We start from the raw sequence: 54146 nt of genomic DNA on the forward strand, positions 1-54146 counted from the left end.
GAGGGGGAGCAGGAAAAGGAATTGTCTCCCTGTCTGGCTTAGTAAGGTGGAACACCCTGAAACCCAAGGACAAGAAGACAATATCTAATTCCTGTTTTCTACTCTACAAGCAGAAGCAGCAACCAATCGTATACTGCTTATTTGACGATTTGCAGCTCCTTCGGGAACGTTGTCAAGATTTCGGCGCCATCTGCAGTGATGACGAGGTTATCTTCAATTCTGACTCCGGCAACACCAGGAACGTAAATCCCCGGTTCAATCGTGAAGACCATTCCTTCTTCAAGAAGCAGCGGATTCGTTTCGGTTAAGGACGGGTATTCATGAACGCTTATTCCGAGGCCATGGCCAAGCCGGTGCGGGAAAAACTGTCCGTATCCAGCTTCGGCAATAATGGTGCGGGCCGTCAAATCAATCTCTGCAGCGGTGGCGCCCGGTTTGCTCGCCGCGACTGCTGCAAGCTGGGCACGAAGAACGGTCTCGTATATTTCCCGTTGTTTTTCACTGATCTCTCCAAAGGCCACGGTTCGCGTAATATCGGAACAATAGCCGTCCACGACTACTCCAAGGTCGAACAGGACGAAATCTCCTTTTTGCACTTTTGCCATACCCGGAGTTCCATGCGGAGATGCTGCATTCGCGCCTGTCAACACGGTCGTCGCGAAAGACATCTCTGTTGCGCCTTTTATTTTCAGGGCATATTCGACGGCTGCAACAATCTCAAGCTCGGTTTTTCCTTCTTTAATTTCCTGGACGCCTGTTTCGATGGCGAAATCGGCCAGCTCGCATGCTTCGCGAATCTTGCTCAATTCTTTTTCATCTTTGATCATCCGCAGGACTCTCATTTTTTCCTCAGCTGAAATGAAATTCGCTTCAGGAAACAATTGTGATAAAATCTCAAAGCGTTCGACATTCATGTGTTCCTTTTCAACCGCCGCTTTGCCAACAGCCAGTCCCCGCGCGCCAATCGCATTTTTAATCATTTCCCACGGCCGGTCAATATCGCTGTAGCCAATGATTTCGCCGCTCCAGCCAGAGCGCTTTGCATCCTCAATTTCCATGGCGGGACAGACGAGGAATGGTTCTTCGTCCCGAAAGACCGCGAGTGCCAGGACACGTTCATGAGGTTCGCAGTTAAACCCGCTTAAATAAAACACATTTTCCGGGGAAGATAATAAACTTACGTGAACTTCGTTTTCTTTCATCCATTCGGACAGTTTCTGCAATCGCCTGTTCATGGCCATACCCCTTTCTATCTCTCATAGCTTCAGGTTAGCAAGACAGATTCAGAAAGTAAACTTTTATATTTCTGCGGATATGGGTAAAAAGAAAAACGAGGCAGGAATCAATTTTGCTTTTGTTGAAGTAATCGTATAAATTTGTTTTTTAAAAGGAGCGGAAAAAATGAAAGTATCGTACCATGGGCATTCCGTTGTAAAAATTGAAACCAATCATAAAACGATCCTGATTGACCCATTTATCAACGGGAATGGATTAACAGATTTGAATGTGAACGATGTAAAACCCGATGTTATTTTGTTAACACATGGCCATGGTGACCATTTTGGCGACACGGTTGAATTGGCAAAGAGAAACAATTCGTTGGTAGTGGCAAACGCTGAAATCGCTACATACTTAAGCTGGCAAGGAGTCCAATCACATGGAATGCATATTGGCGGTGCATACGAGTTTGATTTTGGCAAAGTCAAATTAACGCAGGCTTTCCATGGGTCAAGCCTGATGACGGAAAACAAGGAAATCATCTACCTTGGCATGCCTGCAGGTATTTTGTTTATGGCGGAAGGCAAAACGGTTTACCATGCCGGAGACACCGCTTTATTTTCCGATATGAAATTAATTGGCGAACGCCATCCGGCCGATGTTGCATTCCTGCCGATAGGCGATAACTTTACGATGGGACCGGAGGATGCCGCCTATGCCGCAAAGCTGTTGGATCCGAAACTGGTTGTGCCGATTCACTATAATACATTCCCGCCGATCAAACAGGACCCGGAGCGTTTTATCGGGATGCTCGAGGGCCAGGAAGGAAAGGTAATGCAGGCAGGAGACTCGCTCGAACTTTAACAAATATTAAAAAGCACAGAGGCTGAGCTGTGCTTTTTTTATCTATACAAGCATAAAAATGGAACAAGAAGGAGGGACAAACGTGAAAAAGAACCGATATTTATTTTGTTTATTGGCGGGGGGCTTGCTTCTCTATATCGCAGTTCCGCGCCTTTCTGTGTTTGCTTTGGGCCTGGAAGGATGGTTTGCGGTGAGCTGGCTCATGTTCGCGCTTTTTGTGATTGCCGGCAATTTAACTGCGCTTATTTATGCTCCGATAAAACAGCAGGGAAATCGGGGTTTTTCCGGACCAAAAGGCGCGAAAAGGAAAACCCGCTCTTATGGGAGTTAACAATGTTTGCTGCATTTTTACTGGAAGCTCGCATATCGAATTGTATTCATGGGTGTAAAGACCTTATAATAAAGGAAAAGAAAAATTTTCTAGGACATTCCGCGGAAATTTTTATAGAGGGTGAAGGTCTTGGCAACAAAGCATGAGCAAATACTGCAATATATCGATGAGCTTCCGGTAGGTGAAAAAATTTCTGTCCGCCAGATCGCCAAGGCGCTGGCTGTCAGTGAAGGCACAGCGTACAGGGCGATCAAGGAAGCCGAGAACAAAGGGTATGTCAGTACGATCGAACGGGTCGGGACAATCCGCATTGAGCGCAAGAAAAAAGAAAATATCGAAAAGCTCACATATGCGGAAGTGGTCAATATCGTCGATGGCCAGGTTCTCGGGGGGAGAGCCGGCTTACATAAGACGCTTAATAAATTTGTCATTGGTGCAATGAAGCTTGAAGCGATGATGCGCTATACCGGGGCAGGCAACCTGTTAATTGTCGGAAATCGGACAAGAGCGCACGAGCATGCTTTAAAAGCAGGCGCAGCCGTTTTAATAACAGGTGGTTTTGATACGGATGAAGCTGTGAAACAGCTTGCCGATGAATTGCAGCTTCCGATTATTTCAAGCAGCTATGATACATTTACGGTAGCGACGTTGATAAACCGGGCCATTTATGACCAGTTAATTAAAAAGGAAATTGTTCTTGTTGAAGACATCTTGACTCCGCTTGAGGAAACGATCTTTTTAAGAACGGATGAAAAAGTTTCTGATTGGCATAAGCATAACCAGGCGACGCAGCATGGCCGTTTCCCGGTTGTCGACCACAATATGAAGGTACAGGGGATGCTGACTTCCAAAGATATTGTCGGCCACAGCCCCGACACTCCGATCGATAAAATCATGACAAAAAACCCGATGACGGTTGGTGAAAAAACAAGCTTGGCATCATCGGCCCATATGATGGTATGGGAAGGTATTGAAATGCTCCCGGTTGTCGATGATGGAAACAAGCTCGAGGGGATTATCAGCAGACAGGATGTCCTGAAGGCACTGCAAATGATCCAGCGCCAGCCCCAGGTCGGTGAAACGATTGACGATATTGTCACAAACCAGCTTGTGCTGACGAAAGGAAAAACGAAGGGCGACGATGTTTATCGCTGTGAGGTTACGCCGCAGATGACGAACCATCTCGGGACGATCTCGTATGGAGTCTTTACGACGATTGTGTCCGAAGCAGCAAACCGGTTTCTCAGAGGCTATAAAAAAGGGGACCTGGTTGTTGAAAATATGACAATATACTTTATCAAGCCTGTGCAAATAGACAGCGTTATCGAGATTTACCCGAAAGTTCTTGAAGTCGGAAGGAAATTTGGGAAAGTTGATGTCGAAGTCTTTAACGAGGGAGTGCTTGTCGGCAAGACGATGATGATGTGCCAGCTCATCGACCGGCCATAAGCCAAGAAGCGGGGCGGCATGTAAAAAAAGCCGTTTCCCGATGATGGGGAAACGGCTTTACCTTTGTCCGAGTTACGAAGGACAAAATCAAATTTACCGCTTACCTGCTTTTTTTTGCAAGCTCTTCGGCTTCAAGAATCGCTTTAGGCAGGTAAAATTGATAAGTTTTATACCCGGCCCAGATGCTCAGTCCGCCGACGACAATAAAGACGGCACCGACAATATATGAAACCGTTGATCCGGATAGAAACAGTTGATTGATTCCAAACAGGGCCACGAAAGCTCCGAGGGCAATCCTTGACTTTCCAGAAATCCATTGTTTTTCAAGAGGACGATTGCACCTGAAAAATTTTAGTTTATAAAATACGTAAAACGATAAAGATATGACGATTAAGATGACCAGAACTGGCATGTTATAAACTCCTCCAAATTCGACAAGCTTCTCTTATTTTAACGATTTTGGACTGGAAAAGCTATCATTTACATAAGGAATCGTCATTTTTAAAAAAATATTCATGTGAGCAAAGGAGCTAAATAATGTTCGAAAAAATTTTAAATACAATCCGCCAATACGAAACGATTATTATTCACCGCCATGTTCGCCCCGATCCTGACGCTTACGGATCACAGGGCGGTCTTGCCGAGATTTTGCGCACGTCATTCCCGGATAAAAAAATTTTTGCGGTCGGAAAGGAAGATCCCTCCCTCCGCTTTCTAAACAAGCTTGATGACATATCGGACGAAGTATTCGAAGGAGCACTCGTGATCGTTTGTGATACGGCAAATCAGGAGAGAATTTGTGATAGCCGCTATAAACTCGGCGATAAACTGATTAAGATCGACCACCATCCAAACGAGGATGCCTATGGGGATTTAATGTGGGTTGACACGGATGCCAGCTCCGTAAGTGAAATGATTTACGAGTTTTATCTGGCAGGGAAAGATCAAGGCTTAAAAATGTCCAATCAAGCAGCAAGGCTTTTATACGCTGGAATTGTCGGGGATACGGGGAGATTTCTGTTTCCAAGCACGACAGAAAAGACGTTTAAGTATGCAAGTGAGTTGATCCATTATGATTTTTCACGAACAGAGCTTTACGATCAAATGTATGAAATGAAGCCAAACCTCGTCAAACTGAATGGCTATGTGCTGCAAAATTTCGAGATGCGCCCAAGCGGTGCGGCATCGATGTTCCTGACAAAAGAACTGCTTGGCCGTTTTGATGTCGTTCCATCAGAAGCATCACTTTTAGTCGGGGTACTTGGAAATGTAAAAGGAATAAAAGCATGGGTATTTTTTATTGAGGAAGAAGATCAAATCCGGGTCAGGCTCCGCTCAAAGGGACCAGTGATCAACGGGATTGCCCGAAATTACAAAGGAGGCGGCCATCCGCTTGCCGCCGGTGCGTCGATCTACTCCTGGTCGGAGGCAGAGACCGTGTTAAAAGAAATTGATGAGGCTTGCTTAAAATAAGCAGCAGGCCCTGCTTCATTGCAGGGCCTGGTTGATTATTCTTCAAGAGTAAGACGGAGCTGGATATACAGAGTTGTATAGATGAAAACTTCTTCAACCTTAATGTTGTACCTTTTTTCGTTTATGCGAACAGGTTTATTTTCGATGACCCTTTTTAATAGTTCCCTGCTTTTGTAAACGGTTTCCAAATCCTTTGCGAGCATCATTTTGATGTCCTCTTTTACTTTTTTTTCAGCCTCAAACACACTCAAAGGATCAAGGCGATACTTTTCACCATTGCTTATTTCCACCTTTATCTCCTGAACCGTCAGCCGCTCAATATTTTTTTTGTTTAACTCCTTATACTCCTCCTGCCAAATCTGTTTATCTTCCTCCAGCTCCTCAATATCATCTCTCAGTTTCTTAATGTCTTTACTGTATTCCTCCTGCCAGACCCCGTATATATACAAAAAGATAAACCAGCTGATAATAGCGCCGATTGCCATACCGGCAATGAAACGCTGCCAGCCCGGCTGGCGATAATATGATGGAATTCTCATGGAGAAATATGCTCCTGGGTCAGCCAGTGAAGCAGAACAGCCCCTGTTTTCGCGCCTCCAAAAGCAGAAAGAATCAGCAGCGAGTGTTTGAAAAGATCTTTTGTTTCACTTTCAAGAATGCCCCTCTCAAAGCTGTAGACAGTATCGAAGGTTCCGCCGATTGCCGCAATAATCGCCCAGATTCGAATCATGGCACCAAGTCTGGCAATTTCCGTCAGCGGCGGCTTCCCAGTTAAAAAAGCGGCCAAGCCGCCGATCAGCGCCCCGCCAAGCAAGACACCGAGCGCAATAAAATAGCTTTCAATCAAACCGACAAAAAAGGGTTGTTCACGTTCCATTGTTTTATCCATCCCTGTATTTGATGATAAAGGCTCTGATAATTCATCATATGGACAATCCCTGCTAAATATGATTATAAGATTGCAGGCGCATGGATCGGTTTACCCCGGAGAAAAGAAAACATATTTTCTTTTTCAATTTGCAAGTTCTATAATAATGAAGAGAAGAAGAATAAGGGTGTGAATCATTTGTCATTTATCCACCTTCATGTATACAGTTCATATAGTCTGCTTAATAGTACAGCAACGATCGAACAGCTTGTGGTTGGGGCAAAGGAACGCGGCTTTCATTCGCTTGCCCTGACAGATCGAAATGTGATGTATGGAGCCGTTGCTTTTTATAAAGAATGCCTTAAGCATGCAATCAAGCCAATCCTCGGGCTGACGGTCGATGTGATCAGCGGGTTAAACGGTGATGGCGCTTATCCCCTCGTTCTGTTGGCTAAAAATGAACTGGGTTTTAAAAATTTAATTAAAATAACAAGTGTTGTGCAAACGAAATCTCCCGAAGGCATTCCCGTCAAATGGCTCAAGCATTATGCGGAAGGAATTTTTGCCTTAACGCCAGGTGCAGAAGGTGAAATTGAACAATATATCGTAAACGATGAAACAGATAAAGCGCTGGAAGCTGCGCGGGCATATGCGGGAATCTTCGAAAAAGGCCATTTTTTTATCAGCCTGCAAAAGCACAGCGCTACGGAAAGACCCGAGTCAATTGAAGCGCTTGTTAAGCTTGCCGGGTCGGCAGGCAGTCAGCTGGTCGCGACAAACCGGGTGCATTACTTGAACAAAGAGGATGCTTTTGCCCATGAATGCCTGCTGGCCATCAAGAATGGCGACAAGTTGCAGGATGAGCAGCGCGAAAAGCTGCCAAGTGATCAATTTTATTTGAAAACGGGCCAAGAAATGGCCGAGTTGTTTGCGGACTACCCGGATGCTTTAGAAAATACGATCAAAATCGCGGACAATTGCAATGTTCTTCTTGAAATGAATAAACAATATCTTCCCAAGTATCCGGTTGAACATGGCGGATCGGCGGAGGAAATGCTTGAACGGCTTTGTTATCAAGGACTGAAAGAAAGGTATCGAAATCCGGGTGATGAACACCGTGAGCGTCTTGCCTTCGAGCTTGGCATTATTCAAAAAATGAATTTCAGCGATTACTTTTTAATTGTTTGGGACTTTATGAAGTATGCGAGGGACGCGGGGATCCTGACTGGTCCGGGCAGGGGATCTGCTGCCGGCTCACTCGTGGCCTATGTGTTATATATTACGGATGTCGATCCAATTGAACATGATTTGTTGTTTGAACGGTTTCTTAATCCGGAACGAATTTCCATGCCCGATATCGATATTGATTTTCCCGATCACCGCCGTGATGAAGTGATTAAATATGTTGCTCAAAAGTATGGTGAGCTCCATGTTGCCCAAATCGCGACATTCGGGACACTGGCGGCGAAAGCGGCCGTTCGTGATACAGGCAGGGCATTTGGCTTGAATACAAAGGAGCTGGACAGGCTGTCGAGATCGATTCCGTCGAAGCTCGGAATCCGTTTGGCAGTGGCGTACAAGGAATCGGGCCCGCTGCGCCAGTTTGTCGACGAATCGGACTTTAACAGGCGTCTTTTCGAAACAGCAAAGAAAATTGAAGGGTTGCCACGGCATACTTCGACCCATGCAGCCGGCGTCGTGATTAGTGAACAGCCGTTAATCAACCTTGTCCCGATTCAGAGAGGGCATGATGAAGTTTTCTTGACCCAATATTCGATGGAGCATTTGGAAGACATCGGACTGTTAAAAATGGACTTTCTTGGCCTAAGAAACCTGTCTCTCCTTGAATCTATAATAAGCAATATTCAGAGAAAGACCGGCGCAAAGATTGATATTCATTCCATCACTTTTAATGACAGTAAAACGTTTGAGCTGCTAAGCCGCGGCGATACGACCGGGATTTTTCAGCTTGAATCGGAGGGGATGCGCAAAGTGCTGACAAGGTTAAAGCCGACACACTTTGAGGACATCGTTGCCGTCAACGCCCTGTACCGCCCGGGCCCGATGGAGAATATTCCGCTTTATATCGACCGTAAGCATGGGCGCCGGCAGATCGAGTATCCGCATCCCGACCTTGAGCCAATCTTGAAGAACACATACGGAGTGATCGTCTACCAAGAGCAAATTATGCAAATCGCTTCTAAAATGGCGGGCTTCACACTGGGGGAAGCAGATTTGCTCAGAAGGGCCGTCAGCAAGAAGCAAAAAGCGGTTCTCGATAAAGAAAGAAGCCATTTCGTGCAAGGTTCTCTCAAGCAAGGCTACAATGAGCAGACAGCAAATGAGTTGTACGATCTGATCGTCCGCTTTGCCAATTATGGATTCAACCGGAGCCATGCGGTTGCCTACAGCTTTATTGCTTACCAGCTCGCCTATCTGAAGGCTCATTACCCGCTGTTCTTCATGGCAGCGCTGTTAACGTCGGCTGCGGGGAACGAGTCCAAGCTTATCCAGTACATTCGTGAACTGAAACAGATGGATATTAGCATATTGCCTCCTTCTATCAATAAAAGCGGCTACTCATTTCTCGTTGAAAAAGATTCGATCCGCTACAGTCTCGCAGCCATCAAAGGAGTTGGGGCAACTGCGTTAAAGGAGATATTTCCGGCCCGCAAGCAGAGACGCTTTGAAGATATTTTCGATTTTTGCCTGCGCGTTTCTTCAAAAGCAGTTAATCGAAAAACGCTTGAAGCGTTCGTTCATTCCGGCTGTTTTGATGAATTTGGCCATGATCGGGCAGTGCTGCTTGCAAGCATAGATGTCGCGCTCGACCATGCCCAGCTCGTAAAACCGGAAGGAGTGGCACACGGCGATTTATTTGCCGATGACGATTTCTTCCCAAAACCGAAGCATGTTGAGATGGATCCGATCGGAATAGAAGAAAAGCTATCTTCCGAAAAAGACGTGCTTGGCCTATATTTATCAGACCACCCGCTTTCCGTATTCGAGCTACAGTTAAAAGAAGCAAGCATCCCGCAGCTTTGGGATTTAACTGTCCCGGGAAAAAGGGTTCGCACCGCTGCCTATATAACAGAGGTAACCAAAATCCGCACAAAAAAAGGCGAGGCAATGGCTTTTGTTACATTGAGCGATCCAGGTGCAGAGCTTGAAGCGGTCGCCTTTCCGCAAGTATTCAGCAAATATGCGGTCCTCTTAAAACAAGGAAATACCGTACTGCTGGATGGGAAGCTAGAGGAAAGAGACGGGAAAAAACAGCTGATCATTCAGGCCGTCGATGATTTGAAAGATTGGGCGGAACAATCGGCAAAAAATAAACCTGTCCTGTATTTAAAAATCAGCCGGGATCAGGAAAACCCGGAGCAGCTTAACCGCTTAAAGGAGATCTTAAAGAGCTTCAAAGGCGGCATTCATGTCGTTCTTCATTATGAAAGTACTGAAAAAACGGTGCGATTGGCTGATAATATGAAAGTCGACGGTTCAAAAAATTGTCTTGCTGGATTAGTAACTTTCCTCGGAAAAAGCAATGTTATTTTGAAAGAATAGTTCTTTACATCTTTTTCAAGTATGATATATTGATAAGAAGAATGCGTGGTCTGACCACTGGGCAGGATTATCTGCGTCTTGTCTGATAAGCTGTGTTTTTGAAGAATGAAGGGGTGGGGAAATTTGAGTTTACGTGAAGAAGCATTGCACATGCATCGCGTTAATAAAGGTAAACTAGAATCGAAATCCAAAGTTGAAGTTAAGAATGCAAGAGACCTTAGTCTTGCGTATTCACCGGGCGTAGCCGAACCTTGTAAGGAAATCTACGACAAACCGGAAACGGTCTATGACTATACGATGAAAGGCAACATGGTAGCGGTTGTTTCCGATGGGACTGCAGTTTTGGGACTCGGAAATATCGGCCCTGAAGCTGCTTTGCCAGTAATGGAAGGGAAGGCCGTTCTGTTTAAAAGCTTTGCAGGGGTTGATGCTTTTCCGATTTGTCTTGGGACAACAGATGTTGAAAAGATTATTGAAACCGTCAAGCTTCTTGAACCGACCTTTGGCGGGGTGAATCTTGAAGATATAGCCGCGCCAAATTGCTTTGTGATCGAAGAACGCTTGAAAAAAGAAACGAATATTCCCGTCTTTCATGATGATCAGCACGGCACTGCAATCGTTACCGTTGCCGGCCTTGTGAATGCCCTGAAGATTGTCGGCAAAAAAATGAACGAGATCAAAGTGGTCGCAAACGGTGCCGGAGCCGCTGGCATTGCGATTATTAAGCTGTTATACAGCTATGGGGTCAGAGATATTATCATGTGTGATACAAAAGGCGCCATATATGAAGGCCGCCCTCAAGGAATGAACAGCATTAAAGAAGGTGTTGCCAAATATACCAATCGGGCAAAATTAGAAGGAACTCTTGCCGATGTGTTAAGCGGTGCCGATGTGTTCATTGGTGTTTCCGTTGAGGGTGCTTTAACGATCGAAATGATCAAACAGATGAATGCCGATCCAATCATCTTTGCCATGGCCAACCCGAATCCGGAGATTATGCCCGCAGATGCAAAAGAAGCCGGGGCAAGGGTAATCGGAACCGGCCGATCCGATTTTCCTAACCAGGTGAACAATGTCCTTGCCTTTCCGGGTATTTTTAGGGGTGCGCTTGACGTCCGGGCTACACATATCAATGAAAAAATGAAGGTGGCTGCCGTCGAAGCGATTGCCGGCCTGATAACCGGGGATGAGCTTTATGCCGACTATGTAATTCCCGGCCCATTTGACGCAAGGGTAGCACCCGAAGTGGCAGCGGCTGTAGCCAAAGCGGCAATGGAAACGGGTGTTGCGCGAATTAAAGTCGATCCTGAAGAAATAAAAGAGAAGACCCGACACCTTGCCATTATCGGGAAAAGCGAGTGAGGGAAAAAGTGAATCCCTCAGAACGCCATTCAAAGATTTACATTGAAATCGTGAAGCAGCTTAGAAAAATGATTGAAGAAGACGGGCTTAAGCCTGGTGACAAAATTCCTTCTGAACGCGAGCTTTCGGAGCGCCTGAACGTCGGGCGCTCTTCCGTCAGGGAAGCATTGCGGGCAATCGAACTGTTAGGCTTGATCGAAACACGGCGCGGGGAAGGCACATTTTTGCGCGATTTCCGCGGCCATCAGCTTGTCGAATTGCTCAGCACATTTATTCTTCAGGACGATAAAGCTAAGCGGGATATTACTGAAACGAAGCATCTAATCGAAATGGATTGCCTGCGGCTGATCCAGCAAAGAAATCCGCTTGAACAACTTCATGAGCTTGAAGCATGGGTAAAGAGCTCAGATGTTACGGACGACGATTTTTTTTCAAAAGTTGTTAAGCTTTCTGATAATCATTTGTTTTGGCGAATGTGGACAATCTTGAAGGATTATTATAATTCTTTAAATTTATCGCATGATCATCTTAGCAAAAGTGATTATCTTTCATTAGTTAAAGCAATGATGAATAAAGAACAGAACCAATCTGTTGCTGTATACAGGCAGTTAAGAAACTTGTCGAATGACTAATGACAAGTTCCTACACGATTTAAACAGCTATTTATATATATTGTAGACAACCTTGGGGATACTTAAGGCTTTAGTGGTCTGGCCACTTAATCATTTTTTATTGCTCATTTTAAATATTTTTTTATTCATCGTTTATTTTACTCCGCGCTTTGACCGGATTGCTTGAGCGTTACGAACAAGGGAGGTTTCATTTTGCTCAAAGAGATTTTCACAAAATCAAAGAAGAAAAAATATGCGACTATACCATCGGAAACAGCAAAGCAGGATGTTCCGGAAGGAATCATGACGAAATGTCCGAAATGCAAGAAAATCATGTATACGAAAGAGCTTGTGAAAAATTTAAAGGTGTGCACACACTGTGGTCACCACCACCAAATGAATTCTCAGGAACGGATCGAAAGCTTTCTCGATGAAGGAAGCTTTCAGGAATCAAATAAAGACATGGTCTCGAATAATCCGCTTGGCTTTCCCGATTATATAGAAAAACTTGAAAAAGACCGCCAAAAGACGAATATAAATGAGGCTGTCATTACAGGGACCGGTACTGTTAACGGGATTAAGACCGTTGTCGCTGTCATGGATGCGACCTTTCGAATGGGAAGCATGGGTTCGGTCGTCGGGGAAAAGATTACCCGGGCGATTGAGCAAGCAGATGAACTTTCGCTGCCGTTTATTATCTTTACGGCTTCAGGCGGTGCCCGAATGCAAGAAGGGGTGCTCAGTTTAATGCAAATGGCGAAAACGAGTGTCGCTCTAAAAAAATTCAGCGATAACGGCGGTTTAATGATTTCGATCATGACCCATCCGACAACTGGCGGCGTCTCAGCGAGCTTTGCGTCCCTTGGTGACTATAATATTGCTGAGCCTGGTGCACTGATTGGTTTTGCCGGCCGGAGAATTATTGAACAAACGATTCGCGAAGAATTGCCTGAGGACTTTCAAACCGCAGAATTTTTATTGAAGCATGGTCAGCTTGATGCTGTCATCCCAAGGGCAGATTTAAAGGACCAAATCGGGGTAATCCTTGATATCCATACACCTGGAGGTGACCTGAAGTGGTAGGAGAGCTCGAATTCGAGCGGCCGGTTATAGAATTAAGGAAAAAAATAACCGAGCTAAAGGAATTTACGCAAAGCACTGATGTAGATTTGTCTTCGGAAATAGACAAGCTTGAAAAAAGGCTTGAAAAGCTTGAGAAGGATATATACGAAAATATAAAACCTTGGGACAGGGTTCAAATTGCCAGACACCCAAACAGGCCAACAACACTTGACTATATTCAGCTTTTGTTCAGCGATTTCTTTGAAAGCCATGGAGACCGTACCTTTGGTGATGATCAAGCCATCGTTGGCGGGATTGCAAGGTTCCATGGAATGCCGGTCACGGTTATTGGCCACCAGCGCGGAAAAGATACGAAGGAAAATATTCGCCGCAATTTTGGCATGCCCCATCCTGAAGGCTACCGCAAAGCATTAAGGCTAATGAAGCAGGCCGAGAAGTTCAACCGGGCAATTGTATGCTTTATTGATACGAAGGGAGCTTATCCCGGCAAAGCCGCTGAAGAACGGGGTCAGAGCGAGGCAATTGCCCGCAATCTTTTTGAAATGGCAAGTTTGTCAGTGCCGATCGTATGCATTGTCATCGGTGAAGGAGGAAGCGGCGGCGCGCTTGCACTCGGTGTCGGCAACCATATCCACATGCTTGAGAACTCGACCTATTCAGTGATTTCCCCTGAAGGAGCAGCCGCCTTATTATGGAAAGATGCATCCCAGGCAAAACGGGCAGCTGAAAGCATGAAAATAACCGCCCCTGATTTAAAGGAACTTGGGATCATTGATCAGATTATTTCCGAAGTCAGAGGGGGAGCCCATAATGACGTCAAGCAGCAGGCAGCGGAAATCAATTCTATCCTAAAAAAATCATTAAAAGAATTATCCGGACTCAGTGGTGAAAAACTTGTCGCCCATCGTTATGAAAAGTATAAAGCAATTGGTGATTATTCGTTTTTAAATGAAATGGCCGGGGTAAACTAAAAACGTGCTCTTTTATAGCACGTTTTCTTTTTTAGTAAAAATGTATTATTTTCACTAGGAATATGTAGGTAACAGGGACTTTTCAGTGAAATTTTCTCGAGAAAACGCTTCCAGTTAACCGATAATTCCGTCTATATCAGTTATGTTGAGGATTCTGTTGAGATAAGGGAATCTTCATGTTATTTTAGAAATATTCAAGGGTGTTCTGTAGATAATGGAAAAGAGGCTGTGGACCACTAATAATCGGTCAAAGCACCCTGCATATTTGGGACTCGTCAGGCTTGGGATGAAGAGCCTGCAGTTGCCTGGCATCTGATGTGGGTAATTACTTTTACATATTTTTTAATTAATATCGGGGTGATGACAGTGAAGAGAATCGGAGTATTGACAAGCGGCGGTGATTCGCCGGGAATGAATGCAGCTGTTCGCGCGGTTGTCCGGAAAGCTATATACCATAATATTGAAGTTTACGGTGTTTATGGAGGATATGCAGGGCTTATCAGCGGCAATATTAAAAAGCTTGAACTTGGTTCAGTCGGGGACATTATTCACCGCGGCGGTACAGCTCTTTATTCAGCGCGCTGCGAGGAGTTTAAAACGAAGGAAGGCCAGCAAAAAGGAATTGAGCAATTAAAAAAGCTTTCCATTGACGGGCTTGTTGTCATTGGCGGAGACGGTTCGTACAGGGGGGCAAAAGCGTTAACAGAGCAGGGCTTCCCATGCGTCGGTGTTCCCGGCACGATCGATAATGATATTCCGGGAACTGAATACACGATCGGCTTTGATACAGCTTTAAATACGATCATTGACGCGATTGATAAAATCCGAGATACTGCTTCCTCCCATGAAAGAACATTTGTCATTGAAGTTATGGGACGAAATGCCGGGGACCTCGCTTTATGGTCAGGCTTGGCAGGCGGTGCGGAAACGATCCTGATTCCTGAGGAAGATTATGATATAAGTGAAATCGCAAGTCGCCTCAAAAAAGGCCAGGAACGTGGCAAAAAGCACAGTATTATCGTGGTCGCTGAAGGCGTGATGAGTGGAGAAGAATTTGGAAGACAAATAAAAGAAGCAATTGACTTTGATACTCGCGTTACCGTGCTTGGACATGTGCAGCGCGGCGGCTCACCGACCGCTTTTGACCGGGTCCTGGCAAGCCGTCTTGGAGCGCGTGCCGTAGAGCTTTTAATAGATGGTAAAGGCGGACGTGCTGTCGGAATAGAAAATAACCGGCTTGTAGATTATGATCTCATTGAGGCATTGGCAAAGGAACATACGCTGGATCTTGACTTATATAAATTATCAAAGGAACTTTCAATATAATAAGTCCCTCATTTTACAGGAGGTTTAATGAAGATGCGAAGAACTAAAATCGTTTGTACGATTGGCCCTGCAAGTGAATCGGTCGAAAAGCTCTCTCAATTAATAGAAGCGGGGATGAATGTAGCCCGGTTGAATTTTTCACACGGCAATTTCGAGGAACATGGCCAGCGGATCAAAAATATTCGTGAAGCAGCAGAACGCAGCGGGAACACCGTGGCGATTTTGCTTGATACAAAAGGTCCTGAAATTCGGACCAATGATATGGAAAATGATGCAGTTGAATTAACGGCCGGCCAGGAGATCACGGTATCAATGAACGAGGTTCTCGGAACAACACAGAAATTTTCGGTTACATATCAAGGGTTGATTGACGATGTTCATACGGGTTCAAAAATTCTGCTTGATGACGGCCTGATCGCTTTGGATGTTATCAGAATTGATAAAGCAAATAATGAAATCCGGACAAAGGTGTTAAACGGCGGAGTATTGAAAAACAAAAAAGGTGTGAATGTTCCTGGCGTAGCAGTTAAGCTCCCGGGTATTACAGAAAAAGACGCGAACGATATCCTATTTGGCATTGAGCAGGGGGTTGACTTCATTGCGGCTTCTTTTGTGCGCAGGGCGACCGATGTTTTGGAAATTCGCCAGCTTCTTCAGGATAATAATGCTTCGCACATCCATATCATCCCGAAAATTGAGAACCAGGAGGGCGTCGATAATATTAATGAAATCCTCGAGGTTTCTGACGGCCTAATGGTTGCCCGTGGTGATCTTGGAGTGGAAATTCCGGCCGAAGAAGTGCCGCTTGTCCAAAAGCAGTTGATCAAAAAATGTAATGCTCAGGGAAAACCGGTTATTACGGCAACACAAATGCTTGATTCCATGCAGCGCAATCCGCGGCCAACCCGGGCGGAAGCGAGTGACGTGGCGAATGCCATTTTTGACGGAACTGATGCGATTATGCTTTCCGGTGAAACGGCGGCAGGCTCATATCCGGTTGAAGCGGTCCAAACAATGAATAATATTGCCCGCCGTGCGGAAACGGCTTTAAATCATAAAGAGATCCTGTCAAAACGAAGCAAGGATAACGAGCATAATATTACCGATGCAATTGGAGAATCGGTTGCCCATACGGCTCTTAATCTGGATGTGCATGCGATCATTACCCCAACTGAAAGCGGTCATACGGCAAGAATGATTTCCAAGTATCGCCCGAAGGTTCCGATTGTTGCGGTTACCTCGAATGATTTTGTCTGCAGGCGCCTGGCACTTGTTTGGGGTGTGTATCCTCAATTGGGTAAAGAGTCAACAACGACAGATGAAATGCTTGACCGAGCCGTAGCAGAAAGCTTGAACAGCGGAATTGTTAAAGCTGGGGACTTAGTTGTCATTACAGCCGGCGTACCGGTCGGCGAGGCTGGTACTACGAATTTAATGAAAATTCATGTAGTCGGTGATGTTCTCGTAAAAGCGCAGGGTATCGGCCGGAAGTCAGCATTCGGCAAGGTTGTTGTTGCCCACAATGCCCAGGAAGCACTTGCAAAGGTGAAAGACGGTTCAATATTGGTGACAATCGGATCGGATCGGGAAATGGTGCCTGCGATTGAAAAATGCAGTGCGTTAATTACTGAAGAAGGCGGCTTAACAAGCCATGCCGCTGTCGTGGGATTAAGCATTGGCATACCTGTCATTGTCGGTGTCCAGGACGCCACAAAGATATTCACAGACGGCCAGGACATCACCGTTGATTCTGCCAGGGGAGTCATTTATAACGGTCACGCAAGCGTTCTTTAATAAATATGGGAGAGGCGGAGGAAGCCCCGCCTCTCTTTTTGTTTGTTGTTTTTTACAAAGAGATCGTATAATAAATGAAACGGACTTGTGTTTATGCAGATTGCTGGAGGTAAAAAAATATGCGTTTTATTCTCTTGTTAGTGATCATTATACCTGCAGCGGAAATCGCTGTTTTAATGCTGTCAGGCCAAATTTTGGGCGTTTGGCCGACGATATTTTTAATCTTGTTTACCGGAGTTCTTGGAGCTTACCTGGCAAAGAAGCAGGGACTGCAAACAATTCGCAGAATCCAGGAGCAGCTTCGCTATGGTCAACTTCCCGGAGATGCCCTTTTGGACGGGGGCTGTGTGTTAATCGGCGGCACCCTGCTGTTGACTCCTGGTTTTATTACAGATGTGGCAGGGTTGCTGTTGCTGGCCCCGCCAACAAGAAAGGTTTTAAAAATCTACTTGTTGAAAGCTTTTAAAAAGTGGATTGACAAAGGGCATGTCACCATTATCAGATAACGATCGCTATTTGCTTGAGCCTTCAACTCGCCAATCGGCGAGTTTCTTATTTTTGAGATTAACAGTGCATCAACTGGTCATAAAGAAAGGGGAGTCTCCTATTAAAGGCTGAGCTCCCCAAAAAGTTTATTTAAAAATTATGCAGGCCGATGCTCGTCATCACCCTTTATAAAAGCCCAGAGGTCGCGAAAAACATTGGCTTTATGCAGAGTAGTTAATATGACAAGGGTTACGGGACCGATGATCAGGCCAAGAAAGCCGATCAGCTTGAAGCCGACGAATAAAGCAACGAGTGTTGCGAGCGGATCTATTCCTATGCTTGATGAGAGAACTTTGGGTTCCATTATCTGTCTTTGAACGATGACGATCAGATAAAGGACGCCAAGGCCTATTGCAAGACTGACATCTCCCGAGATGATCGAGTAGATAATCCATGGAACAAATACAGCTCCTGTACCGAGATATGGGATGATATCAACTAGCCCGGTGACAAGGGCAATGGTGATTGCATAGTCCACACGAAGGATAAGCAGGCCGATTAGAATAATAATGGTTGTAATCGCGATCAAGGTGGCCTGGGCTTTGGCAAAGCCAAATAAAGCCTTTCTCAGGTCTGCAAAAACTGTTTTGCCGCTTGTTTTGGCGCGTGTCGGAATAAGTTTTCCGAACCATGCAGAAAGCCGGTCCCAGTCTTTGCTGATAAAGAAAGTTGCAAGCAAGGAAAAAATTATTACGGTTGCCGCATTGGGAATCCACGAGATAACCGCGGGAATGTTTTCGAAAAAGCTTTTGATAAAAGTTCCTACGGTTGTCCCGATTGTTCTGCCGGCATTCTCGATATTGCTGATGATCGTATCCTGTTGACCTGCCCCCAGGTTGTTGAATAAGCCTGTCAGCTGGTTGTATAAAGGGATGAGTTGAGCAACGAAAAATTCTTCAATGTAATCAATTAGCTTGTCCAGATGTGTCGGTACCATGTTTGCAAGATAATCTGCTCCGGAGACGATTTCGGCAACAAGCAAAGTGATGAGACCGGCAAAAATGGCAATAATTATCGTTAAAGCGAGAATAACAGCAAGTCCTCTCGGGATACGTCCTTTTTTTTCAAAAAATCCAACGAGCGGATTAATGAAGAGCGCAATCAGAATGGCAATCAAAAAAGGATAAGTAACTTTTGATACGTGATAAACAGCAATCACGGATAAAACGATGATTGCGACAACAAAAATAAATCTTAATGATCTTTGTATGTATAACGGATTCAAAAATACCCCCCCTATATGAGCTGATTGTATGTAAACAACAACTGGTGCAATTTTAATATTCGTATTTATCATTTTAACATTTATTCTCAACAACCGCATTTTTTTCCTTCCAATTGTGAAGGCTAAGCGTCGATGGTGTGTGAAATAGTTATGGCAGCGGAAGTTGAAAATCCCTTGTTATGTTGCAATAATATTAACAGCGGAAGGGTGATCCATATGTCAGGGCCTTTAATATTTATGATTATTCTATTGGTCATAGGGTTTATAGCAAAAAACCAATCGTTAATGTTTGCTGTAGCGGTTCTGTTAGCGTTAAAACTGGTTGGTGTTGACTCGAAAATTTTCACTTATATTCAGTCAAAGGGAATCAACTGGGGAGTTACCATCATTACGATTGCCGTTCTGGCCCCGATTGCAGCCGGGGAAATTGGCCTGAAGGATTTAACTGCTGCTTTTAAATCGCCATACGCCTGGATCGCCCTGCTTTCTGGAATGGCCGTTGCTTTGATTGCAAAAGGAGGAATAACCCTGCTGGCGGAAGACCCTCATATTACGACGGCCCTTGTGCTTGGAACGATTTTGGCGGTTTCTCTTTTCAAAGGCATAGCGGTAGGTCCGCTGATTGGAGCAGGTATTGCTTATATAGCAATGAAAATATTTGAGCTATTCAAATGAAAGCAGGGATGCATTCAGTCTTTTCTCATTCGGCAATTTTAGCCTTTATTTTTTTTATAAAATAATAATTTTTTCACATTTTAGATTCTTTTCGTTCACAAAAATCTGATAATTGTTTATAATAGGACTTGTAAGCGCATGCTATCAATTTATTGTTTTGTTTATTTTTTAACTATCTGGAAATGTAAGCATTTTCTTTTTAGCCGTTTTCTGAGCAAGCGCTCGATTTGGCAAATAATAGCGTAATAGATGCAAAATTTGGTCTGTCGATCGGCCCATAAAGCCGGCTTATTGGGCCATATTCCTGGCCTTATATTACAATATCAGAAAAGCTTAATTTCTGATCTGCTGGAAATGGTTGGTTTCCAGCTCTATTATAATGTTTACAGACGAATGGGAATGGGGAATTTTTAATACGTAAAGGAGAGATTCTTATGACAGTAACAAGAGGTCTTGAAGGGGTAGTTGCTACAACTTCCTCAATTAGTTCCATCATCGATGACACTTTAACCTATGTTGGTTATGACATTGATGATCTGGCAGTAAATGCCAGCTTTGAAGAAGTTATTTACCTTTTATGGCATCGCAAGCTGCCAACCAGTGCCGAGCTTAAGGAACTGAAAACACAGCTCGCTGAAAATGCTGCATTGCCAAAGGAAGTACTGGACCATTTCAAAATGTATCCGATCAATAAAGTCCACCCAATGGCTGCGCTTCGCACTGCAGTGTCGTTATTGGGTTTGTATGATGAAGAAGCTGATTCCATGGATGAAGCATCAAACTATACAAAAGCAATCCGTTTACAGGCAAAAATGCCGGCAATTGTTACAGCGTTTGCCCGCGTTCGAAAAGGGCTCGAGCCTATTGCACCAAGAACGGATTTGAGTTTTGCAGCTAACTTCCTGTACATGCTTTCAGGAAACGAACCTGAAGATATTGCGGTCGAGGCGGTTAACAAAGCTTTAGTTCTTCATGCCGACCACGAATTGAATGCATCTACATTCACTGCGCGCGTTTGTGTGGCAACATTGTCTGATGTTTATTCCGGCGTAACCGCGGCCATTGGCGCGTTAAAGGGTCCTTTGCATGGCGGGGCAAATGAAGCGGTGATGAAGATGCTTACTGAAATTGGAACGTTGGATAATGTTGAATCGTACGTCGGGGGTAAGCTTGAAAAGAAAGAGAAAATCATGGGCTTCGGGCATCGAGTCTACCGGCAGGGGGATCCACGTGCGAAACATTTGAGAGAGATGTCGGAAAAACTTACGCATCTTACGGGCGAGCCGCACTGGTACGAAATGTCGACAAAAATTGAAGCGATTGTAACCGGGGAAAAGAATCTGCCGCCTAATGTCGATTTCTATTCTGCATCTGTCTATCACAGCCTTGGTATTGATCATGATCTTTTTACACCGATCTTTGCTGTGAGCCGTGTGTCCGGCTGGCTTGCCCATATTCTGGAGCAATATGAAAACAACCGATTAATCCGCCCTCGCGCTGATTATACAGGACCAGGCATGCAAAATTATGTTCCTATCGAGCAAAGGCAGTCATAAAGAATCTCTTTTTACTTTTTTGTCAAAAAGGGCTGTAGTAGAATAAGAGGGACCAAGGTTAGAAGTTTAAAGCCCTTCTAACCTTCGATTCAGTATAGAAAGGCCCGGCTGACATCTGGTTTAGCTGTCCAACTAAAGGACTGCGCAAACGACACATGGCCCGGGGCTTTTCAACGAACTTGGAGGGAAAAAAGAATGCAGGGTGAAAAGATTACGGTGAAAAACGGGGCATTAAACGTGCCTAATAATCCAATTGTACCTTTTATTGAGGGAGACGGTACAGGACCGGACATTTGGGCCGCATCTTCACGAGTTTTGGATGCAGCAGTAGAAAAAGCTTATAAAGGTGAGCGCAAGCTTGTATGGAAAGAAGTATTGGCCGGCGAAAAGGCCTTCAACCAAACTGGTGAATGGCTGCCAGCAGAAACTTTGGCAGAGATTAATGAATATTTAATCGCGATAAAAGGACCGTTAACAACACCAATCGGTGGCGGCATCCGCTCATTAAACGTGGCACTGCGCCAGGAACTTGATTTATTTGTCTGCCTGCGTCCTGTCCGGTGGTTTGAAGGGGTACCATCACCGGTTAAGCGCCCACAAGATACGGACATGGTTATTTTCCGTGAAAACACGGAAGATATTTATGCCGGCATTGAATATGCAAAAGGCTCGGATGAAGTGAAGAAATTAATTGATTTCCTGCAAACTGAAATGGGCGTAAACAAAATCCGTTTCCCTGAAACTTCGGGAATCGGGATCAAACCTGTTTCAGAGGAAGGTACAAGCCGTTTAGTCCGTGCTGCGATTGACTATGCGATTAAGGAAGGGCGCAAGTCTGTCACACTCGTACATAAAGGGAATATTATGAAATTTACTGAGGGTGCCTTTAAAAATTGGGGCTACGAGCTGGCGGAGAGAGAATACGCGGATAAAGTCTTTACGTGGGCCCAGTATGACCGTATTAAAGACGAGCAAGGTACAGAAGCTGCCAATAAAGCTCAGTCCGAAGCTGATGCAGCCGGCAAAATCATTATCAAGGATGCGATTGCAGATATCTTCCTGCAGCAGATTCTCACTCGTCCGAAAGAATTTGATGTTGTTGCGACGATGAACCTGAATGGCGACTATATTTCTGATGCACTTGCTGCACAGGTTGGCGGAATTGGGATTGCCCCGGGCGCCAACATAAATTATGAAACCGGACATGCCATTTTTGAAGCGACACATGGAACAGCACCAAAGTATGCCGGATTGGACAAGGTGAATCCTTCATCCGTTATTCTTTCCGGAGTATTGCTGCTTGAACATTTAGGGTGGACGGAAGCAGCGAATATGATCGTCAAATCCATGGAAAAATCAATTGCTTCAAAAGTAGTCACTTACGATTTTGCCCGTCTGATGGACGGTGCCACAGAGGTAAAATGTTCTGAATTCGGCGACGAATTAATCAAGAATATGGAGTAACATCAACAAGTTAACCGGGCGGTTGTTCTTAAACGAACGGCCGCTTACATAACGAACAATTGGAATGGGACAAAACAAAGGGGGAAATTGCAATGTCATTGAAACGCAAAAAGATTTCAGTAATTGGTGGGGGATTTACTGGTGCAACAACGGCCTTTTTACTTGCGCAAAAGGAGCTGGGCGATGTTGTGCTCGTTGATATTCCGCAAATGGAAAATCCGACTAAGGGGAAGGCTTTAGACATGCTTGAGGCCAGCCCTGTGCAGGGATTTGATGCAAACATTACCGGCACTTCCAGCTATGAGGACACAAAGGATTCTGATATTGTCGTGATTACTGCAGGGATTGCCCGGAAGCCTGGTATGAGCCGCGATGATTTAGTACAGACAAACCAAAAAATTATGAAAAGCGTTGCCAGCGAGATTGTTAAACATTCACCTGACAGCTTTATAGTTGTCCTGACAAATCCGGTCGATGCGATGACGTACACTGTTTTTACAGAATCCGGTTTCCCTAAAAACAGGGTCATAGGCCAATCGGGCGTTCTTGATTCAGCACGGTTCCGGACATTTGTCGCCCAGGAATTAAATGTTTCCGTTAAAGACATCACTGGTTTCGTCTTGGGCGGACACGGAGATGAGATGGTACCGCTTGTCCGCTATTCCTATGCAGGAGGCATTCCTTTGGAAGCGCTTATTCCGAAAGAGCGCCTTGAAGCAATTGTTGAGCGCACGCGCAAAGGCGGCGGTGAAATTGTCAACCTGCTCGGCAATGGCAGCGCCTACTATGCTCCGGCTGCTTCTCTCGTCGAAATGTGCGAAGCTATTCTTAAAGATCAGCGCCGTGTTCTTCCTTCGATTGCTTATCTTGAAGGAGAATACGGTTATGACGGAATTTATCTTGGAGTACCGACGATTCTGGGCGGTAATGGCATTGAAAAAGTAATCGAACTTGAATTAACCGCAGATGAAAAGGCAGCTCTTGATAAATCAGCTGAAGCGGTTCGCAATGTAATGACTGTTCTTGCTTAAGGGACGCTGTGCCGGTTCTTTCTGAAAAAGGGTTACTAAATTCGGGGGCTTTCCCCGAATTTTTTTTAAGCGAGTAATTTCACAATGTAATAAGCTAAACCGAAAACGAATTAAATTGTCTCAACAAACCAGGATGATTCAATATAATACTAATTTACTTTAAAATAATTGTTCGTTTTTCAATTAAGAAATGCTTTATGAAATTTATTCAAGCATGTTATAAAATAAGAATAATAGAAGTAGACTGAGGTAATATAATAAGAAGACCAGGTCTGCTTTTGTCGTTTCAGTATCATATGTAAAGAGGGGTGCGCAGGCGAATGTTACTCGGAAAAAAGCGAAAGCTCGGCAGGAGAATCGAAGAGATTTCGGTCGGTGAAAAGCTGACATTAACAGAAAAAATTGAGGATAAAGATTTGCTGCTCTTTTTAGGGTTAACGAATGATGCAAATCCACTTTATATCCAACATGATTATGCATCGCAAACGCCTTATAAAAAGCCGATTGTTCCGAGCATTATGCTAACGGGTATTATAACATCAGCTGTGTCGAAATATTTACCCGGTCCCGGCAGCCATATTTTAAAAACTGAGATTGAATTTACAAATCCGGTTTACCATTATGGAACCGTTCAATTTCTGTTTGAAGTGACAAACGTTAACAAAGAAAACAACACTGTTCAGATCACCATCCATGCCACGGATGAACATGGAGAAACCGTTATTAATGGTTCCGTTTCCGTGTGCCCTCCCTACGAACCGGCACTTGATAATTTTTGATCTTCTCTGGGATATGCAAACGCATATCTCATTTTTTATATCCGGAGAATGGGCTCGATTGCTCGCCCTTGAATCACGATTCCCCGGCGAGTTTATCGTAACTTATTTGAGTTTGATACATCAATTGCTCTTACATGCTGAAAATATATTATAATAAGCTTATGGATCTTGGATTCACGGCTTGATGGGGGAATTTAATTATATCGGAGGCTTTTATGGACAAAAAAGTGCTGGTTGTCGATGATGAACAATCGATTGTAACATTGCTTCAATATAATTTGGAGCAGTCTGGATTCAAGGTTGTTACGGCTATGGATGGTGAGGAAGGGAAAAACCTTGCCCTGCTTGAAGAACCCGACCTGATTATTCTTGATTTAATGCTTCCGAAGCTTGATGGCATTGAAGTTTGCAAACAGCTAAGGCAGCAAAAGGTGCTGACGCCCATTTTAATGCTGACGGCAAAGGATGATGAATTTGATAAAGTCCTCGGCCTCGAATTAGGGGCAGATGATTATATGACTAAGCCTTTCAGCCCGCGCGAAGTGATCGCCAGGGTTAAAGCGATTTTAAGAAGATCGCAGTTCCAATTAGAAGCAAAAGAAACCGAGCATGAAGAATCGGACGCACTTAAAATAGCGGAAATCAAAATATATCCAGAGCATTATGAAGCGTATTTTGGCGAAGAGCAAATAGAACTGACACCGAAGGAATTTGAACTGCTGTTGTACCTGGCCAGGCATAAGGGAAGAGTGTTAACCCGGGACCAGCTATTAAGCGCAGTCTGGAATTATGATTTTGCCGGCGATACAAGAATTGTCGATGTTCATATTAGCCATCTCCGCGAAAAAATTGAACCAAATACAAAAAAGCCCGTCTATATCAAGACGATACGCGGACTCGGGTATAAACTGGAGGAGCCTAAAGGAGAATGACAAGATTTCGGACGAGGCTCCTTTTTGCGCTTATTACGTTAATTATGGCTGTTTTGCTTGGACTGGGTCTTTTGCTTGGACAATTATTTAAAAACTATTACTTGAACTCATTTAATGAAAGACTCGAAAAAGAAAGCAAGCTTGTCTCAATGTACATTGAGGATATTGGGGGAATTGCCGCAATCAATCAGGAAAGATTCCTGTCAATTGCCGATATGCTTGATGCGCGCGTGACGTTTGCTGATTTACAAGGCGATATTCTTTTTGACAGCGGAGAACTAAATGATGCTAAAGTGATAAGGCATGACGAAATTATTCGCCAAATTGTCGAGGACAGCGCAGATGAAGAAGCAGGCTATGAATTGGGCCGGGAGTATGACGTCCATTATTATTGGAAGCCAATCATGCAAGATGGGGAAAAGATGGGCTATCTGTTTTTAAGCACAAAAATGGGTGAGCTGAAAAACGCATATACGCAAATATGGTGGCTGTTAATCGTCAGTCTTGGGATCTCCCTTTTTGTGATTATTTTGCTCGGGACTAGAATTACGACCCGCTACACGAAGCCGGTCGAAGCGGCAACCAATGTTGCGATTGAGCTGGCGAAAGGTAATTATCGAGCCCGCACATATGAAGACCATATTGATGAAACCGGCATGCTCAGTGCTTCCATTAATGTGCTGGCCCGAAATCTTCAGGATATGATGAAAGCGCAGGAGATGCAGCAGGACAGGCTGACAACATTAATTGAAAATATGGGCAGCGGCATGGTTCTGATTGACAGCCGCGGCTATGTCAACATGATTAACCGTACGTACAAAGAGATATTTAATGTGGATCCTTCCAAATATCTATACCAGCTCTATTACGAAGTGATTGAACATAAAGAAATTTCAAAGCTGGTTGAAGAGATTTTTATGACAGAGCAAAGAGTGAAAAAGCAAATGCTCATTCCCCTGTCAATTGAAAGGCGCCACTTTGAGGTGTATGGAGCGCCGATCATCGGAACGAATGACGTTTGGAAGGGGATTTTGCTTGTTTTTCATGATATTACTGAATTGAAAAAGCTCGAGCAAATGAGAAAGGATTTCGTCGCCAACGTTTCGCATGAACTAAAAACACCGATTACTTCGATCAAGGGTTTTTCAGAAACGCTATTGGACGGAGCCATGAACGAAAGAGATACGCTTGAAGCGTTTTTGAATATTATTTTAAAAGAAAGTGACAGACTCCAGTCGCTGATTCAGGATTTACTCGACTTATCGAAAACGGAGAAAGAGGGATTTGTTTTAAATGTTCAGCCGCTCGATCTTATCTCAACTTTACATGAAGTCTTTGCGATTTTAGAGGGGGAAGCGAAGGAAAAGAATATTGACTTGCACCTCGAAGCTGATCAAGGTGAGCTCGAGATTGAAGGGGATCAATACCGATTGAAACAAGTGTTTATCAATGTTATCAATAACTCGATCACGTACACTCCTGAGGGTGGTACGGTGACCGTTTCTGTCAAGGAGGCAGAGGAAACGGTCACGGTGCAGATAAAGGATACTGGAATTGGAATCAAGAAAGAAGAAATTCCGCGCATCTTTGAACGCTTTTATCGGGTTGACAAAGCAAGAAGCCGAAATTCAGGGGGAACTGGCCTCGGTCTTGCGATTGTTAAGCACCTTATCGAAGCGCATAAAGGCAGCATCTTTGTCAGGAGCAATGTCGGAAAAGGGACAGAATTCACTATCGAACTTTTAAAAAGCCTAAATAAATAATTGCCAATTGGATGAAGTTTACAGTACTTTAACATATTGTTTAATTTTTCTTAACATTGGGTTGTTACAATCATATTTGAAAAACCCCTTCATCCAAGGAGCCAAGTGAGAGAGACGAAAGCAGACCCCGCTTTCGTCTTTTTCTATTTATGGATACTTTACAAATCCGCAGCTCCCAATTATTTTTGAAACCTTTCGTCTTTTTCCGCGTATTACAAAGAAAAGAGAAAAGATTTGGAAGGGAGCAGGGGAAAATGATGAGCCTGAAGAGAATTTACACGATTTCCGGCATTGTTCTGCTTGTCATTGTGTTAAGTATTGTTGCATTTACTACCTGGTATACAGTTGATGAGTCTGACCAGGCGGTTATTCTTACATTTGGCAAAGTTGAGGAAGGAATTGACGAACCAGGCCTGCATTTTAAGATGCCATGGCCGATTCAAAGTGTCGAAAAACTATCGAAAGAAACATTCAGCCTTCAATTTGGCTATGAAGAAAAAGACGGAGAGATAAAAGAATTTCCGGATGAAACAAAGATGATTACAGGGGATGAAAATATCGTATTGGCAGACATGGTTGTCAATTGGAAAATTACGGACCCTTCCAAGTATCTATATAATGCCGAAGATCCGCAAGAAATCCTCTATGATGCTACGTCTGCATCGTTAAGAAGCATTATTGGAAGCTCGAAAATTGATGATGCCTTAACATCGGGAAAAGCTGAAATTGAGGGGCAAGTCAGGGAACTGCTGGCGACATTAATCGAAAAATATGATATTGGCATATCTGTTTTAGGTGTGAAGCTGCAGGATGTGGAACTGCCAAACAAAGAGGTCCGCACTGCGTTTACGGATGTGACAAGTGCCCGTGAAACAATGAATACAAAAATCAATGAAGCTAAAAAGTATGAGAATCAGCGCACGAACGAAGCCGAAGGTGAGAAAGATGCCTTGCTTTCAAGAGCTGCAGGCGATAAAACTGAACGGATTGAACGGGCCCGCGGCGAAATAGCCGTATTTGATAAGCTATACGATCAATATCAAAATAACCAGGATATCACGAGACAACGCCTCGTTCTCGAAACGCTTGAGCAAGTCTTGCCTGGAGCGGAGATCTATATTATGAATGATGATGGCAACACGATGAAGTATTTCCCAATCCGACCGCTTGAAACAGAGCAGCCAAAGGTTCAAGCCGAGAAGAAACAGGAAGGGGGCGGGAATAATGACTGATCAAAAAGTGATTAGCATGAAGGAAAGGATTGCGAACGGGTTTCAATTGCGAAATTATATTAAAGCCGGTATATTCTTGATCATTGTTATCTTTGTTTTAGTCTTTATTTTTACAAACCTGTTTATCGTGAAGGAAGGCGAATTTAAGGTTGTCCGCCAGTTTGGTGAGGTTGTCAGGATTGAAAGCGAGCCGGGCTTAAACTATAAAATCCCGTTTGTCCAAAGTGTTACAACCCTGCCAAAACACCAAATGACATACGATGTCTCTGAGGCTGAAATCAATACGAAAGACAAAAAGAGAATGCTCATCGATAATTATGCGGTCTGGAGAATTAGCGATCCGAAAAAAATGATTGCCAATGCCAGGTCGGTTATCAATGCGGAATCAAGGATGGAAGAGTTCATCTACTCAGTTGTTCGCACAGAGCTTGGCCAGCTCAATTATGATGAGATCATTAACGATGAAAAATCGTCACGCGGTTCATTAAATGACCGGGTCACCGACAAAGTCAATGAGCTGCTTGCCAATGTGAATTATGGAATTACCGTTACAGACGTAAGAATAAAGAGAACGGATTTACCGGGCGAGAATGAACAATCAGTTTACACCCGGATGATTTCCGAACGCCAGTCAACTGCCCAGGAATATCTCTCAATGGGGGACGCCGAAAAAAATCGGATTGAGGCAGAAACAGACAGGAAAGTGAAAGAAATGCTTGCCAAAGCCCAGGCCGATGCAGAAACGATTCGTGCAGAAGGAGAGTCGGAAGCGGCAAGGGTGTATAATCAATCCTTCTCAAAAGATCCGGAATTTTATTCATTGTTTAGAACACTTGAATCGTACAAGAAAACGATTAACGGCGAAACCGTGGTTGTGCTCCCGTCTGATTCTCCATATACCAGCTTGTTAACTGGCAATACACAATAAACAATGTAATTGTCTGTTTTAGGATCATGCACACATGACCGTTATTTCCCTTTCTGATTCTACTCATGATAGAATAAAGAAGGGAAATAGCGGTTTTTCATATAGAAATGAAGCTCGCCTGACAAGATGACCTGTGTGCAGGGACACTTTTTTTAATATAGATGATTAGGTGGTATAAGGAGGAATTCCGGTGAAAAAAAAACTTGTGTTAATTGATGGGAACAGCATTGCCTACAGGGCATTTTTTGCATTGCCATTGTTGAATAATGATAAAGGGATCCATACGAATGCGGTATACGGCTTCACGATGATGCTGATGAGAATTCTAGAGGATGAAAAACCTTCACATATCCTTGTTGCCTTTGATGCGGGAAAAACGACGTTCAGGCATCAAACATTCAGTGAATATAAAGGCGGACGGCAGAAAACGCCGCCGGAACTATCGGAACAGTTTCCGTTTATCCGCGAGCTGCTTGATGCGTATAGTATCAAAACGTATGAGCTTGAGAACTATGAAGCCGATGACATTATTGGCACGCTTTCAAAGGAAGCTGAGAAAGAGGGCTATTCCGTTAAAGTCATATCCGGGGATAAAGACTTGACCCAGCTGAGCTCGGAACGGACGACCGTGAACATTACCCGCAAAGGAATCACCGATATAGAAGCGTACACCCCTGATCATATCAAAGAGAAATACGGGCTTACCCCAGCGCAAATCATTGATATGAAAGGGTTAATGGGTGATAGCTCCGATAATATTCCGGGCGTTCCCGGTATTGGCGAAAAAACAGCGATCAAGCTTCTTGCGGAATTTGAGACGCTTGAAAATCTGCTCAACTCGATTGACCAAGTAAATGGGAAGAAGTTGAAGGAAAAGCTCGAGGAATTCAAAGACCAGGCATTAATGAGTAAAGAACTGGCTACGATCACGACCGAAGCGCCAGTTGCGATCAAGCCTTCTGAAGCTGAATATGAAGGCTACCAGCGCGAAAAAGTGATTAAAATCTTTAAAGAGCTTGGTTTTAATTCGTTGCTGGACAAGCTCGGTGCAGATACGGAAGCAACGGACGATCCAAAGCTTGAGGAGATTGAATATACCATAGTTGAAGAAGTGACAGACGGAATGTTCGCAGATGAAACCTCTTTTTATGTAGAGGTTCTCGAGGACAATTATCATTATGCAGACATCATCGGCTTTTCTGTTGCCAGTGAAAAAGGGAACTACTTTTTTTCGACTGAAACAGCTTTACGCTCGGAAGCTTTTAAAAAATGGGCTGAAGATGAGAGCAAACGGAAAACGGTCTATGATACAAAACGCTCTGAAGTCTCGCTTCGCCATCATAACATTCACCTGAAGGGTGTTACGTTTGATATTTTGCTTGGCTCATACATTATTAATCCGGCTGAGCCTATCGATGATATTGCCACGATCGCTCATCGCTACGGAATAAAAAATGTCCAATCTGACGAATCATTCTACGGCAAAGGCGCCAAACGGAAAATTCCAGCCGAAGAGAAACTCGGCGAACATTTGGTTCGCAAAGCCGTGGCGATGGCAGCTCTTGGAAAAAGATTAACCGGGGAATTAAAGGATAACCAGCAATATGAGCTGTTCACCGATTTGGAACTGCCATTGTCGTTAATTCTTGCAGATATGGAGTCGCAAGGTGTAAAGGTTGACCTTGAGAGACTCCGCTCGATGGGCAACGAACTAACGATCAGGCTAAAAGAAGTAGAAGAACGTATCCACGAACATGCGGGCGAGGCTTTTAACATAAACTCACCAAAGCAGCTCGGTGTCATTCTATTTGAAAAGCTTGGACTGCCTGCGATTAAGAAAACAAAAACGGGTTATTCAACTTCGGCCGATGTGCTGGAGAAACTGGAGCATCAGCATAGTATCGTCAGGGATATTCTCCACTACCGCCAGCTTGGCAAACTTCAGTCTACATATATTGAAGGGTTGTTAAAGGTTGTCGATCAGCGGACAGAGAAGGTTCATACCCGCTTCAACCAGGCGCTTACGCAAACAGGCAGGCTCAGTTCAACGGATCCTAACCTGCAAAATATTCCGATCCGACTTGAAGAAGGCAGGAAAATCAGGCAGGCTTTCGTGCCATCGGAGTCCGATTGGGTTATATTCGCTGCAGATTATTCACAAATCGAACTGCGGGTGCTTGCCCATATTTCCGGTGATGAAAAATTGATCGAAGCCTTTCAGGAAGATCTTGATATTCATACCAATACCGCGATGCAGGTTTTCCATGTCAGCGCCGACGAAGTAACAGGAAATATGCGCCGCCATGCAAAGGCAGTCAACTTCGGGATCGTTTATGGAATCAGCGATTACGGTCTATCGCAAAGTCTGGGGATTAGCCGGAAAGAAGCAGGGCTGTTTATTGAACGCTACCTTGATAGCTATCCCGGTGTTAAAGAATATATGGAAGATATCGTCAAGGAAGCAAAGCAAAAAGGGTATGTCTCAACCTTGCTTCAGCGCAGAAGGTATATTCCGGAAATTACGAGCCGCAACTTTAATTTGCGCAGCTTTGCGGAACGGACAGCGATGAACACCCCGATCCAGGGAAGTGCGGCGGACATTATTAAAAAAGCAATGATTGACATGGCCGCCAGGTTAAAAGAAGAGGGGCTGAAAACGAGATTGCTTCTCCAGGTCCATGACGAATTAATTTTTGAAGCACCAAAAGATGAAATCGAGCGGCTGAAGAAGATTGTCCCGGAAGTAATGGAAAACGCGGTAGATTTAAAGGTTCCGCTTAAGGTCGATTATTCTTATGGACCAACCTGGTTTGATGCAAAATAACGTCCGGACAAAGGAGAGAGAATATGCCGGAGCTTCCAGAGGTTGAAACAGTCAGAAGAACATTAAAAAATTTAGTGCTGGAGAAAGAGATTGAATACGTGTCAGTGTTTTGGCCAAAGATCATTAAACTTCCTGAAGAGGCAGCGCAATTTGCGGATGCTCTTCAGGGTCAGCGTATCATCGAAATTGGCAGACGGGGGAAATTTTTAATTTTTTATACGAATGATTATGCACTTGTTTCCCATTTGCGAATGGAGGGACGCTACGCCCTTTTTAATAAAGGAGACGATGTGGATAAGCATACCCATGTCATTTTTCATTTTACCGATGGCACAGAACTTCGATATAGGGATGTCCGCAAGTTTGGAACGATGCATTTATTCAAAAAAGGCGAAGAATTCCTATCACTGCCGCTTCTTCAGCTCGGCCCGGAGCCTTTTGATGAAGCTTTTACAATCGAGCATTTGCGTGAGAAGCTGGCGAAAACAAACAGAAAAATTAAAACAGCCCTTCTTGACCAATCGATCGTCGTTGGTCTCGGGAATATTTATGTCGATGAAGCATTGTTCAGAGCCGGAATTTATCCGGAACGGATTGCCAATTCACTTACAAACGAAGAGCTCAAGAGCTTATACAAAGAAATTATCGCGACATTAACAGAAGCCGTTGAAAAAGGCGGAAGCACGGTTCGCTCTTATGTGAATTCGCAGGGAGAAATGGGGATGTTTCAATTAGAGCTGTTTGTCTATGGACGAAAAGATGAACCATGCAAACATTGCGGCCTGCCTCTCGAGAAAACTGTTGTTGGCGGCAGGGGTACGCATTATTGCCCGCAATGCCAAAAATAACTGTGCTCCATTAAAAAGCAAATACTAAAGACACTGCCCGCCGTTTCACATTGGATGGGCTCCTTCCATATACTAATGTAGCGATTGACAGGAAGGGGCTCTACTAATGACGCAGATGATCTCACTTCTATTATTGGCGTTTGCTGTCAGTCTTGACAGTTTTAGTGTTGGCTTTACGTATGGGCTCAGAAAAATGCGGATTCCGTTTAAATCCATCATCATCATTGCCTGTTGCTCGGCCGCTTCGTTAATGGCTGCTATGGCTGTAGGGCGTATATTAGTAGCTTTTCTATCGACAGCTGCGGCGGATCGCATTGGAGGATTAATCTTTGTATTATTGGGGGCGTGGATTTTATTTCAAGTATTCCGCCCGGCAAAAACAAAGGATGGTTCGTTCGAAGAAAAAACAATTGTCAATTTTGAAATCAAATCGTTGGGACTGGCTGTAAATATTTTGCGTAAGCCGATGGCGGCTGATCTTGACAAATCGGGAACGATCACCGGAATTGAAGCTGTGCTGCTCGGGCTTGCACTGTCTTTTGATGCATTCGGGGCAGGGGTGGGGGCGGCAATGCTAGGTTTTTCGCCGCTATACCTCGCCGTTACGGTCGCGGTTATGAGTTCTTTGTTTGTTTTTATCGGCATGAGAACAGGTTCGATGTTTTCAACTTACGGTTGGTTGCAAAAATTTTCGTTTGTTCCCGGAATTCTTCTTATTATGATCGGAATCTGGAAAATGTGAACCGATAGAAAGGAATACGCCATGGCACTTGTTGCAGGATTAACAGGCGGTATTGCGAGCGGAAAAAGCACGGTTGCGAACATGCTGAAAGAAATGGGATTAACCGTAATTGATGCGGATGCAGAAGCGCGTGCGGCTGTCAAAAGGGGCGAGCGTGCTCATCAGGAAATTGTCGATTACTTTGGGGCTGATATCCTCGCTGCCGATCTCGAAATTAATCGCAGCAAGCTCGGAGAGATTATTTTTAATGATGAAGAAAAGCGCCTCGTTTTAAATCGTATCGTTCACCCGGCAGTCCGCGAACGGATGGCTTTGAAAAGGGAAACAGCGCTCGAAAATGGGGAACAGCTGATCGTCATGGATATCCCGCTTTTATTAGAAAGTAAATTAACGAGCATCGTTGACAAGGTGCTCCTCGTCTATACTGATCCGGATGTCCAATTAGCGAGGCTGATGAACCGAAACTCTTTTTCGGAACAAGAAGCGCTCGCAAGAATCAATGCGCAAATGCCATTAAAAGAAAAAGTGAAGCTTGCCGATGCAGTCATCAATAACAATGGAACAATTGAAGAAACAAGAAAACAGCTTATGCAAATTTTAAAAAGCTGGGGATTTAAAAAGTAAAGGAGAGGGCATGTTCCCTCTCCTTTGTTGTGTAATAAAGGTTATTACGATTGTCAGATTGGGAAAACATTTTAAAATTCCGCATTAAAAAGATCACAAATCCAATCCAATATGTTATACTATTAGCAGTTAAATCGCTTAATAAGTATAACACTAATGCGGAAGGAGCCGTCAAATGAAGGCAAGAGTTGCGATCAACGGTTTTGGAAGAATTGGAAGAATGGTATTTAGAAAAGCCATTCTTGAAAAAAACATTGAGATTGTGGCCATCAATGCCAGTTATCCGCCGGAAACGTTGGCCCATTTAATAAAATATGATACGAATCATGGGAAATTTGAAGGCGATGTTTTCCCGGAAGAAAATGCACTAAACGTCAATGGAAAACGTGTCAAATTATTGAGCAGCAGGGATCCAATTGAGTTGCCATGGAAAGAAATGGACATCGATATTGTTATTGAGGCGACAGGTAAGTTCAATTCACGGGACAAAGCCGCTCTGCACCTTGAAGCAGGTGCCAAGAAAGTGATTTTAACAGCTCCGGGGAAAAATGAAGATATCACGATAGTGATGGGTGTAAATGAAAGCGCATTAAATATTGATAAGCACGATATCATTTCTAATGCCTCGTGCACGACTAACTGTTTGGCGCCTGTTGCTAAAGTTCTCGATGAAAAGTTTGGAATTGATAACGGGTTAATGACAACCGTGCATGCTTATACAAACGATCAAAAAAATATCGATAATCCACATAAAGATTTACGCCGTGCCCGGGCATGCGGTCAATCGATCATCCCGACATCAACTGGTGCAGCCAAAGCCTTATCACTCGTGCTGCCGCAATTAAAAGGAAAGCTGCATGGAATGGCGCTTCGCGTTCCAACACCAAATGTATCCCTCGTTGATTTAGTGGTCGATTTAAAACGGGAAGTAACGGTGGACGAGGTAAATGATGCTTTCATTACTGCTTCAACCGGTTCTTTAAAGGGAATTCTCGACTTTACTGAGGAACCGCTTGTCTCGATCGACTTTAATACGAATACCCATTCAGCGATTATAGATGGCCTATCAACGATTGTAATCGGTGCTAACAAGGTGAAGGTTCTTGCCTGGTATGATAATGAGTGGGGCTATTCGTGCCGTGTTGTAGATCTTGCAACATTTGTGGCCCGGGAGATGATGAGTACAGCTGCGGTTAAGGTCGCCAATTAAAGTAGAAGGAAAAAGCTTGCCGTTTATGCGGCAAGCTTTTTTAATAGAATTTTTTTTTACCCAGAGTATCATAAAATGCGACAATCGTTTCGCAAATATCGATCGAGAATTTTTTAAATTGATATGTTGCAAAAAAAATATAAACAAAGTATACTATTCCTCGTGAACTTCTTGAAATATGGTACGGATAGCTACTTAAAGGGTTAGGACCTCTTTGGACTAACTTTCCCCCGTGGTAGTTAAAAGATGCCGCTGTAAATGTCATTTCATGAATGAAGCGAAAAAGCTTAAGGGGGAAATTGAATATGGAAACAATGGGTCGTCACGTGATTTCAGAACTATGGGGTTGCGATTTTGAAAAATTGAATGATATGGAATTAATTGAGCAAACTTTTGTGGACGCAGCATTAAAATCAGGTGCTGAAATTCGCGAAGTTGCATTTCATAAGTTTGCACCACAGGGCGTTAGCGGAGTCGTTATTATTTCTGAATCACATTTAACGATACACAGCTTCCCTGAACACGGATATGCCAGCATTGATGTGTATACATGTGGTGATTTAGATCCTAACATTGCTGCAGATTATATTGCAGAAGCGTTAGGTGCTCAAACACGTGAGAATATCGAGATTCCTCGCGGGATGGGTCCTGTACAAGTAAAACAAGCACAAGCGAAAGCTCTATAAACTGGAAATTCGCAGGCAAGGGGTGTAATTTATACACCTCTTTTTTAATTTCGGAAATAATATTGTAAACTAGTAGAAAACGAATTAAAGGTGGGAATGACGATGTCAGTTTTTCGCGCGCTCAGAACGAGATACAGCAAGCAATGCGAAACGAAGGAGAACCATCCCGACAGTGACTTGAAGACCCGATATTATAAGGGCAGCTTTAATCAAGTGTTCCAGGCAGCTGAAGAAATATTCAAAAATGACAGCAACTGCAGAGTTACAAGCGTCGCCAAAGAACATGGGGAAATCGCTGTTGAAGTGAAAGGGAATGTCCCGGCCTTTTTGATCGTGACGATCATAACGGTAAAGCCTTACGAAACAGCGATTGATATGAATATTTCAACCGAAAAATTCTCATTGGCCGGGTTCCACAGGTCTCTAAAAAACGAGCTGCTTTCTTTTTATAAAAAGTTTGACGAAAGGTTTACATATATCGGATCAGGAAAGCATGCCGAGTAAGTGGCACTTGTTCTGACCACTCCTTTTATATAAGATATTAGTAAGAGCCATTATTAAATTATTGGAGAATTCGGAGCTGATTTTATGAAATGTCCTTCCTGCCAAAATAACAGCACGCGTGTTTTGGATTCCCGGCCCGTTGATGACAGCCGCTCGATACGTAGAAGGCGGGAGTGTGAGGCTTGCGGTTATCGGTTTACCACATTTGAAAAAGTGGAAGAAATTCCGCTTGTTGTTGTAAAAAAAGAAGGAACACGAGAAGAATTCAGCCGTGAAAAGATGCTGCGCGGGCTTATCAAGGCATGTGAGAAGCGGCCGGTCGAGCTCCAGCAGCTTGAGGAGATTGCCCACGATGTCGAAAAAGAGCTGCGAAGCCAGGGCGTTTCGGAAATAAAGAGCGAAGTGATCGGTGAAATGGTGATGGACAGGCTTGCAGATGTCGATGAGGTGGCCTATGTCCGGTTTGCTTCAGTTTATCGGCAATTTAAAGATATTAATGTATTTATTGATGAATTAAAAGAATTGATCAAACGCGAGCAGTCATAAGGAGCTGAAGGAACCCTTTAGCTCTTTTTTAAGCTTATAAGTTCAAGACATTGAAATTGATTGGATCCGGTCTCCAGCTTTCTTTTAGCCGGGATTCTTGGAATCTACTTTGATATTATTTTTGAAGGGTTGAAGGTTATGGTCCAGCATTGGCAAGAGCTTTTACCGGTTGACCGTTATGTTGTAAGGGCAAATGGCCTGCTTCATGACTTCGACCGAAAAGTGTTAACATTTTTATACCAGCCGCTCATCGGTTCTGCGTGCTTCAGTCTGTACCTGACTTTTTGGGGTGAGCTCGAAGAAAATCGGATCTGGTCAGAGTCCCAGTCCCATCATGGATTAATGACGATTATGGGGATGGGCCTCAAGGACATTTATGAAGCGAGGCTGAAGCTTGAAGGGATCGGCTTGCTCAAAAGCTATATACGGTCTGCAAATGACAGCCGGGAATTTATATACGAGCTTCAGCCCCCTTTGAATCCGGAACAATTCTTCCTCGATGGCATGCTCAATATCTATTTATATAGAAAAATCGGCAAAAATCAGTTTGCGCGTTTAAAAAGGGTTTTCAGTGACCAAAAGCTTCCTGCCCATGAAGAATATAAGAATATTACAAGGGCTTTTCAGGATGTCTATGCCTCTGCATCAATAGCTTCCCTGCAGCTTGATGAGGAAACTGCGAGGAGCCTCAGCGCCGACAATGGCCAGGCTTTTATAGGCAGAGCAGAACAAACCGGGATTCAAATAGATACAGAGTCTTTCAATTTTGAATTGTTGACTGCTGGATTGCAGGAATCGTTAGTACCTAAAAAAGCTTTGAACAAAAAAGTGAAAGAAGCGATCAGCAACCTGTCGTTTCTGTATGGAATCGATCCGATTCAAATGAAAAGCATTATTCTCAGCGCTGTAACGGCGGAAGATGAAATTGATATTGAAGAATTGCGCAAGGCAGCGCGGGATTGGTACCAGTTTGAACATCAGGACAAGCTGCCGTCACTTGTTGACCGCCACCAGCCTGTTGTTCATATGACAGCAAGTGCTGAACCGAAAACGCAAGAGGAGCAGCTCGTCCACTATCTTGAAACGACTTCCCCCCGCAAGTTGTTAAAGGATATTTCCGGCGGGGCTGAACCAACGAAAACCGACTTGCAAATTATTGAAGAAGTAATGTTTCAACAAAAACTTCTTCCCGGTGTCACGAATGTGCTCATTCAATATGTGCTTCTTAAAACAAATATGAAGCTGACAAAGGGTTACATCGAGAAAATTGCCAGCCACTGGGCAAGGAAGAAAATAAAGACCGTAAAAGAAGCAATGGAGCTGGCAATCAGCGAACACCGTCAGTATCTGGAATGGGCTGATGGTAAAAAAACCGCCGGCCAGGGAACCCAGACAAGGCGCAAGCCAATCCGGACGGAACAATTGCCTGATTGGTTTAAGGAAAATGATAGTCCGTCTGCAGCAAAAGAAGAACCGGCAATTATTCCGAACTTTGAAGAAAAAAAACGTGCACTTGAAGAGAAGCTGAAAAAGCTGAGGACATAGGTGGTGAACAAATGTGGAGAAAATTAACCAGACGATAAAAAGGCTTGCCGGAAATGAAGACTTTCAAAAACGCTATGCCTTAATGCGGGATAAAATTATGAAAAGTCCCGAGATTAACGCTTTTCTGAGCGAGCATAGGGATGAAGTGAACGATGGAATGGTCGAAAGAAGCATGGGAAAGCTGCTTGAATACACCGATCAAAGCAAAGAATGTAATCGGTGTCCAAGCCTTGGCGGCTGTATTAATTATATGCAGGGGTATCATCCCAAACTGGTAATCGGGAGAAATGCGATCGATATCCACTATGATCGCTGCCCGAGAAAGGTGATGGAGGATGAAAAGCGCAAGAACGAAAAGCTGATTAAAAGCATGTATTTTCCAAAAGATATTTTACAAGTTTCCTTTAGTGATTTTGATCTGAAAGCCGATAATCCAGGCCGCTATACAGCTCTTGAAAAAGCGGGAGACTTTATCGCAGCCTATCAATCTGGAGAGAAAGTAAAAGGTTTATATTTATTTGGAGAATTTGGAGTCGGAAAATCATTCCTGTTAGGGGCAATTGCCAATGAACTGGCCGCAAAAAAAATCTCCTCGATGATCGTGTTTGTGCCTGAACTGCTCAGAGAAATGAAAAATTCGATTGCTGACTCGACATTAAATGGGAAAATTGAAACGATCAAGAAGCAGCCGATTTTGATGCTCGATGATATTGGCGCTGAAACGATGTCGAGCTGGGTCAGGGACGAGGTGCTTGGTCCGATCCTGCAATATCGCATGTCCGAAAACCTGCCAACTTTCTTTACATCCAATTTCGACTTCAAGGGGCTTGAGCATCATTTAACATACAGCCAGCGCGGTGAGGAAGAAAAAATGAAAGCGCGCCGGATTATGGAACGCATCAGATTTTTGGCTGAGCCTATCATGCTTGACGGTGAGAACCGAAGAAAATAATGTATTCAACCACCTGTTACTTAAGGTGGTTTTTTTATCTAAACGGATCAGAAAATCACTAAGGACTTTCGGCGTGCTTGCTTCTATTTTGTCCCTGTTCCCCATATACATAAAATTAGAGATTTTGATATAGGGGGGATTTGGTTGTTTGAGATCATCTTCCAAAAACAAGAGGATGCAAAAGGCCTTATTAAATATTTACAGCGGCATTTATCCTCCGAGTCTGGAAAAATAAATCTTCTTTTTGAAGATCCACATATAATTAAGCTTACGGCAGAAGCGAATGCGGACATTATTTTAGCGGATGTGAAACAGGCTTTCTATGAATTTATTATTTATTGGAAACGGGAGCAATGGTTCCGGACGATTTTAGCAGAAAACTATTTTTTTAATGACACCGAGGAACAGTCGCAAATCATGGAAATTATTTATTCGATTTTGGACGGGAATCGTGAGGAACTAGCGGTCCTGCTTCAGGATACGAACGAGGAGAATATATTGAAGGAAGCTATGGATGACCTTTTTCAAAAAAATCTATCCTTTTCATTCGATTCTTTTGTGAAATTTCGGCTCAGGCCCTATCTGGATTGTCTTGAGAAGTATGTGGAAATCTCCATCGACGAATACAAAATGGAGCAGGAGTACCAAATATTTATTCAGACATTAAGAGATTTTTTGGCAGAACGGGAGATGAAAATTCGGCGGCTTCACCTGCTCATTAACGATGGATCTACTTTTTTTGACGAGCATTTTTACGAAATCAAACGGGCCGACCTGGTTAGAATGATCGATCGAAAGCTGCTCTTTAATCATCCAGTTTATGTGGATTCAGTCACGATTGCGCCATTGCTTTCGATTGCCCCGGCCATGATCTTTCTTTACACGGAAGATCGTAATGAGCCGCTAGTCCGCACGATCTGCAACATATTTGAGGAAAGGGTTACGATTCAGGCAGTCGCCGACTTTAATGAACGAAAAAGCTTCCTGCCCTATACGGCTGAAGAAAAAATGTAATAAGAACCTCTTGCTTTTCAAAAAAATACCCTCTATAATTACGTACATAAAATCATTCGTAAAAGTAATGATGAGGACAAGGGTATTCGGTTACGGTTACCAGAGAGGGAAGACACGGCTGCAATTTTCCCAACACGGACCTGATGCTTACCGCCTCTGAACTTCGGCCATGAACATAATCGGGAAGAGCACGTCTGTTTCCTTGATCCAAAAAGTATTGGCTGACGGCTAAAACCGTTATTTTTCCAGAGATATATTTTCAATTGCTGAAAATATGAAATTGGGTGGAACCGCGTGTATAAAACTCGTCCCTGTTACAGGGATGGGTTTTTTTATTTTTACACAGATAGCGTTTTGGGAACTGGCATAAATCCCGGTTCCAGCGTTGTTTCACTGCGTCCATTAAGTTTGCGAAAAAGCGACTTGACCGGGCGATAGTCTGAACAGGCGCTTACGCAGTTTAGAAAAGGAGGAAGAGTCATGTCAGATGTTGTGAAATTAACCTTTCCTGATGGAGCCGTAAAGGAGTTTTCCAAAGGAACGACAACCGAAGAAGTTGCTGCCTCAATCAGTCCGGGACTGAAGAAAAAAGCGATTGCCGGTAAAGTAGATGGCCAATTGTATGATCTTCGCCGTCCAATCGAGGAAGATGGGGCAATCGAAATTGTTACAGCGGACAGTGAAGACGCGCTTGAAATTCTTCGGCATAGCAGTGCCCATTTAATGGCCCAGGCGATCAAGCGCCTTTATAAAGATGTCAAACTCGGCGTCGGCCCGGTTATTGACGGCGGCTTTTACTATGATATTGATATGGAGGAATCGTTAACACCGGAGGATCTCCCGTTGATTGAAAAAGAAATGGCCAAGATCGTCAATGAGAACATTGAGATTGTCCGCAAGGAAGTAAGCCGCAATGAGGCTGTACAACTCTTTAAAGAAATCGATGATGAATATAAGCTGGAGCTAATTGAGGCAATCCCTCAACATGAAACTGTGACTATTTATGAACAGGGCGAATTTTTCGATCTCTGCCGCGGCGTGCATATGCCATCGACCGGCAAGCTGAAGGAGTTCAAACTGTTGAGCATTGCCGGGGCGTACTGGCGCGGCAACAGCGATAATAAGATGCTCCAGCGCATTTACGGAACTGCTTTCTTTAAAAAGGAAGACCTTCAAGAGCATTTGCGCTTGTTGGAAGAAGCAAAAGAGCGCGATCACCGCAAGCTCGGCAAAGAGTTAAGTTTATTTACAAACTCACAGCTGGTCGGCCAGGGCCTGCCGCTATGGCTGCCAAAAGGCGCAACCATCCGCCGGATTATCGAGCGCTATATTGTCGATAAGGAACAACGTCTGGGTTATGATCATGTGTACACTCCGATCATGGGCAGCGTCGACCTTTATAAGACTTCCGGCCACTGGGATCATTATCAAGAAGATATGTTCCCTGTCATGGATATGGACAATGAGCAGCTTGTGCTGCGGCCGATGAACTGTCCGCACCATATGATGATTTATAAAAATGCCATCCACAGCTACCGTGAGCTGCCAATTCGGATTGCCGAGCTCGGCATGATGCACCGTTACGAGATGTCCGGAGCATTGTCCGGTCTGCAGCGTGTTCGGGGGATGACCTTAAATGATGCTCATATCTTTGTCCGCCCTGACCAAATTAAAGAGGAATTTAAACGGGTTGTCCGGTTAGTGCTGGAGGTTTACAAAGACTTTAATATCGATGATTATTCGTTCCGATTATCGTACCGGGATCCAGCGGACACTGAAAAATATTTTGATGACGATGAAATGTGGGAAAAAGCTCAGGCAATGCTGAAAGAAGCGATGGATGAGCTGGGTGTCGATTACTTCGAAGCTGAAGGCGAAGCAGCATTCTACGGACCTAAATTGGACGTTCAAGTAAAAACAGCGCTCGGTAAGGATGAAACTTTATCGACTGTCCAGTTGGATTTCTTGCTGCCTGAGCGCTTTGATCTTTCTTATATTGGCGAGGATGGAAAGCAGCACCGCCCAGTTGTGATCCACCGCGGGGTCGTTTCGACAATGGAACGCTTTGTTGCCTTCTTAATCGAAGAATATAAAGGAGCTTTCCCAACATGGCTCGCGCCTGTCCAAGTCCAGGTCATTCCTGTGTCCCCGGATATTCATTTCGATTATGCCCAGCAGGTACAGGAGCAGCTGCGGGCAGAAGGCTTTCGCGTTGAGCTTGACGAACGCAATGAAAAAATCGGCTATAAAATCCGCGAAGCGCAAATGCAAAAAATCCCATATATGCTCGTAGTTGGTGATAAAGAAGTCGAAGAAAAGGCGGTCAACGTCCGCAAGTATGGCGAGCAAAAGTCTGAAACAGTTGCATTTGAAAGCTTTATTGAAGGTTTGAAGGATGAAGTGAAGCTGTAAAAGTGGTTTCGAAACGAGATGCTGTGCTGTGTTCGCAGCTTCTCGTTTTTCTATGAACGTTTTAAGCGTTTCGCTTAATGAATGGCGATGTCCGCTGAATTAAAAGAGAGATGTATATATTAAAAATAGCTTGCAAGCTCACTTTAATTTTGGTAAGATTCTCTTTGTTGCAAAAAAAAGTAGCTCATTTGACATTCATAGATGAATTTGTTATAGTTATTTAGGTAAATTGAATACGACTTTGAGGAAAAGAAGAAGCACCCGCTTCTCACCTGATTGACGCTTATGCAGTTGGCAGGTCTTACGTGAAACTTTTTGTTTCTTACTGAATTCGTAAGTGTGGGTGTGTTCACCTGCACTTTTTTATTTGTAAAAACACGAAGCAGCAGCCCGTGCTGCAGCAACTTACCGATTCAACCTGTCCCAAACACCCGGGATTCGGTGAAGTGAGATCATGGATAATTCTTGACCCAAATGTTTGTATTCGTTATTAAACCCTGGAGGTGTCTAACTATTAGCAAAGACATGTTGTTAAACGAGGGCATTCGCGCCCGTGAAGTTCGTCTCATTGACCAAAATGGCGAGCAATTGGGAATTAAATCAAAGAATGAAGCACTCGAAATTGCTACGCGCGTAAATCTTGATGTAGTTCTTGTTGCACCGAATGCAAAGCCTCCTGTAGCCCGCATCATGGACTATGGAAAGTTTAAGTTCGAGCAGCAGAAGAAAGACAAAGAAGCTCGCAAAAATCAAAAAATTATTAATATCAAAGAAGTTCGTTTAAGCCCGACCATTGATGAACATGATTTTAATACAAAGCTTCGCAATGCTATAAAATTCCTTGAAAAAGGCGATAAAGTAAAAGCGTCGATCCGATTCAAAGGACGCGCGATTACTCATAAGGAAATTGGCCAGCGAGTCCTAATTCGTTTCGCACAAGCTTGCACTGAAGTTGCAACGGTTGAATCGCATCCAAAAATGGACGGCCGAAGCATGTTCATGGTCCTTGCACCTAAAAACGACAAGTAAGAGGAGGAATCCCAAATGCCAAAAATGAAAACACACCGCGGCGCTGCTAAGCGTTTCAAGAAGACTGGATCTGGTAAACTAAAACGTTCGCACGCTTATACAAGCCACTTATTCGCTAACAAATCTACAAAAGCAAAGCGTAAACTTCGCAAAGCAACTCTTGTTTCTAAAGGCGATTTCAAACGCATTCGTCATTTATTAGACAACATTAAGTAATTTCCGATAATAGGAGGGAAAATAAATGCCACGTGTAAAAGGCGGTACAGTTACCCGCAAACGTCGTAAAAAAGTTCTTAAATTAGCCAAAGGTTATTATGGTTCAAAACATACATTATATAAAGTAGCTAACCAACAAGTAATGAAATCTCTGATGTATGCATTCCGCGATCGTCGCCAGAAAAAGCGCGACTTCCGCAAACTATGGATTACTCGTATCAATGCAGCTGCTCGTATTAACGGCCTTTCTTACAGCCGTTTAATGCACGGATTAAAGCTTGCTGGTATCGATGTAAACCGCAAAATGCTTGCTGAACTGGCTGTTAGCGATGACAAAGCATTTGCTGAATTAGCAAACACTGCAAAGCAGCAATTCAGTAAATAATTATTGACATCGATTCAGTTTCAAGCCATTCTCTAAGGAGGATGGCTTTTAATTTTTTATAGGAGTATATCGGATGGAAAATTTTTGGTTAGTTGCTTTGTTAGGAGTTAGCCTGATCGGGTTATTTTTAATGGGATATGATAAAAGGCGGGCCCAAAAAGGTGAGTATCGAATCAGCGAAAAAACTTTATGGACTTGCGCTGTTCTCGGTGGCGCTTTCGGTATGACAGTCGGCATGTATGCGTTCAGGCATAAGACGAAGCATTGGCAGTTTAAGCTCGGCTTGCCGCTGCTAGCACTTATCGAGATGTTTCTTCTGGTTCAAGCCGCTATGTAACTCTTGTAATTTGTCAGTGTGAAAATAGCCTGATTCCAATTTGGAATCAGGCTATTTTCAACTACCGTGGAAAAATTCAGCATTTAATTCTCCGAAGCTTTACCTGCCAATCTTTTCGGTAATATCGTTCCTGTCCTTCCCATAAGCTTTATTATCATCAAGACAAACAGCAGAAGCGGGTGACAGCATGGAAGATAAATGGTCTTTTCTTTTTGTTCTCGTTGAAACAGGAGGGATTTTTGCACCGCTTGCCTTTGTTGCTTTTCATTTATTGCGACCGTTCCTGTTTATTCCGGTTGTCGTTGTCTGTGCGGCTGGCGGGGTTCTTTTCGGGACTGTGTGGGGCACGATCTTTTCGTTGATGGGCCTGATGCTTGTCAGTTTATTTTTCTATTTTTTCATTGAGAAAATGCCGGAAACCCATCGGAAGTTGACCAATGTCAAGCGAAAATGGTTTGGAGAATACCGCAATTTGACGGTTGGCCAAGTTGCCGTATTGCGGGTCATTCCCTTTGTTCATTATCATCTGTTAAGCTTTTGCCTGCTTGAGCGAACAAAAACGTTTCAAGAATATATAAAAGGCTCATTCTTAAGCAATTTACCGCTCGCATTGTTTTATACTATTTTTGGTGAATTCATCAGCCGTTTTACTCCGGTGCTGGTTGCGATCATTCTCTTTTCGCTTGCGATTCTCGTCTATATTTTGCGGGAAAAAGTAACGGTGATTAAGTGGAAGGAATTTTTCAATATCGCTGTAAAAAAACAACGTCCGGAGTGAACGTTGTTTTTAAAAAATATTAAATCGTTTCGCCAGGGGACTGGCTTTTTTTCAAAAATTCCTTTATGGGGCTTTTCCAATCGATCTGGCTGTTTGGATAAATCTCATGAATGTCTTCCTCAATAAAAAGAAAATCATCCCGCGTCATTCCCTTTAAGGCAGCTGTACTTTTTGGCCAAATGAAAATGGATACAATCTCAAAAGCATTGTCGGTCGTTCCCAAATATTTTTCACCTTCGAATAAGACACCTTTATAGGTGATCAGGAAATTTTTACGGACATTATTGGCATCATCCAGTAAAAAATAGCGTTTCTGCTCGTGAGCAAGCTCAAGCTTCCGCTTTGGATTCAACAAATACTTAATGGACCTGTAAATAATGAAGATAATGAGTGCAAATAATATGAAGCGCAGAAGCCACATCATCATAAAGCCCCTCCATGATTATTTTTCTTATTTACGGATGAACATAAAAAAAGTTTCATCCTTTTTTTGTTTTGATATAATTTTTTTAGGATACCCGTTTTGGGGAATTATAAGAAGGAAGGGAAACCACGAGCTATGAATTGGCAAAAGCTGTTTCAAATGCAAAAAAATCTTGACAATCACATTGAATCGGAACACCAGCTTCATGGTACAGACCTGTTTAACCAAAAGGTGCTTGCTCTCCTCGTTGAGATTGGCGAATTAGCCAACGAAACGCGCTGCTTTAAATTTTGGAGCAAAAAAGGGCCGTCTCCCGAACACGTCATCCTGGAGGAGTATGTGGATGGCATCCATTTTATTTTATCAATCGGCATTGAGATCGGTTTTGAAAGCATGGAAGTGGCCCAACTGCGCACTGAAGCTGAAAGCACATTAAGTGAGCAATTTTTAAAGGTGTATAAAAATGCCCTTCATTTTCAAAAAAACCGCAGCTTACAAGATTATCAGCAGTTGCTCGAAAACTATCTCCAGTTGGCCGGACTGCTCGGTTTTTCAGGGGACGAGATTGAAGGGGCGTACTTCGCAAAAAATGAAGTAAACTATGAGAGGCAGCGGCAAGGTTATTAACGGAATTTTTGTATAATTAAAACAGGTTCAAGTATAATGAAGTTGGAAACTACATATTAAGGGAGTCGATATGATGGCTAATTTGGATGAAACTTTGACGATGTTAAAAGATTTAACCGATGCAAGAGGCATTCCCGGAAACGAACGAGAAGTTCGCGAAGTAATGAAAAAATACATAGCTCCGTTTGCTGATGAATTAACAAGTGATGGATTGGGCAGCTTAATTGCCAAGAAAGTCGGCCAGGAAGGCGGGCCGAAAATTATGGTTGCCGGTCACCTTGATGAAGTTGGTTTTATGATTACAAGTATTGATGACAAAGGGTTCTTGAGGTTTCAGACTGTCGGGGGCTGGTGGTCACAGGTTATGCTGGCCCAGCGTGTCACGATCGTGACAAGTAAAGGCGATGTTACCGGTATCATCGGCTCTAAACCACCTCATATTCTAACTGCAGAAGCAAGGAAGAAACCGGTCGAAATTAAAGACATGTTTATTGATATCGGAGCATCAAGCCGTGATGAAGCTTTGGAATGGGGAGTCAAGCCTGGTGATATGGCTGTCCCGTACTTTGAATTCACTGTCATGAAGAATGAAAAAATGCTTTTGGCGAAAGCCTGGGATAACCGGATCGGCTGTGCGATAGCAATCGATGTTTTAAGGCAATTACAGGGGCAGCAACATCCGAACGTTGTCTATGGCGTCGGAACCGTTCAAGAGGAAGTTGGCTTGCGCGGTGCCCGTACTTCTGCCCAAACGATTGAACCGGATGTTGGCTTTGCAGTCGATGTCGGTATCGCCGGGGACACTCCGGGAGTTTCTGAGAAAGAAGCACTCAGCAAAATGGGGAAAGGCCCGCAAATTATCTTGTATGATGCCTCAATGGTTTCCCACAAAGGATTGCGCGACCTTGTGACCGACACAGCTGACGAACTGAATATTCCATACCAATTTGATGCCATTTCAGGCGGCGGTACAGATTCAGGTGCCATTCATGTCAGCCATAATGGAGTACCATCTCTGGCAATCACGATTGCAACACGTTATATTCACTCGCATGCGGCAGTGCTCCACCGCGATGATTACGAAAACGCCGTCAGACTGATAGTCGAAGTGATCAAAAGGCTGGACAAAGATACAGTAGATAAAATTACATTTGCATAGAACTATCATTACCCCGGCTTAAATGAGCCGGGGATTTTTCAATAGAGAATAATGACTTATTTTCGATAATAAGATTTGGTTTGAAGAGTGAATAAAAAGTTCTCAGGGTCAGAGGCTTATATAAGTAAAACAGCCTTGCCATTTCACGAGGCTGTTTTGTCATATTATTTTAAGCCGCTTTCAAGTGCCTGGAGCATTTCGCGTTTATCTTGATCAGAAGAATGATTCCAGATGACCTCAAAGAGGACGCCGAGGCCGGGGAGCATCTTTTCTTCCCCGCTTTCAATCGCATCAATGATTGTATCCTCCAGTTCTTCCTGGGAATTACCGGTTACATTGTGAATAACCGCATGGCGTATATTTATATCCACATTAACACTCCTTTCAAATTGTATCGTTATTATCTTTTCAACTTTAGGATTTATTATGTACAAGAGATAAGCTATAATTAGGGAATTGACCCGGAGTTACCGCTGACAAGCGGACTCGAAGCGAGCTTTATTTAACAGGGGCGGAGGTGAGAGCGTCTTGAAACACATTCACTCTTTAAGTAATCCACAAGTGAAGCAGTGGAAAAAGCTGCTGACGAAAAAAGAACGTGATAAAACAAGAACTTTCCTTGTAGAAGGCTTCCACCTTGTGGAAGAGGCATTGGCATCAGATGGCCGGGTGCTCGAGCTGATTGTCAGTGAAGATACCGATATTCCGACCCGATGGAATTACGGTGAAACACCGATTACAACCGTCACTGCTGAAATTATTAAGGCCATTTCCGATACAGAGGCTCCACAAGGAGTTCTGGCGGTTTGCCAGCAGGAACAAGCAGTACAGCCTGATTTCAACGGCAGGACATTCCTGCTAATCGATGCCGTCCAGGATCCCGGGAATTTGGGCACGATGATCAGGACAGCCGATGCTGCCGGGTTGGATGTGGTTGTCGTTGGGGATGGAAGTGTTGATATGTATAATCCAAAGGTGCTGCGCTCCGCACAGGGCAGCCATTTTCACCTGCCGGTTATCAGGGCCAGCCTGTTTGAGTGGCTGGACAAATTGCAGGGTCAGAACATACCGGTTTACGGTACAGCGCTGGAAAACGGTGTGAATTTCTCCGAGGTGACTCCTCGTGAATCGTTTGCGTTGTTGGTAGGAAATGAAGGAAGCGGCGTCAATCGTGATCTTCTTGAGAAAACGACGAAAAATTTATTTATTCCGATCCATGGGAAAAGTGAATCATTAAACGTCGCAGTTGCAGCAGGAATTCTTCTATACTATTTGAAAAAGTAAACTTTTTATGAAAACCGTTTGAAACGGGGAGAATAATATATTATAATAAACAGCAAAATTGTAAAAATGAAAAACGATGATGGAGAAAAGTAGCTTGCATAAACCATTTAGGAAGAAAATGCCGCAGACTGGAAGCATTTTTATGGACATGTAAGTGAAGTTCACCTCCGAAGTTGGCACCGGGACCAGTCGCCCGATTGTAAAGGTGCATCGGCGCGAGCCGTTATTCCAATGAAGTGAATGTGCACGTTTTTTTCGCATGCATGTTAACAAGGGTGGTACCGCGAATTCAAAACCTCGTCCCTTTTCAGGGATTGAGGTTTTTTATTTTTCCATGAAACGAATAGGAGGAAACGACATGCAAGAGCGTTTACAACAACTGCAAGCAGAAGCTTTGCACAAAGTGGACAATGCATCAGGTTTGAAAGAACTGAACGACATCCGTGTTGCTTATTTGGGCAAGAAAGGCCCGATCACCGAAGTGTTGAAAGGAATGGGGAAATTATCGGCAGAAGAACGACCGAAAATGGGGGCACTTGCAAACGAAGTGCGTGATGCGATTACAGCTGCGATTGAATCAAAACAACAACTGTTGGAAGAAGCAGCTGTTGTTGAGCAGCTTGCTTCAGAAACGATCGATGTGACATTGCCAGGCCGCCCCGTCAAGGTAGGCAACCACCATCCGTTGACAAGGATCATTGAGGAAATTGAGGATTTGTTTATGGGGATGGGTTATGCAGTCGCTGAAGGCCCGGAAGTCGAGCAGGATTATTACAACTTTGAAGCTTTAAACTTTCCTAAAGGACATCCGGCAAGGGATATGCAGGATTCCTACTATATTTCGGATGATATTTTGCTTCGTACTCACACATCGGGTGTACAAGCAAGGACGATGGAAAAAAATCACGGGAAAGGCCCGGTTAAAATTATCTGTCCCGGAAAAGTATACCGGCGTGATAATGATGATGCCACCCATTCTCATCAATTTATGCAAATTGAAGGACTTGTCGTTGATGAAAACATTCGCTTGAGTGACCTGAAAGGGACACTGGATCTATTTGCGAAGAAAATGTTTGGCGAAGACCGCGAAATTCGGTTGCGCCCGAGCTTTTTCCCGTTTACAGAACCATCCGTCGAAATGGATATATCCTGCAAATTTTGCGGAGGCACAGGCTGCGGTGTTTGTAAAGATACAGGCTGGATCGAAATTCTCGGTGCCGGAATGGTTCACCCAAATGTTCTCGAAATGGCCGGCTACGATTCAAAGAAATATACGGGCTTTGCATTTGGATTGGGGATTGAGAGAATTGCGATGCTAAAATATGGCGTTGACGATATCCGCCATTTCTATACAAATGACAACCGTTTCTTAAAACAATTTTCTGTGCATGAATAAAGGAGGATTCCGAAATGTTCGTTTCTTATAGATGGCTCCAGGATTACGTTGATCTATCAGGCGTAAGCCCGGTTGAACTGGCCGAAAAAATTACTAAAAGCGGGATTGAGGTTGAAGGCGTTACCATTTTAAACGAAGGAATACGTGACGTTGTCATCGGGCATGTGCTCGAATGCGAACAGCATCCGAATGCCGATAAGCTGAACAAATGTTTAGTAGATATCGGAGAAGAGGAGCCCGTGCAAATTATTTGCGGTGCCGCTAATGTTGGTAAAGGGCAGAAGGTTGCGGTAGCTAAAGTAGGCGCCGTCCTGCCTGGGAATTTTAAAATCAAAAAGGCGAAGCTGCGCGGAGAAGAATCAAACGGGATGATTTGTTCCCTCCAGGAGCTTGGCATTGAAAGCAAGCTTGTTGCCAAGGAATATTCCGAAGGGATTTTTGTATTCCCGGAGGATACAGAAGTTGGTGCAGATGCAATTGCCGAGTTAGGCAGGGATGATCATGTCTTGGAGCTTGGCTTAACACCAAACCGTTCCGATTGCTTAAGCATGCTTGGTGTTGCCTATGAAGTGGCAGCCATCCTTGGCAGGGGAGTAAACCTTCCTGTGACAGCAGTATCGGAGGTTGCCGAAAAAGCGGCTGATTATATAAAAATAACCGTTGAAGCAATAGAGGACAATCCTTTGTACGTTGCGAAGGTCATCAAGGCTGTAAAGATCGGGCCAGCTCCACTCTGGATGCAGGGCAGGCTGATGGCCGCCGGTATTCGCCCGCATAACAATGTCGTTGATATCACGAACTATATTTTGCTAGAGTATGGCCAGCCGCTTCATGCTTTCGATTATGACCGGTTCGGATCAAAAGAAATTGTCGTACGGCGTGCCAAAAACGGTGAAATCATTGAAACGCTCGATGATGTGAAGCGTGAATTAACGGAAGACCATCTTGTGATCACAAATGGCACGGAGCCGGTCGCAATTGCCGGGGTCATGGGTGGAGCAAATTCCGAGGTTGGTCGCGATACGACAACTGTGTTATTGGAGTCAGCGTATTTTGCTGGACGAACGGTACGAAAAGCTTCCAAGGATCACGGATTGCGCAGTGAGGCGAGCGCCCGGTTTGAAAAGGGTGTTGATCCAAACAGGGTTCGTGCGGCGGCCGAACGGGCAGCAGCTCTGCTTGCAGAATATGCCGGCGGCGAAGTGCTCGAAGGGTCTGCAGAGGTAGATGAGCTTGATATTGAGCCTGCTGTTATTTCAATAAGCCTAGAGAAGATCAACCGCGTGCTTGGCACAGATTTGACAGTTAACAAAGTTAAAGATATTTTCGAACGACTGCAATTTGGAGTCAGTGTGGATAATGATCTGTTCACAGTAACGGTTCCGACGAGGCGCGGGGATATTACAATCGAAGAAGATTTAATCGAAGAGGCCGGACGATTATTCGGTTATGATAATCTTCCGACAACTTTGCCGGTCGTCGCTTCCACACCGGGAGCTCTAACGGATTATCAAAAGAAACGACGTGCTGTCCGCCGTTATTTAGAGGGTGCCGGCTTGTTCCAGGCAGTTACGTATTCGCTAACAAGTGCTGAAAAGGCAGAACAGTACGCCCTTGAAAAGCGCGAACCGATTCGGCTGGCAATGCCGATGAGTGAGGAGCGAAGCATTCTGCGGTTAAGCATAGTTCCCCAGCTGCTTGAAGTATTAAAACATAATGTTGCCCGCCAGCTTGACAGTGTGGCTGTTTATGAAACAGGATCTGTCTTTCTTGCCAGAGCAGGGCAAGAGCTCCCGGAAGAGCGTGAGCACCTCGCTGCCGCGATTACGGGTTTATGGCAATCTCATCCTTGGCAGGGCGAAAAGAAGCCAGTCGATTTCTATGTTATAAAAGGAATTTTAGAGGGGCTTTTTGCAAGGCTGAGCCTTGAGAATCAGGTCGAATTTCGCCAGGCTTCGCTATATGGCCTCCATCCGGGGCGCACGGCAGAAGTTTATTTATCAGGTGAAAAAGTCGGCTTCATCGGCCAGGTTCACCCCGCCGTGCAAAAGGCGATGGATTTGAAGGAAACATATGTATGCGAACTTTCACTAAACACAATTTTGGAAGCAGAAGTTGCTCCTTTACAATATGAGGCCATTCCCCGCTTCCCGTCAATTACCAGAGACATTGCCCTTGTCGTTGATACAGAAAAAACGGCAGGCGAGCTCGGAGCGATTATTAAGGAAGCAGGCGGCAAGCTGCTGAAAGAGGTTCACGTCTTTGACCTGTATGAAGGAGAACGGATGGAAGCGGGCAAGAAGTCGCTCGCCTTTTCCTTAAAATATTTCGATCCGGAGCGGACTTTAGCAGACGAAGATGTCGCAAAAACCCATGATAAAGTCCTCGCAGCCGTAAAAGAGAAAGCAGGAGCAACGCTTAGAGGATAATAGCATTAAACAGTGGAGAATGCTTTTTAATGAAGCTAAAAAAACACAAGCGAAACGCCATTCACCGGCTTCGCTTGTGTTTTTTAATTCTGTTTTCTAATTCTGATCGCTTTTTCCGTGTTGGCAAAGTGCATCTTGGCGAATTGCGGGAGAGATTCGATTCCCTTTTCATTGATCAGCCGTGCGCCAGCCTGGTCAACAAGTGCGCCAGCCCCTTTTGGGAGCGTAAATCCGGCCGCGTCGCTTAATTCCTCAAAGCAGCGGACAAATGCATAACGGGCAATAATTGACGCTACCGCAACTGAAAGGTGGATTCCCTCAGCCTTTGTGCTAAAAAAGACGCGTTCCTTTTGGACCTTTTGCTGTCCTTTTAAGTGTTGATAATAGACCTTTTCCTCGGCAAACTGGTCAATTAAAATGGCTTCGGGCTGCTCTGGTGCGATTTTTTCCAAAAGCTGGCCGATTGCCTGATTATGTAGCAGCGCTTTGATTTTTCCCTGTGACATGCCTGATTGCTGATACTTGTTATATTTGTCATTTTTCAACACTAATAGCCTGTAAGGGATTAGTTTAATCAGTTCTTTGGCGATCATGGAAATTTTCGCGTCGTTTAAATTTTTTGAATCGCGGACGCCAAGGTCTTTTAAAGCCGGCATATCTTCCTTTCTCACATAAGCAGCGACAACGGTAATCGGCCCAAAATAATCTCCGGTACCGACTTCATCTGATCCAATCACGGATAGATTGGCAAAGTTCGCAGGCAAGTGGCTTCCCGCCGCTTTTACCGTTTTCTGCTCTTTCTTTGGAGCTGCTTCGCCCCATTTCGATGCTTCTCTTTCACTTTCGGGACCTTGAAAAAGGACTTTACCAGATTTATATGCAGTAATCGTGCACCCGGGAATTTTAGCAGAAAAAATACTGCCTGGCGGAGTTTTATCACTGATTGAGCGGTTATAATGGATCTTCATTTCATAGATCTCCGCTTCCTTTTTGTTTAAAACTACATTGCTCATTTCTTACACTCCTGACTATTTTTGCCCATATTTATCTCAAAAAATATTATCGTTTCACTAGTGTTGCATTAATTAAATTTTAATATTAAAAAGACTCTAAATCTTCGCTAATTTTAT

General features: G+C 44.0%; 51 protein-coding genes and 3 other annotated features. Of the genes, 43 read left to right on the forward strand and 8 right to left on the reverse strand.

Going from position 1 to position 54146, the window contains the following annotated elements:
• Positions 1-137 precede the first annotated feature (137 nt).
• Positions 138-1235: a M24 family metallopeptidase gene (locus CVD23_RS16895; RefSeq protein WP_101666653.1), complete on the reverse strand. Its 1098-nt coding sequence runs from the start codon at positions 1233-1235 to the stop codon at positions 138-140.
• Positions 1236-1401: 166 nt separating this feature from the next.
• Here CVD23_RS16895 and CVD23_RS16900 point away from each other — a divergent pair, with 166 nt between their 5' ends.
• The 3 genes from CVD23_RS16900 to CVD23_RS16910 all read left to right on the forward strand — a co-directional run bounded on the left by CVD23_RS16900 (position 1402) and on the right by CVD23_RS16910 (position 3862).
• Positions 1402-2082, forward strand: coding sequence for a metal-dependent hydrolase (locus CVD23_RS16900; protein WP_101666654.1), 681 nt, complete (start codon positions 1402-1404; stop codon positions 2080-2082).
• Positions 2083-2164: 82 nt separating this feature from the next.
• Positions 2165-2413, forward strand: a complete 249-nt coding sequence (locus CVD23_RS16905) for a hypothetical protein (RefSeq protein ID WP_101579642.1) — start codon at positions 2165-2167, stop codon at positions 2411-2413.
• Between the two features lie 129 nt (positions 2414-2542).
• Positions 2543-3862, forward strand: a complete 1320-nt coding sequence (locus CVD23_RS16910) for a CBS domain-containing protein (protein ID WP_101666655.1) — start codon at positions 2543-2545, stop codon at positions 3860-3862.
• Positions 3863-3962: 100 nt separating this feature from the next.
• Here CVD23_RS16910 and CVD23_RS16915 read toward each other — a convergent pair whose 3' ends face one another.
• Entirely contained in the window at positions 3963-4274 is a 312-nt protein-coding gene (locus CVD23_RS16915) for a YtpI family protein (protein ID WP_101579644.1), read from the reverse strand.
• Between the two features lie 125 nt (positions 4275-4399).
• Here CVD23_RS16915 and CVD23_RS16920 point away from each other — a divergent pair, with 125 nt between their 5' ends.
• Positions 4400-5335: a DHH family phosphoesterase gene (locus CVD23_RS16920; RefSeq protein WP_101579645.1), complete on the forward strand. Its 936-nt coding sequence runs from the start codon at positions 4400-4402 to the stop codon at positions 5333-5335.
• A gap of 35 nt (positions 5336-5370) precedes the next feature.
• Here the strand turns inward: CVD23_RS16920 and ytrI are convergent, their stop codons facing one another.
• Together ytrI and CVD23_RS16930 are read right to left on the reverse strand one after the other, a co-directional pair.
• A complete protein-coding gene (gene ytrI, locus CVD23_RS16925) occupies positions 5371-5874 on the reverse strand; it encodes a sporulation membrane protein YtrI (protein ID WP_101579646.1) in 504 nt (167 codons plus the stop codon).
• Positions 5871-6212, reverse strand: coding sequence for a YtrH family sporulation protein (locus CVD23_RS16930; protein WP_101579647.1), 342 nt, complete (start codon positions 6210-6212; stop codon positions 5871-5873). The genes ytrI and CVD23_RS16930 overlap by 4 nt, the downstream gene beginning before the upstream one ends.
• Positions 6213-6401: 189 nt before the next feature.
• Between CVD23_RS16930 and dnaE the strand changes: the two genes are divergently transcribed.
• From dnaE to CVD23_RS16970, 8 genes are all read left to right on the forward strand, one after another.
• Positions 6402-9767, forward strand: a complete 3366-nt coding sequence (gene dnaE / locus CVD23_RS16935) for a DNA polymerase III subunit alpha (protein ID WP_101579648.1) — start codon at positions 6402-6404, stop codon at positions 9765-9767.
• Between the two features lie 123 nt (positions 9768-9890).
• Positions 9891-11129, forward strand: a complete 1239-nt coding sequence (locus CVD23_RS16940; RefSeq protein WP_101666656.1) for an NAD(P)-dependent malic enzyme — start codon at positions 9891-9893, stop codon at positions 11127-11129.
• Between the two features lie 68 nt (positions 11130-11197).
• A complete protein-coding gene (locus CVD23_RS16945; RefSeq protein ID WP_245917488.1) occupies positions 11198-11761 on the forward strand; it encodes a FadR/GntR family transcriptional regulator in 564 nt (187 codons plus the stop codon).
• Positions 11762-11953: 192 nt separating this feature from the next.
• Complete coding sequence (accD, locus tag CVD23_RS16950) at positions 11954-12823, forward strand: acetyl-CoA carboxylase, carboxyltransferase subunit beta (protein ID WP_101578149.1); 870 nt, start codon at positions 11954-11956, stop codon at positions 12821-12823.
• On the forward strand, positions 12817-13794 hold the full coding sequence (gene accA, locus CVD23_RS16955) for an acetyl-CoA carboxylase carboxyl transferase subunit alpha (RefSeq protein ID WP_101578150.1): 978 nt from the start codon (positions 12817-12819) through the stop codon (positions 13792-13794). Before accD ends, accA begins: the two co-directional genes overlap by 7 nt.
• 366 nt (positions 13795-14160) lie before the next feature.
• On the forward strand, positions 14161-15120 hold the full coding sequence (gene pfkA / locus CVD23_RS16960) for a 6-phosphofructokinase (protein WP_101578194.1): 960 nt from the start codon (positions 14161-14163) through the stop codon (positions 15118-15120).
• 33 nt (positions 15121-15153) lie between these two features.
• Positions 15154-16914, forward strand: coding sequence for a pyruvate kinase (pyk, locus tag CVD23_RS16965; protein WP_101666657.1), 1761 nt, complete (start codon positions 15154-15156; stop codon positions 16912-16914).
• Positions 16915-17033: 119 nt separating this feature from the next.
• Positions 17034-17420 (forward strand): FxsA family protein, encoded by a 387-nt coding sequence (locus tag CVD23_RS16970; RefSeq protein WP_101578152.1) that lies wholly within the window; start codon positions 17034-17036, stop codon positions 17418-17420.
• Positions 17421-17557: 137 nt separating this feature from the next.
• Here CVD23_RS16970 and ytvI read toward each other — a convergent pair whose 3' ends face one another.
• Positions 17558-18685, reverse strand: coding sequence for a sporulation integral membrane protein YtvI (gene ytvI, locus CVD23_RS16975; RefSeq protein WP_101578153.1), 1128 nt, complete (start codon positions 18683-18685; stop codon positions 17558-17560).
• Positions 18686-18901: 216 nt separating this feature from the next.
• On the opposite strand from ytvI, the gene CVD23_RS16980 reads away from it, so the two are divergent.
• The 26 genes from CVD23_RS16980 (at position 18902) to CVD23_RS17105 (ending at position 45697) form a co-directional block, all read left to right on the forward strand.
• Positions 18902-19360 (forward strand): DUF441 domain-containing protein, encoded by a 459-nt coding sequence (locus CVD23_RS16980; protein ID WP_101578195.1) that lies wholly within the window; start codon positions 18902-18904, stop codon positions 19358-19360.
• Positions 19361-19794: 434 nt separating this feature from the next.
• Positions 19795-20916, forward strand: a complete 1122-nt coding sequence (gene citZ, locus CVD23_RS16985; RefSeq protein ID WP_101666658.1) for a citrate synthase — start codon at positions 19795-19797, stop codon at positions 20914-20916.
• A gap of 195 nt (positions 20917-21111) precedes the next feature.
• A complete protein-coding gene (gene icd, locus CVD23_RS16990; protein ID WP_101578155.1) occupies positions 21112-22380 on the forward strand; it encodes an NADP-dependent isocitrate dehydrogenase in 1269 nt (422 codons plus the stop codon).
• Between the two features lie 92 nt (positions 22381-22472).
• A complete protein-coding gene (gene mdh / locus CVD23_RS16995) occupies positions 22473-23411 on the forward strand; it encodes a malate dehydrogenase (RefSeq protein WP_101578156.1) in 939 nt (312 codons plus the stop codon).
• A 320-nt stretch (positions 23412-23731) separates the two neighbouring features.
• The gene (locus CVD23_RS17000; RefSeq protein ID WP_101666659.1) at positions 23732-24190 is read left to right on the forward strand and encodes a MaoC/PaaZ C-terminal domain-containing protein; all 459 of its coding nucleotides are present in this window, start codon (positions 23732-23734) and stop codon (positions 24188-24190) included.
• 215 nt (positions 24191-24405) lie between these two features.
• Positions 24406-25122 carry a response regulator transcription factor gene (locus CVD23_RS17005; RefSeq protein WP_101666660.1) on the forward strand — a complete coding sequence of 239 codons (717 nt, stop codon included), beginning with the start codon at positions 24406-24408 and terminating at the stop codon, positions 25120-25122.
• The gene (gene pnpS, locus CVD23_RS17010; protein WP_101578159.1) at positions 25119-26885 is read left to right on the forward strand and encodes a two-component system histidine kinase PnpS; all 1767 of its coding nucleotides are present in this window, start codon (positions 25119-25121) and stop codon (positions 26883-26885) included. Before CVD23_RS17005 ends, pnpS begins: the two co-directional genes overlap by 4 nt.
• Positions 26886-27139: 254 nt before the next feature.
• Positions 27140-28117 (forward strand): FtsH protease activity modulator HflK, encoded by a 978-nt coding sequence (gene hflK / locus CVD23_RS17015; protein ID WP_101578196.1) that lies wholly within the window; start codon positions 27140-27142, stop codon positions 28115-28117.
• Positions 28110-29045 carry a protease modulator HflC gene (gene hflC / locus CVD23_RS17020; RefSeq protein ID WP_101578160.1) on the forward strand — a complete coding sequence of 312 codons (936 nt, stop codon included), beginning with the start codon at positions 28110-28112 and terminating at the stop codon, positions 29043-29045. The genes hflK and hflC overlap by 8 nt, the downstream gene beginning before the upstream one ends.
• A 190-nt stretch (positions 29046-29235) precedes the next feature.
• The gene (polA, locus tag CVD23_RS17025; protein ID WP_101666661.1) at positions 29236-31869 is read left to right on the forward strand and encodes a DNA polymerase I; all 2634 of its coding nucleotides are present in this window, start codon (positions 29236-29238) and stop codon (positions 31867-31869) included.
• 23 nt (positions 31870-31892) lie between these two features.
• Complete coding sequence (mutM, locus tag CVD23_RS17030) at positions 31893-32717, forward strand: DNA-formamidopyrimidine glycosylase (RefSeq protein ID WP_101578162.1); 825 nt, start codon at positions 31893-31895, stop codon at positions 32715-32717.
• A 106-nt stretch (positions 32718-32823) separates the two neighbouring features.
• Positions 32824-33459, forward strand: coding sequence for a sporulation membrane protein YtaF (gene ytaF, locus CVD23_RS17035; RefSeq protein ID WP_101578163.1), 636 nt, complete (start codon positions 32824-32826; stop codon positions 33457-33459).
• Positions 33460-33480: 21 nt separating this feature from the next.
• Entirely contained in the window at positions 33481-34083 is a 603-nt protein-coding gene (gene coaE, locus CVD23_RS17040; RefSeq protein ID WP_101578164.1) for a dephospho-CoA kinase, read from the forward strand.
• Between the two features lie 175 nt (positions 34084-34258).
• Positions 34259-35293 carry a glyceraldehyde-3-phosphate dehydrogenase gene (locus CVD23_RS17045; protein WP_101578165.1) on the forward strand — a complete coding sequence of 345 codons (1035 nt, stop codon included), beginning with the start codon at positions 34259-34261 and terminating at the stop codon, positions 35291-35293.
• Between the two features lie 305 nt (positions 35294-35598).
• Entirely contained in the window at positions 35599-35979 is a 381-nt protein-coding gene (gene speD / locus CVD23_RS17050; RefSeq protein WP_101578166.1) for an adenosylmethionine decarboxylase, read from the forward strand.
• 102 nt (positions 35980-36081) lie between these two features.
• Positions 36082-36483 carry a hypothetical protein gene (locus tag CVD23_RS17055; protein WP_101578167.1) on the forward strand — a complete coding sequence of 134 codons (402 nt, stop codon included), beginning with the start codon at positions 36082-36084 and terminating at the stop codon, positions 36481-36483.
• Between the two features lie 84 nt (positions 36484-36567).
• Positions 36568-37029: a transcriptional regulator NrdR gene (gene nrdR / locus CVD23_RS17060; RefSeq protein WP_101578168.1), complete on the forward strand. Its 462-nt coding sequence runs from the start codon at positions 36568-36570 to the stop codon at positions 37027-37029.
• Positions 37030-37167: 138 nt separating this feature from the next.
• Positions 37168-38574 (forward strand): replication initiation and membrane attachment family protein, encoded by a 1407-nt coding sequence (locus CVD23_RS17065; RefSeq protein ID WP_101578197.1) that lies wholly within the window; start codon positions 37168-37170, stop codon positions 38572-38574.
• Positions 38575-38587: 13 nt separating this feature from the next.
• The gene (gene dnaI, locus CVD23_RS17070) at positions 38588-39526 is read left to right on the forward strand and encodes a primosomal protein DnaI (protein ID WP_101578169.1); all 939 of its coding nucleotides are present in this window, start codon (positions 38588-38590) and stop codon (positions 39524-39526) included.
• 144 nt (positions 39527-39670) lie between these two features.
• Complete coding sequence (gene ytxC, locus CVD23_RS17075; RefSeq protein ID WP_101666662.1) at positions 39671-40540, forward strand: putative sporulation protein YtxC; 870 nt, start codon at positions 39671-39673, stop codon at positions 40538-40540.
• A gap of 58 nt (positions 40541-40598) precedes the next feature.
• Positions 40599-40856: a binding site (T-box leader), on the forward strand.
• A 164-nt stretch (positions 40857-41020) separates the two neighbouring features.
• Positions 41021-42952 (forward strand): threonine--tRNA ligase, encoded by a 1932-nt coding sequence (thrS, locus tag CVD23_RS17080; protein WP_101666663.1) that lies wholly within the window; start codon positions 41021-41023, stop codon positions 42950-42952.
• Between the two features lie 243 nt (positions 42953-43195).
• Positions 43196-43323, forward strand: a sequence feature (ribosomal protein L20 leader region).
• A gap of 103 nt (positions 43324-43426) precedes the next feature.
• On the forward strand, positions 43427-43981 hold the full coding sequence (gene infC / locus CVD23_RS17085; protein WP_101578172.1) for a translation initiation factor IF-3: 555 nt from the start codon (positions 43427-43429) through the stop codon (positions 43979-43981).
• Between the two features lie 15 nt (positions 43982-43996).
• The gene (rpmI, locus tag CVD23_RS17090) at positions 43997-44197 is read left to right on the forward strand and encodes a 50S ribosomal protein L35 (protein ID WP_101578173.1); all 201 of its coding nucleotides are present in this window, start codon (positions 43997-43999) and stop codon (positions 44195-44197) included.
• A gap of 25 nt (positions 44198-44222) precedes the next feature.
• A complete protein-coding gene (rplT, locus tag CVD23_RS17095; RefSeq protein WP_101578174.1) occupies positions 44223-44582 on the forward strand; it encodes a 50S ribosomal protein L20 in 360 nt (119 codons plus the stop codon).
• Positions 44583-44655: 73 nt separating this feature from the next.
• Positions 44656-44919, forward strand: a complete 264-nt coding sequence (locus CVD23_RS17100; RefSeq protein ID WP_101578175.1) for a DUF1294 domain-containing protein — start codon at positions 44656-44658, stop codon at positions 44917-44919.
• Positions 44920-45106: 187 nt separating this feature from the next.
• Positions 45107-45697 carry a TVP38/TMEM64 family protein gene (locus tag CVD23_RS17105; protein ID WP_101666664.1) on the forward strand — a complete coding sequence of 197 codons (591 nt, stop codon included), beginning with the start codon at positions 45107-45109 and terminating at the stop codon, positions 45695-45697.
• Positions 45698-45716: 19 nt separating this feature from the next.
• Here CVD23_RS17105 and CVD23_RS17110 read toward each other — a convergent pair whose 3' ends face one another.
• Positions 45717-46121 (reverse strand): sigma-w pathway protein ysdB, encoded by a 405-nt coding sequence (locus CVD23_RS17110; protein WP_101578198.1) that lies wholly within the window; start codon positions 46119-46121, stop codon positions 45717-45719.
• Between the two features lie 135 nt (positions 46122-46256).
• Here CVD23_RS17110 and CVD23_RS17115 point away from each other — a divergent pair, with 135 nt between their 5' ends.
• Positions 46257-46748 (forward strand): dUTP diphosphatase, encoded by a 492-nt coding sequence (locus CVD23_RS17115; protein ID WP_101666665.1) that lies wholly within the window; start codon positions 46257-46259, stop codon positions 46746-46748.
• Positions 46749-46821: 73 nt separating this feature from the next.
• Positions 46822-47907 (forward strand): M42 family metallopeptidase, encoded by a 1086-nt coding sequence (locus tag CVD23_RS17120; RefSeq protein ID WP_101666666.1) that lies wholly within the window; start codon positions 46822-46824, stop codon positions 47905-47907.
• Positions 47908-48071: 164 nt separating this feature from the next.
• On the opposite strand, the gene sspI is transcribed toward CVD23_RS17120, so the two are convergent.
• Positions 48072-48278, reverse strand: coding sequence for a small acid-soluble spore protein SspI (gene sspI, locus CVD23_RS17125; RefSeq protein WP_101578179.1), 207 nt, complete (start codon positions 48276-48278; stop codon positions 48072-48074).
• A 157-nt stretch (positions 48279-48435) separates the two neighbouring features.
• Here sspI and CVD23_RS17130 point away from each other — a divergent pair, with 157 nt between their 5' ends.
• The 3 genes from CVD23_RS17130 (at position 48436) to pheT (ending at position 53016) form a co-directional block, all read left to right on the forward strand.
• Complete coding sequence (locus CVD23_RS17130) at positions 48436-49191, forward strand: TrmH family RNA methyltransferase (RefSeq protein WP_101666667.1); 756 nt, start codon at positions 48436-48438, stop codon at positions 49189-49191.
• 67 nt (positions 49192-49258) lie between these two features.
• Positions 49259-49499: a binding site (T-box leader), on the forward strand.
• A 50-nt stretch (positions 49500-49549) separates the two neighbouring features.
• Positions 49550-50587, forward strand: a complete 1038-nt coding sequence (pheS, locus tag CVD23_RS17135; RefSeq protein ID WP_101666668.1) for a phenylalanine--tRNA ligase subunit alpha — start codon at positions 49550-49552, stop codon at positions 50585-50587.
• Between the two features lie 14 nt (positions 50588-50601).
• A complete protein-coding gene (gene pheT, locus CVD23_RS17140; RefSeq protein ID WP_101666669.1) occupies positions 50602-53016 on the forward strand; it encodes a phenylalanine--tRNA ligase subunit beta in 2415 nt (804 codons plus the stop codon).
• Between the two features lie 83 nt (positions 53017-53099).
• Here the strand turns inward: pheT and rnhC are convergent, their stop codons facing one another.
• The gene (gene rnhC, locus CVD23_RS17145; RefSeq protein ID WP_101666670.1) at positions 53100-54029 is read right to left on the reverse strand and encodes a ribonuclease HIII; all 930 of its coding nucleotides are present in this window, start codon (positions 54027-54029) and stop codon (positions 53100-53102) included.
• Positions 54030-54146: the final 117 nt, after the last annotated feature.

It is taken from the genome of Bacillus sp. V33-4 (assembly GCF_002860225.1).
Lineage (GTDB): Bacteria > Bacillota > Bacilli > Bacillales > Cytobacillaceae > Bacillus_BJ > Bacillus_BJ canaveralius.

Excerpts from the sequence above, each read along its gene's own strand:
- CVD23_RS16895 (WP_101666653.1), bottom strand. The coding sequence starts at position 1,235 with ATGAACAGGCGATTGCAGAAACTGTCCGAATGGATGAAAGAAAACGAA.
- CVD23_RS16900 (WP_101666654.1), top strand. The coding sequence starts at position 1,402 with ATGAAAGTATCGTACCATGGGCATTCCGTTGTAAAAATTGAAACCAAT.
- CVD23_RS16915 (WP_101579644.1), bottom strand. The coding sequence starts at position 4,274 with ATGCCAGTTCTGGTCATCTTAATCGTCATATCTTTATCGTTTTACGTA.
- CVD23_RS16920 (WP_101579645.1), top strand. The coding sequence starts at position 4,400 with ATGTTCGAAAAAATTTTAAATACAATCCGCCAATACGAAACGATTATT.
- ytrI (WP_101579646.1), bottom strand. The coding sequence starts at position 5,874 with ATGAGAATTCCATCATATTATCGCCAGCCGGGCTGGCAGCGTTTCATT.
- CVD23_RS16930 (WP_101579647.1), bottom strand. The coding sequence starts at position 6,212 with ATGGAACGTGAACAACCCTTTTTTGTCGGTTTGATTGAAAGCTATTTT.
- CVD23_RS16945 (WP_245917488.1), top strand. The coding sequence starts at position 11,198 with ATGATTGAAGAAGACGGGCTTAAGCCTGGTGACAAAATTCCTTCTGAA.
- pyk (WP_101666657.1), top strand. The coding sequence starts at position 15,154 with ATGCGAAGAACTAAAATCGTTTGTACGATTGGCCCTGCAAGTGAATCG.
- CVD23_RS16970 (WP_101578152.1), top strand. The coding sequence starts at position 17,034 with ATGCGTTTTATTCTCTTGTTAGTGATCATTATACCTGCAGCGGAAATC.
- CVD23_RS16980 (WP_101578195.1), top strand. The coding sequence starts at position 18,902 with ATGTCAGGGCCTTTAATATTTATGATTATTCTATTGGTCATAGGGTTT.
- citZ (WP_101666658.1), top strand. The coding sequence starts at position 19,795 with ATGACAGTAACAAGAGGTCTTGAAGGGGTAGTTGCTACAACTTCCTCA.
- icd (WP_101578155.1), top strand. The coding sequence starts at position 21,112 with ATGCAGGGTGAAAAGATTACGGTGAAAAACGGGGCATTAAACGTGCCT.
- mdh (WP_101578156.1), top strand. The coding sequence starts at position 22,473 with ATGTCATTGAAACGCAAAAAGATTTCAGTAATTGGTGGGGGATTTACT.
- CVD23_RS17000 (WP_101666659.1), top strand. The coding sequence starts at position 23,732 with ATGTTACTCGGAAAAAAGCGAAAGCTCGGCAGGAGAATCGAAGAGATT.
- CVD23_RS17005 (WP_101666660.1), top strand. The coding sequence starts at position 24,406 with ATGGACAAAAAAGTGCTGGTTGTCGATGATGAACAATCGATTGTAACA.
- pnpS (WP_101578159.1), top strand. The coding sequence starts at position 25,119 with ATGACAAGATTTCGGACGAGGCTCCTTTTTGCGCTTATTACGTTAATT.
- hflK (WP_101578196.1), top strand. The coding sequence starts at position 27,140 with ATGATGAGCCTGAAGAGAATTTACACGATTTCCGGCATTGTTCTGCTT.
- hflC (WP_101578160.1), top strand. The coding sequence starts at position 28,110 with ATGACTGATCAAAAAGTGATTAGCATGAAGGAAAGGATTGCGAACGGG.
- mutM (WP_101578162.1), top strand. The coding sequence starts at position 31,893 with ATGCCGGAGCTTCCAGAGGTTGAAACAGTCAGAAGAACATTAAAAAAT.
- ytaF (WP_101578163.1), top strand. The coding sequence starts at position 32,824 with ATGACGCAGATGATCTCACTTCTATTATTGGCGTTTGCTGTCAGTCTT.
- coaE (WP_101578164.1), top strand. The coding sequence starts at position 33,481 with ATGGCACTTGTTGCAGGATTAACAGGCGGTATTGCGAGCGGAAAAAGC.
- CVD23_RS17045 (WP_101578165.1), top strand. The coding sequence starts at position 34,259 with ATGAAGGCAAGAGTTGCGATCAACGGTTTTGGAAGAATTGGAAGAATG.
- speD (WP_101578166.1), top strand. The coding sequence starts at position 35,599 with ATGGAAACAATGGGTCGTCACGTGATTTCAGAACTATGGGGTTGCGAT.
- CVD23_RS17055 (WP_101578167.1), top strand. The coding sequence starts at position 36,082 with ATGTCAGTTTTTCGCGCGCTCAGAACGAGATACAGCAAGCAATGCGAA.
- nrdR (WP_101578168.1), top strand. The coding sequence starts at position 36,568 with ATGAAATGTCCTTCCTGCCAAAATAACAGCACGCGTGTTTTGGATTCC.
- CVD23_RS17065 (WP_101578197.1), top strand. The coding sequence starts at position 37,168 with ATGGTCCAGCATTGGCAAGAGCTTTTACCGGTTGACCGTTATGTTGTA.
- thrS (WP_101666663.1), top strand. The coding sequence starts at position 41,021 with ATGTCAGATGTTGTGAAATTAACCTTTCCTGATGGAGCCGTAAAGGAG.
- infC (WP_101578172.1), top strand. The coding sequence starts at position 43,427 with ATGTTTGTATTCGTTATTAAACCCTGGAGGTGTCTAACTATTAGCAAA.
- rpmI (WP_101578173.1), top strand. The coding sequence starts at position 43,997 with ATGCCAAAAATGAAAACACACCGCGGCGCTGCTAAGCGTTTCAAGAAG.
- rplT (WP_101578174.1), top strand. The coding sequence starts at position 44,223 with ATGCCACGTGTAAAAGGCGGTACAGTTACCCGCAAACGTCGTAAAAAA.
- CVD23_RS17100 (WP_101578175.1), top strand. The coding sequence starts at position 44,656 with ATGGAAAATTTTTGGTTAGTTGCTTTGTTAGGAGTTAGCCTGATCGGG.
- CVD23_RS17105 (WP_101666664.1), top strand. The coding sequence starts at position 45,107 with ATGGAAGATAAATGGTCTTTTCTTTTTGTTCTCGTTGAAACAGGAGGG.
- CVD23_RS17110 (WP_101578198.1), bottom strand. The coding sequence starts at position 46,121 with ATGATGTGGCTTCTGCGCTTCATATTATTTGCACTCATTATCTTCATT.
- CVD23_RS17115 (WP_101666665.1), top strand. The coding sequence starts at position 46,257 with ATGAATTGGCAAAAGCTGTTTCAAATGCAAAAAAATCTTGACAATCAC.
- CVD23_RS17120 (WP_101666666.1), top strand. The coding sequence starts at position 46,822 with ATGGCTAATTTGGATGAAACTTTGACGATGTTAAAAGATTTAACCGAT.
- pheS (WP_101666668.1), top strand. The coding sequence starts at position 49,550 with ATGCAAGAGCGTTTACAACAACTGCAAGCAGAAGCTTTGCACAAAGTG.
- pheT (WP_101666669.1), top strand. The coding sequence starts at position 50,602 with ATGTTCGTTTCTTATAGATGGCTCCAGGATTACGTTGATCTATCAGGC.
- rnhC (WP_101666670.1), bottom strand. The coding sequence starts at position 54,029 with ATGAGCAATGTAGTTTTAAACAAAAAGGAAGCGGAGATCTATGAAATG.